General features: G+C 62.4%; 42 protein-coding genes and 1 pseudogene (1 of these 43 running past the window's edge). 14 read left to right on the top strand and 29 right to left on the bottom strand.

Annotated elements, in window-relative coordinates:
* Window positions 1-815 carry the final stretch of a SpvB/TcaC N-terminal domain-containing protein gene (locus RUW20_RS08130; RefSeq protein WP_313951702.1) on the top strand. The gene continues 7,363 nt to the left of window position 1, outside the view, so 815 of the gene's 8,178 nt are visible here — the last part of the coding sequence; its start codon lies beyond the left edge, outside the window; the stop codon is at window positions 813-815.
* 435 nt (window positions 816-1,250) lie between these two features.
* Here the strand turns inward: RUW20_RS08130 and RUW20_RS08125 are convergent, their stop codons facing one another.
* From RUW20_RS08125 to RUW20_RS08115, 3 genes are all read right to left on the bottom strand, one after another.
* Window positions 1,251-1,799 (bottom strand): hypothetical protein, encoded by a 549-nt coding sequence (locus RUW20_RS08125; protein ID WP_313951701.1) that lies wholly within the window; start codon window positions 1,797-1,799, stop codon window positions 1,251-1,253.
* An 18-nt stretch (window positions 1,800-1,817) separates the two neighbouring features.
* Window positions 1,818-2,120 (bottom strand): hypothetical protein, encoded by a 303-nt coding sequence (locus RUW20_RS08120; protein ID WP_313951700.1) that lies wholly within the window; start codon window positions 2,118-2,120, stop codon window positions 1,818-1,820.
* A 402-nt stretch (window positions 2,121-2,522) separates the two neighbouring features.
* The gene (locus RUW20_RS08115; protein WP_313951699.1) at window positions 2,523-2,804 is read right to left on the bottom strand and encodes a hypothetical protein; all 282 of its coding nucleotides are present in this window, start codon (window positions 2,802-2,804) and stop codon (window positions 2,523-2,525) included.
* A 171-nt stretch (window positions 2,805-2,975) separates the two neighbouring features.
* Here RUW20_RS08115 and RUW20_RS08110 point away from each other — a divergent pair, with 171 nt between their 5' ends.
* The gene (locus RUW20_RS08110; RefSeq protein WP_313951698.1) at window positions 2,976-10,808 is read left to right on the top strand and encodes a neuraminidase-like domain-containing protein; all 7,833 of its coding nucleotides are present in this window, start codon (window positions 2,976-2,978) and stop codon (window positions 10,806-10,808) included.
* A 176-nt stretch (window positions 10,809-10,984) separates the two neighbouring features.
* Here RUW20_RS08110 and glmS read toward each other — a convergent pair whose 3' ends face one another.
* The 4 genes from glmS to gltB all read right to left on the bottom strand — a co-directional run bounded on the left by glmS (window position 10,985) and on the right by gltB (window position 20,599).
* The gene (glmS, locus tag RUW20_RS08105; RefSeq protein WP_313951697.1) at window positions 10,985-12,814 is read right to left on the bottom strand and encodes a glutamine--fructose-6-phosphate transaminase (isomerizing); all 1,830 of its coding nucleotides are present in this window, start codon (window positions 12,812-12,814) and stop codon (window positions 10,985-10,987) included.
* 7 nt (window positions 12,815-12,821) lie between these two features.
* Window positions 12,822-14,180 carry a bifunctional UDP-N-acetylglucosamine diphosphorylase/glucosamine-1-phosphate N-acetyltransferase GlmU gene (glmU, locus tag RUW20_RS08100; RefSeq protein ID WP_313951696.1) on the bottom strand — a complete coding sequence of 453 codons (1,359 nt, stop codon included), beginning with the start codon at window positions 14,178-14,180 and terminating at the stop codon, window positions 12,822-12,824.
* Window positions 14,181-14,474: 294 nt separating this feature from the next.
* The gene (locus tag RUW20_RS08095) at window positions 14,475-15,917 is read right to left on the bottom strand and encodes a glutamate synthase subunit beta (protein WP_313951694.1); all 1,443 of its coding nucleotides are present in this window, start codon (window positions 15,915-15,917) and stop codon (window positions 14,475-14,477) included.
* A gap of 2 nt (window positions 15,918-15,919) precedes the next feature.
* Window positions 15,920-20,599 (bottom strand): glutamate synthase large subunit, encoded by a 4,680-nt coding sequence (gltB, locus tag RUW20_RS08090; RefSeq protein ID WP_313951693.1) that lies wholly within the window; start codon window positions 20,597-20,599, stop codon window positions 15,920-15,922.
* A gap of 670 nt (window positions 20,600-21,269) precedes the next feature.
* On the opposite strand from gltB, the gene RUW20_RS08085 reads away from it, so the two are divergent.
* The 3 genes from RUW20_RS08085 (at window position 21,270) to RUW20_RS08075 (ending at window position 25,054) form a co-directional block, all read left to right on the top strand.
* The gene (locus RUW20_RS08085) at window positions 21,270-22,862 is read left to right on the top strand and encodes a Re/Si-specific NAD(P)(+) transhydrogenase subunit alpha (RefSeq protein ID WP_313951691.1); all 1,593 of its coding nucleotides are present in this window, start codon (window positions 21,270-21,272) and stop codon (window positions 22,860-22,862) included.
* Between the two features lie 12 nt (window positions 22,863-22,874).
* Window positions 22,875-24,287: a Re/Si-specific NAD(P)(+) transhydrogenase subunit beta gene (pntB, locus tag RUW20_RS08080; RefSeq protein WP_313951690.1), complete on the top strand. Its 1,413-nt coding sequence runs from the start codon at window positions 22,875-22,877 to the stop codon at window positions 24,285-24,287.
* Between the two features lie 305 nt (window positions 24,288-24,592).
* Window positions 24,593-25,054 (top strand): CBS domain-containing protein, encoded by a 462-nt coding sequence (locus RUW20_RS08075; protein WP_313951689.1) that lies wholly within the window; start codon window positions 24,593-24,595, stop codon window positions 25,052-25,054.
* Window positions 25,055-25,267: 213 nt separating this feature from the next.
* Here the strand turns inward: RUW20_RS08075 and RUW20_RS08070 are convergent.
* The 6 genes and pseudogenes from RUW20_RS08070 to RUW20_RS08045 form a co-directional block, all read right to left on the bottom strand.
* Window positions 25,268-25,557: pseudogene (locus RUW20_RS08070) on the bottom strand (transposase); the annotation flags it as partial.
* 76 nt (window positions 25,558-25,633) lie between these two features.
* Window positions 25,634-25,942, bottom strand: a complete 309-nt coding sequence (gene ilvN / locus RUW20_RS08065) for an acetolactate synthase small subunit (protein ID WP_313951688.1) — start codon at window positions 25,940-25,942, stop codon at window positions 25,634-25,636.
* Between the two features lie 3 nt (window positions 25,943-25,945).
* The gene (ilvB, locus tag RUW20_RS08060) at window positions 25,946-27,664 is read right to left on the bottom strand and encodes an acetolactate synthase large subunit (protein ID WP_313951687.1); all 1,719 of its coding nucleotides are present in this window, start codon (window positions 27,662-27,664) and stop codon (window positions 25,946-25,948) included.
* A 401-nt stretch (window positions 27,665-28,065) separates the two neighbouring features.
* Window positions 28,066-29,337, bottom strand: a complete 1,272-nt coding sequence (locus RUW20_RS08055) for a cation:proton antiporter (protein ID WP_313951686.1) — start codon at window positions 29,335-29,337, stop codon at window positions 28,066-28,068.
* 372 nt (window positions 29,338-29,709) lie between these two features.
* On the bottom strand, window positions 29,710-30,174 hold the full coding sequence (locus tag RUW20_RS08050) for a CBS domain-containing protein (RefSeq protein ID WP_313951685.1): 465 nt from the start codon (window positions 30,172-30,174) through the stop codon (window positions 29,710-29,712).
* A gap of 229 nt (window positions 30,175-30,403) precedes the next feature.
* Entirely contained in the window at window positions 30,404-31,039 is a 636-nt protein-coding gene (locus RUW20_RS08045) for a c-type cytochrome (RefSeq protein WP_313951684.1), read from the bottom strand.
* Between the two features lie 122 nt (window positions 31,040-31,161).
* On the opposite strand from RUW20_RS08045, the gene yihA reads away from it, so the two are divergent.
* Together yihA and hemB are read left to right on the top strand one after the other, a co-directional pair.
* Complete coding sequence (gene yihA, locus RUW20_RS08040; RefSeq protein WP_313951683.1) at window positions 31,162-31,866, top strand: ribosome biogenesis GTP-binding protein YihA/YsxC; 705 nt, start codon at window positions 31,162-31,164, stop codon at window positions 31,864-31,866.
* Between the two features lie 184 nt (window positions 31,867-32,050).
* Window positions 32,051-33,067, top strand: a complete 1,017-nt coding sequence (gene hemB / locus RUW20_RS08035; RefSeq protein WP_313951682.1) for a porphobilinogen synthase — start codon at window positions 32,051-32,053, stop codon at window positions 33,065-33,067.
* Here the strand turns inward: hemB and RUW20_RS08030 are convergent.
* From RUW20_RS08030 to argB, 4 genes are all read right to left on the bottom strand, one after another.
* On the bottom strand, window positions 33,060-34,130 hold the full coding sequence (locus RUW20_RS08030; RefSeq protein ID WP_313951681.1) for an acyltransferase: 1,071 nt from the start codon (window positions 34,128-34,130) through the stop codon (window positions 33,060-33,062). The genes hemB and RUW20_RS08030 overlap by 8 nt on opposite strands.
* 6 nt (window positions 34,131-34,136) lie before the next feature.
* The gene (locus RUW20_RS08025) at window positions 34,137-37,370 is read right to left on the bottom strand and encodes a PAS domain S-box protein (protein ID WP_313951680.1); all 3,234 of its coding nucleotides are present in this window, start codon (window positions 37,368-37,370) and stop codon (window positions 34,137-34,139) included.
* Between the two features lie 196 nt (window positions 37,371-37,566).
* Window positions 37,567-38,226 (bottom strand): pyrimidine 5'-nucleotidase, encoded by a 660-nt coding sequence (locus tag RUW20_RS08020; protein WP_313951704.1) that lies wholly within the window; start codon window positions 38,224-38,226, stop codon window positions 37,567-37,569.
* A 20-nt stretch (window positions 38,227-38,246) separates the two neighbouring features.
* Window positions 38,247-39,134 (bottom strand): acetylglutamate kinase, encoded by an 888-nt coding sequence (argB, locus tag RUW20_RS08015; protein ID WP_313951679.1) that lies wholly within the window; start codon window positions 39,132-39,134, stop codon window positions 38,247-38,249.
* Window positions 39,135-39,312: 178 nt separating this feature from the next.
* On the opposite strand from argB, the gene gluQRS reads away from it, so the two are divergent.
* Entirely contained in the window at window positions 39,313-40,260 is a 948-nt protein-coding gene (gene gluQRS, locus RUW20_RS08010) for a tRNA glutamyl-Q(34) synthetase GluQRS (protein WP_313951678.1), read from the top strand.
* Here the strand turns inward: gluQRS and clsB are convergent.
* Complete coding sequence (gene clsB, locus RUW20_RS08005; protein WP_313951677.1) at window positions 40,242-41,402, bottom strand: cardiolipin synthase ClsB; 1,161 nt, start codon at window positions 41,400-41,402, stop codon at window positions 40,242-40,244. The two genes, gluQRS and clsB, sit on opposite strands and share 19 nt — an antisense overlap.
* A 450-nt stretch (window positions 41,403-41,852) precedes the next feature.
* Between clsB and nirJ the strand changes: the two genes are divergently transcribed.
* The 5 genes from nirJ to RUW20_RS07980 all read left to right on the top strand — a co-directional run bounded on the left by nirJ (window position 41,853) and on the right by RUW20_RS07980 (window position 47,852).
* The gene (gene nirJ / locus RUW20_RS08000) at window positions 41,853-43,049 is read left to right on the top strand and encodes a heme d1 biosynthesis radical SAM protein NirJ (protein ID WP_313951676.1); all 1,197 of its coding nucleotides are present in this window, start codon (window positions 41,853-41,855) and stop codon (window positions 43,047-43,049) included.
* Window positions 43,046-44,644 (top strand): cytochrome D1 domain-containing protein, encoded by a 1,599-nt coding sequence (locus tag RUW20_RS07995; protein WP_313951675.1) that lies wholly within the window; start codon window positions 43,046-43,048, stop codon window positions 44,642-44,644. The genes nirJ and RUW20_RS07995 overlap by 4 nt, the downstream gene beginning before the upstream one ends.
* Window positions 44,645-44,703: 59 nt before the next feature.
* Window positions 44,704-45,570 (top strand): DUF192 domain-containing protein, encoded by an 867-nt coding sequence (locus tag RUW20_RS07990; RefSeq protein WP_313951674.1) that lies wholly within the window; start codon window positions 44,704-44,706, stop codon window positions 45,568-45,570.
* Between the two features lie 62 nt (window positions 45,571-45,632).
* Entirely contained in the window at window positions 45,633-46,196 is a 564-nt protein-coding gene (locus tag RUW20_RS07985; protein WP_313951673.1) for a chorismate--pyruvate lyase family protein, read from the top strand.
* A gap of 267 nt (window positions 46,197-46,463) precedes the next feature.
* Complete coding sequence (locus RUW20_RS07980) at window positions 46,464-47,852, top strand: DEAD/DEAH box helicase (protein WP_313951672.1); 1,389 nt, start codon at window positions 46,464-46,466, stop codon at window positions 47,850-47,852.
* A 111-nt stretch (window positions 47,853-47,963) separates the two neighbouring features.
* Here RUW20_RS07980 and RUW20_RS07975 read toward each other — a convergent pair whose 3' ends face one another.
* From RUW20_RS07975 to RUW20_RS07925, 11 genes are all read right to left on the bottom strand, one after another.
* Entirely contained in the window at window positions 47,964-48,488 is a 525-nt protein-coding gene (locus RUW20_RS07975) for a LapA family protein (RefSeq protein WP_313951671.1), read from the bottom strand.
* A 130-nt stretch (window positions 48,489-48,618) separates the two neighbouring features.
* The gene (mtgA, locus tag RUW20_RS07970; RefSeq protein ID WP_313951670.1) at window positions 48,619-49,314 is read right to left on the bottom strand and encodes a monofunctional biosynthetic peptidoglycan transglycosylase; all 696 of its coding nucleotides are present in this window, start codon (window positions 49,312-49,314) and stop codon (window positions 48,619-48,621) included.
* Entirely contained in the window at window positions 49,311-50,150 is an 840-nt protein-coding gene (gene aroE, locus RUW20_RS07965) for a shikimate dehydrogenase (RefSeq protein ID WP_313951669.1), read from the bottom strand. The genes mtgA and aroE overlap by 4 nt, the downstream gene beginning before the upstream one ends.
* Window positions 50,147-51,031 (bottom strand): TonB family protein, encoded by an 885-nt coding sequence (locus RUW20_RS07960; RefSeq protein WP_313951668.1) that lies wholly within the window; start codon window positions 51,029-51,031, stop codon window positions 50,147-50,149. Before RUW20_RS07960 ends, aroE begins: the two co-directional genes overlap by 4 nt.
* 1 nt (window position 51,032) lies before the next feature.
* A complete protein-coding gene (locus RUW20_RS07955; protein ID WP_313951667.1) occupies window positions 51,033-52,949 on the bottom strand; it encodes an RNB domain-containing ribonuclease in 1,917 nt (638 codons plus the stop codon).
* A gap of 8 nt (window positions 52,950-52,957) precedes the next feature.
* Complete coding sequence (locus RUW20_RS07950) at window positions 52,958-53,530, bottom strand: YqiA/YcfP family alpha/beta fold hydrolase (RefSeq protein WP_313951666.1); 573 nt, start codon at window positions 53,528-53,530, stop codon at window positions 52,958-52,960.
* A 1-nt stretch (window position 53,531) separates the two neighbouring features.
* A complete protein-coding gene (locus RUW20_RS07945; protein ID WP_313951665.1) occupies window positions 53,532-54,356 on the bottom strand; it encodes an undecaprenyl-diphosphate phosphatase in 825 nt (274 codons plus the stop codon).
* Window positions 54,357-54,390: 34 nt separating this feature from the next.
* Window positions 54,391-54,588, bottom strand: a complete 198-nt coding sequence (locus RUW20_RS07940; protein ID WP_313951703.1) for a YkgJ family cysteine cluster protein — start codon at window positions 54,586-54,588, stop codon at window positions 54,391-54,393.
* Between the two features lie 79 nt (window positions 54,589-54,667).
* Window positions 54,668-55,522, bottom strand: coding sequence for an IclR family transcriptional regulator (locus tag RUW20_RS07935; RefSeq protein ID WP_313951664.1), 855 nt, complete (start codon window positions 55,520-55,522; stop codon window positions 54,668-54,670).
* Between the two features lie 102 nt (window positions 55,523-55,624).
* Complete coding sequence (tpx, locus tag RUW20_RS07930; protein ID WP_313951663.1) at window positions 55,625-56,128, bottom strand: thiol peroxidase; 504 nt, start codon at window positions 56,126-56,128, stop codon at window positions 55,625-55,627.
* Window positions 56,129-56,496: 368 nt separating this feature from the next.
* Window positions 56,497-57,258 (bottom strand): PEP-CTERM sorting domain-containing protein, encoded by a 762-nt coding sequence (locus RUW20_RS07925; RefSeq protein ID WP_313951662.1) that lies wholly within the window; start codon window positions 57,256-57,258, stop codon window positions 56,497-56,499.
* A 51-nt stretch (window positions 57,259-57,309) separates the two neighbouring features.
* Between RUW20_RS07925 and RUW20_RS07920 the strand changes: the two genes are divergently transcribed.
* A complete protein-coding gene (locus RUW20_RS07920) occupies window positions 57,310-57,645 on the top strand; it encodes a hypothetical protein (protein WP_313951661.1) in 336 nt (111 codons plus the stop codon).
* Window positions 57,646-57,671 lie beyond the last annotated feature (26 nt).

Below are 57,671 nucleotides of genomic sequence, written 5' to 3'. Positions count from 1 at the left end.
AAGGGGCATCGCGCGCTCGAACTGCGGCGAACAGTAAGAGACAGAATCCGGCTGTGGCTGACTCAAGAGGAAGGCTCGTGCAATTGGGAAAGCCTAAACCAGGGGATGAAATGTCTCATATGTATCCGGCGCGGAATGTTGGAAATTCGGGAATCCCTAATGACATTGTCAACGCCAAGGCCAACATCCCTGCAGCTCCAGCCCGCGACAAGACTGCGCTGATCGATGGTCACGCGACTGACGTTCATGCGGCGACGGAGCCGAAGCTAGATGAGATAGCAGCTCGAAATCTCAAAGGCAAGCAGCCGCTGACGGCGGCGTCGAGCGCGGCCGCACAGCGAGCCTTAGCCGAAGCCAAGATCACTCTCGAGCCAATGACGAGGAAGTACAGCGATCAGATAAAGGCTGGTGGCCTAGCCAGGCCGGAGCCGGGCCCAAAGGTCAACCCGAAAACTGGTGTGGTCGTGCGGCCAGTGGGTCGTTTCGAGGTGCACGGATTCTTCGCTGCGGACGTGATGCAACTTGTCTCTAGCGCCCATACGGTGGCCATCCTCTCGACCGCAATAAGACTTGGCAGTAAGGATCCCGAACGATTAAGCAAGGGTGAAATGGCGGTCATGAATATGGCTGGCTACGTTCTTGAGGGCAATGTCTTTGCGCCTTACGGTGCAGCGTGGCGCAACACATGGACGGATTCTTTTGTCGATCAGCTCATTAAGGTAAACGGTCCGGAGTGGATTGTGCCTGGATATACGATTGATTCGCAGGATAATTACAACCTGCTAGGACGAATGAATGGCCTCGGCTATCAGTAATCTGCGGAGGCATTCAATCCGGATCCGGGAGCCGGGATCAGAACTTGCCTCTTGCCTGCCAACACGTTTGCTTGGGAAAGATTCCGATTACTTCTACATGAGATCAAAACGCAAAAAAGGGCCAGGTTCGCATTGATTCAGCCGCACTGGGACAAACGCTATAGGGGAAATATCAATCCATTCGAGTCCAGTTTGCAGGCAGCAGGTAGGGGTGGTTAGAGGCAAAAACGCGCAGCATCCGACAGAACACAGGAGGCGAACATGGAATTGATCAAACCACCCATCAAACCGGACGCGACTGGTGACCACGTCGCCAACCTGCAGGCGGCGCTTGTGTTCCTGCTGGACCGGGACCTCACCCTCTTCTTCGATCCCCAGAAGACGCCGACCGCCGATGAATTCAAAGCGATCAGGGAGGGCCTCATCGTCGAAGCGTCAGCCAAGCTCTTTGACAAGGTGACCCGTGCGCTGACGCTCTCCTTTCAACGGCAGCAGGGCTTGGACCCTCAGATGAATGGCGTCGTCGATCCAAGCACCGCCAACGCTCTCAATGAACGCCTCCAGAAACTGGGTGCCCTGGCGCCGAGCCAGACCTACGAAGTATTCGGCGCCGTCCACGAAACTGTCGATGATGCACCGGTACCGGGCATCCGCGTGATCGCACACGACCTCGACTTCGGGCGTCCTACTGTCCTTGGCGAAGCGCGAGCCGATGCCGACGGACACTACCGCATCACGTTCAAGGACGCAAACTTTCGCGCCACCGCCAGCGAGCGCGGGGGCCCGGAGTTGGTCGTGCACGCCGTCGACGACAAGGGTGTCGTGATCGGCAAATCGAAGACCGTAAACAACGCCGGCCTGCGTACCGAGCTGCACATCACGACCGAGCAACGCCACATCGTGCGTGGCCAGGTGACTGACAGCCTCGGCAGGCCCTTGCCTGGCCTCAAGGTGGTGGCCTTCGACCGGGATTTGCGCCGCCACCAGAGGCTGAATGACGACTCAACCGACGCCAAGGGCTTCTATGAAATCCGCTACCGGCGCGAGGATTTCCGCCGGGCGGAAGGAGAGCGACCGCTGGCGGCCGATCTGTTCGTGGTGGTGTTGCGCGATGAAGGCTTGGAACCGCTGGCGACCAGCGAAGTGTACTTCAATGCCCAGCCGCAGGAAACCATCGACGTCGTGCTGCCTGCGCTGGACAAAGTGCCCGCCGAGTTCGAGCGTGCCTGTGCGCTCCTCACGCCTTTGCTCGGTGAGCAGGGTCTGGAGACCCTGAACCGCGCCAACTCCACAGGCAAACCGCAATTCGCCGATCTCGCCCCCTCAGAACTGATCCATATGGAGGCTACTTTCCTGCAACGCGAAACCGCGCTTGACACAGCGGTCGTCAAAGCCTGGATCGGCGCCGCGCACATGGCCCGGGACCTGGCTCTAGAGGCGGCTGATCCGCCCCTTGCGACAAGTCCCAACGGGCTGCCTGAAGACATGCTGCGGAACCTCGGCTGGAGCGTGTTTTACGGCTTCATCCGCGCGGACCAGGCCGACAGCCTGGCGGCGGTGCTTCAAGGCCGGCGTAACGAGTGGTATGTCTGGCAGACCGGCAATGTTGACGCTGGCCTGGTCAATCCAGAGCACGAGCGCCGGTGGAGCGGGATCGCGCGGACACTGGAGAATCTGCGAAAACTGCGCGCAATCGCATCCACCCGGTCAGACGACAACCCGCTCGCCACGGTCATTTCTTTGCTGGATGTCGCGTTGCCGCGCAGCATGCTTCTTGAAGCAGTCGATCTGTTTGACCGCGTCGGAGTGACCGACCCTGAAGCCTACCTGCGTCTGGCGCCGCCCGGCCCTGGCAACGACGGCAAGCTTACGCTGGCGGTGCGCCGACTGGTGCGCATGCTGCGACTGCACCGCCTGGCGGACGGCGACCTGGGCTTGATGCGCGTGCTGGGCGAACAGGGCAACGACGACGGCCACGACATTGCGCACCTGGCGGCTGCCAGTGGTACGCAATGGCAGGCGTGGTGCGGCAGCAGCAGTCGCGTTCGCGTACCTGATGAACGCGTGGTTCTGCCTTACAGGCTGCAAGCAGCCGTGGAGTCCCTGCATCCTGGCGACGCTCTGACCGCGCGCCTCACACAAGGGACGCTAGCCGCCTTGGTGGACGAGCAAGCGAAGGCGCTGCAGCAGGCTCTGGACACACATCCGAAAGTGCTGAGCCAGTTGTTGGCGGGTCAGCACTCCGAGGCAGATGTTCTTTTGCTGCCCGAGCAGGCCCGTGAGCTGGGCCGCAACCTGGGGCGTTATCTCGGCCTGGGCATAACGCTGGAAGCTGGCACTCAGCTGTGGGCGGCTGGTGTGCAGACACCGGGCCACATGTTGGGCCTGGGTGTCGATGTGATTCAGAACACCTTGTCCGACCAACAGCCGACAGCGTATGTGCAGGCTTTCTTTCGCCAAACGCAGAAAGCGATGGTCGGTGCCAAGGGCATGGTCAGCGCCCTGGTCAGCACGCGCATCATGCCCTTGGGCCTGCATCGCCAGCAGGTCCCGATTTCGGGGGAAGTGGTCGAGAGTCTGCCCACGATGCGCGGCTTGTTCGGCGACGTGGACGAGTGCGCTTGCAGGCCCTGTGAGTCGGTGTTGGGCCTGCCTGCCTATCTGGTGGATCTGCTGAACCTGTTGAAGCGGATTCCGTCCCACAAGCCCGCCGTTGCCAATGCCTTGGGCGAGCTGCGGGCACGGCGACCCGACATTCTGAGGCTGCCGCTCGGGTGCGAAGAAGCCGAGACCGAGGTGCAGCATATCGATCTGGTGGTCGAGGTGTTACAGCAAGTGGTCGGACCCACTGTCGACCTGGCAGCGCAGGTCTACCCGTGGACGCTGCCGCATGTGCGGGTGGGCGGCGAAGTCGACGCGTGGCTGGTCAAATTGGGCTTGGATCGGGCGAAGTGGATGGCCCAACTGCATGGCCAGCGCACGAATCCTCACCATGACGTCGGCCTGGCAGCGCAACGCCTGGGGCTGAGCGTGACGCTGGACGCGCAAGGCAGCTTGCGCGGCGCATGGCCCTTGGTCGCGACAGCGGCCATCAATGCGAGCGAGGTCTGGCCCGTCTACGGCTTCGCGAGCGACACTTCTGTTTCTGTCCGCGATCCAGCGTCCGGAAAGCTGGTATCCGGTGTGCCGCTGACCTTGCTCAGTGCCGTCTCCATTGTGCTCGATCGGTCGGGGCTGGAACTGGCCGATCTGGAGCAGGCATTGCGGACCCGGTTCGTGGCCGGCACGGCCGGTTCGTCGCTCGGAATCGCGAGCCGGGATTCGTGCAAGACCAGCGAGATGCAGGTCACATCGCTGAGTTGGGAGGTGCTCGATCGCCTGCATCGCTTTGTGCGCCTGTGGCGTGGCCTGGGTGCCTGGTCGATGGCAGTGCTGGATTCAGCCATTGTCGCCTGCCAGCCGCCGGGGGCAAGCGGACTCGCAGTAGACCGCAATGTGCTCATGCGTTTGGGCCGTGTGGTGGCCATACAGCGGCAGTTGAAGCTGCGGCCAGAGAGCGTGCTGGGTCTGTTTCGGCCGATCGACGAAGTGCAACTCCTGGCCGCCGATGGCTCCCGTGTGCAGACCCTGTACGAGGCCACCTATCGCTCCAGGCGCTTGACCGAGGCCCAGCGATTGCTGTTGCCAACCGACCCGCGTGCACCCAATGCCTTCGCGCTGGGGGCAGGCCTCGCAGCCCTTGCGCCGGAACTGGGCCTCGGCCTGCGCTGCAGCCCGCAGGCCGTGGCGCGGTGGATTCGCGTCGGCACGGCCCCTGCGCCGGCCTACCTGATACAGGACAGCTTGGGCCTGGACAGCCTGGCCGCGCTGTACCGCCGACACCACCTGGCCACGGCACTCGACCGGTCACCCGAAGATCTGGCCCTGATGTTGGCGATGACCGGCTCGGCCGCATACGCTGGCGACGCAGACATGTTCTGCGGCGCGATGGAAGCGCTGCTGGATGCACAACCGGTGTTTCAGCGCAGCGGCCTTGACGTGCAGGAGACTGCGCAGATCCTCTTGCCGGTCTTTGACCATCAGGACGTACCCCAAAGGCCCGAACTGGCGCCGGATTGGCGCGACATCAAGGATACGCTGCTCAAGCTCAGGGTGGCGTTGCTCAGCATCACCCAGCTCAGTGGGGACGAAGCCACCTTGGTGGCGTCCGCGCAAGACGCCTTGGCCGCATGGCTGCCAGCCGGCGATGTACCCAATGTGATGCTCGCATTGCAGGGCAAGAGCGAGGCCGATGTCAGCGCGGCGATGCTTGCACTGGAAGGACCCGTACCGGGTGTGCCGGGCGCCACAGGCGAAGCTTCGACGCTCTTGACGCCAGCGCAGGCAAGCCAGCTCCTGCTTCGAACCACCGCCGTCGAACGGCTGGGCGGATTGCTAGAACGGGTACAGGAAATACGCCGACAGGCCACGCTTCGCTCGGACTTGTGCCGATGGACCCGACTGCCCGAGCCTGTCATGGATCGGCTTCTTGCTGGTGAGCTTGGTGTGGATGCGGCCGACCCGGCCCTGCGCCGGGCCGTGGTGGCTTTGCTCGATACCATGTCTGGTTGTGGCTTGCTGGAGGAAGGTGTCGCTGATGAAACAGCGGCACACCGCAACGCGTTCGTGCAATGGATGTACCGTTTGTCGCGCCTGGCCCGCTTGCTGGAACGCCTGCATCCGCAGGACAGCATCGGAGTTCTCAGGTGTCTGCAAACCGCGGAAGTGTTAAGCGTCCAGGGCCCGCGGCGATTTTCCTGGAACACCCTGTTGGCACCGAGCGACGGCAGTTCGGCCATCGACCGCTGGGCGGACTGGCGGGCGCTGGTGGGTACCACCGAGATGCTCAAAGAACGCCTGGTGTCTGCCCAGTGGATGCCGGGTCTACTCGCAGCCCTTGGTGCTGCCGGAAGCAACGTGACGGAAAGCACCGTTGCGCCAATGGCCAGCGCATGGCAAGTTGACCCAGCTGAGCTGGTCGCCTTCATGACGGCCCTGCTGCCCGGCCCGATCGGCTGGCGCGACCCTGGCCAGTGGCTGCGCGCCACCGAGGTGTTGAAGCAGTCGGCGCGACTGGGCATCGAGCCCGGCAGCCTGCGTAATTCGTTGGCGCCGATCACCGGCCCGTCGGCGCTGGCCATCGTCAGGGCCATCGGTAGCCAGCGGTCAGAGGGCTGGTTCAAAGAAGTCGACGATTCGACAAAGAGCGCCTACCGAGACGCGCTGCTGGCGCACGCCACCACTGCCACTGGCAAGACAGCCGAGCAGCTGTACGAGCACTACCTGATCGACATGCGCATGGCGCCTTGCATGCGGACAACCCGGGTCCTTCAGGCGATTGCCAGCGTGCAGCAACTGGTGCACCGCATTCTTTTCGGGTTGGAGCCGGGCATCGGTGCCCGTGTAGGCCTGGATCTGGCAAATGTGCGCGGCGAATGGAAGTGGATGAGCCAGTACCGGGTGTGGGAGGCCAACCGCAAGGTGTTTCTCTTCCCGGAAAACTGGTTGTTGCCGGAGCTGCGCGATGACAAGTCGCACGCCTTTGTCGCGCTGGAGTCTGCGCTGGGTGAAAGCGAACTGACACAAGGGGCCGCTGCTGCGGCATTCGGCACCTTCCTGGACGAGCTTGCCCATACGGCGCAGCTCCTGGTGCTGGGCATGTTCGAGGACACCGAACGCCAAGCGGGCGTTGCCCAACGGCGCGACCTGTATGTTGTAGGTCGAACGCCGAACCCGCCTTATGCCTACTATTGGCGCCGATGCAAAGGCTTCGGCCACCTGTCGATGCAGTGGAGTCCGTGGAAGCTGGTCGAGCTCGACATCCAGGGCGACCACGTCATGCCGTTCGTGATGAAGGGGCAACTGCACATGGCCTGGCCCTTGTTCAAACAACCCGACACCAACGCGGCCAAGCCGCAATGGGAAGTCAACCTGGCCTGGGCTCGGCTAACGGAGAGCGGCTGGCTTCGGCAGGAAAGTACGCGCGAACCGCAACGGGTGGACGCCGATCCGCTGATGGATGAGCGGGACGGCTTTGCGTTCCGGGTTGGCTCTTCGGCGACCGGTGACGGAATTACTGTGCATGTCTATGCGGCAAAGGCGTCGGTGCAGTCCAGTTGGTCTCCCCCGATCGATCGCGAGTTCACCAATCAGCATTCGTCTGGCGGCGCGAAGCTTTCTGTCAGTTGCACGATGGCCGTGCAGGCAAAAAACAGCAAGGGGTTCCCAGTCTGGGTACAGCTAGACCCCTTGCGACATGCGACCTACGTGCAGAGTCACCAAAGCCATTCGCTCCAATCAGAGCCTAAACCGGACGAGACGAGGGAAAGCGCCAGTTTTTTCGTATATCCACCGGGCGTCCTGGATACGTGGCCCGTCGCCTTCTCGGTGAAACTCAAGGGCTGGGCAACGGTAGACGGGAAGACGATATCCAGCGATGAGAAATCTCGCGACGTTGGCAAAAACCAGAATGTCAGCTGGCACCCGGTGTTTCGTTTCACATCAAACCCCGAGTTGACGGTTGATGACCTGAACGTCGACAAGGCTCCGGCCCGTTTTGAGGAGGTTGCTCGTTTCGATTTCAGGCCCGATCTACGCGTCACACGGTCCAGCGGGACATCCGCAGCCATGCCGATGCCCGTGCAACGCGCGCGGCCCTACATGAATGGCTACCGCACGGATCAGCCGGGTAGCGCGACAGCTCTTGCGCTGTCCACATCCCAGACGGCAAGCCGCGCGTTGCTGGAACAGACCGCGTCAGGCGACTTCTGGGCTTTGGGCGCGGCCTCGGCGACGCCATGGAATGGGTCGGCCGATGCGTGGTATTACGAAGAGGAAGGTACCAGTGCGTTCTTCGACCTGAAGCCAGATGCGGCGGCGAGTGCAGCGGCGTTCCGCGTCTTTCCTTCGAGGCACCAGGATGCAGCGCACATCAGCCAGGGCTTTCGCGAGGCGCAGCTGCCTGATACGGCCGGCTTGCAGGGCGGAGCCTTTGTTGATGCCCTCGTGCGGCCACGCCTCGACGCGAACGCGATCAAGGACGTGATGGCACCGACGCATCCCGGTGACAAGTTGGCCGTCGATCTGCGGCTCCCATATGCCTGCTACAACTGGGAGATTTACCTGCATGCACCACTGCTGCTGGCCAGCCGTTTGTCGCAGGCAGGACGGTATGCCGATGCCGAGCAGTGGCTCAGGATCGTGATGGACCCGACGACCGGCCAACATGACCAAGGGCTTGCCAATAGTTCGCGGTTCCTGCGGTTCCCCGCATTTCGATACCTCGACGCATCACAGACTGCCCGGTCTGCGCTGGTTGAACTGGCGCAAGCCAAGCGCGGCCTGCCTGCCACTGGTGCCAATGCCGTAGCAGACCTGATCAGGCGCTGGCGCGAGATTCCGTTCACGCCATACCTGATCGCGCGCACCCGCCCCTTGGCTTTTTTGTGGCGAACGGTTTTCGCCTACCTTGACAACCTGCTGGCCTGGGCAGACGACCTGTTCCGGCGCGATACGCGGGAGTCGATCAACGAGGCCACACAGTTGTACGTCCTGGCCTCACGCATTCTTGGAGCAAAGCCGAAAGTGGTCAAGGGAACGGCACATCGTCCGACGGTTGCCTATGACCAATACGAACGCTATTGGGACGACTTCGCAAACCTGTGGCTGGATGTCGCACGGCCCAGTGGTGGATGGCAATCGTCAGACGCCAGGAGTTCAGCAAATCACCTATCCGAAGGCAATGGCGATGTATCCATCTCAGGCCTGCTCTACTTCTGCATCCCGATCAACCCCAAGTTGTTCAGCTACTGGGACACGGTAGAGGAACGCCTGTTCAACATCCGCCATTGCCGCAATATCGATGGAATAACGCGCGACTTGCCATTGGTGGAAGCGCCGATCGATCCGGAGTTGCTGATCCGTGCAACGGCGGCGGGACTGGAGATATCGGATGTGTTGCGTGATTTGTACGCGCCGCCCCATCGCTACCGTTACCAGGTGCTGGTGGCACGGGCGCTCGACCTCGCGAACGAGACAAAGACGCTCGGTGCAGCCTTGTTGTCCGCGATCGAAAAGCGCGATGGCGAGCGGATGGCCCAGTTGCGCTCGACCAACGAGATCTCACTGCTGCAGCGTGTTCAGGGGATTCGGCAACTGCAAATCGACGAGGCGCTTGAGTCGCTGCAGGCGCTGCGAGTCAGTCGCGCGAACACTGCCAAACAGTACGAGCACTTCCAGCGCCTTTTGGGCAAGGATGGCACAGCGCCTGAGGAGGGCTCGATCGCCCCGAGCGAAGAAATACTTGCCATATCGGTCGACTCGCGGAGGCCTTTCACTGATGGGTTTGGTGGACTGGGCCTGATTGAGGCTGAACTGGCGAACATCGAGTATCTCGGTCACGCGAACGGCTGGTCAATAGCTGGCGGTGTGTCCAAGACCCTGGCGGCTCTTCTCCACACTGGCGGAGCGATCGCAGACAGCGTCAAGGAGGAAGGTGTCGCGAAAGTGCTGAAAGGTTTCGGAACGGCGGCCGGGTTTGTGGGAGATGCGGCGGAACTCGTGTCGAAGCAATGGCAATACTCCGCGTCCCGGGAACAGCAGCGTGCCAGTTATGTCCGCAGGCGCGACGATTCGGCATACCAATGCAATCAAGCGCTCGCCAGACTTCGGCATGAAGATAAAGGAATCCTCGCCTTTGAGATTAAGCTGAGCATCGCCCGCAATGAACTGGAAAACCAGCGCGCGCAAATCAGGGAGTCGAAGGACGTCGACGCGTATTTACGTGCCAAGTACAGCAATGCCGAGCTCTACGACTGGATGAGAAGTGAGTTGGCAGCATTGCACAGCTCGACATACCGCTTGGCGCTCAACCTGGCTCGACGCGCCGAGCGAGCCGCGGCAGCAGAATTGGGCTTGCCGGCACTCAATCTGATCGGCAACGGCGGTTGGGTGGGTGGTCGCAGCGGGCTCTTGGCCGGCGAGCACCTGCAACACGACCTCAAGCGGCTGGAGATCGCCTACCTCGAACAGAACCGCCGTGAATACGAGCTGACAAGGCATGTGTCCTTGCGCCGCCTCAACCCACTGGAATTGCTCAAGCTCAAGGCCGCTGGCGCTTGCGAGTTCGACATTCCGGAATGGCTATTCGACATGGACGCGCCGGGCCATTACATGCGTCGCATCAAGACAGTGAGTCTGAGCATTCCTTGCGTCGTCGGACCGTACGCCAGCGTCAATTGCAAGCTGACCCTGGTAAAGAGCAGCATACGAACCTCCACGTCCGGCTCGGGCAGTGGCGCCAGCAGTTACCCGAGGGCTGCAGCGGGCGACGACTCACGGTTCACGGTGCGCCACGGCGCAGTGGAATCCATCGTCACCAGCAGCGGCCGCGACGACAGCGGCTTGTTCGAAACCGCGTTGCGCGATGAGCGCTATCTCCCTTTCGAAAGTGCCGGGGCGATCAGTCGGTGGCGCCTGGAGTTACCCGGCCTGCCAAGGCAAATGGACTTCGACACGATCAGCGACGTGATCCTGCACATCCGCTACACCGCTCGCGAGGGGGGGGAAGGCTTGCGAACCGCAGCCCAGTCACAGTTTACTGTGCGTGGTCCGGCACAGGCGTCTGCAAGCTACCCGCCGGTACTGCTCAGCTGCCGCAACGACTTCCCCAACGAATGGGCCACCGCAATAGCGCGTAGAGGTACGTTAAGGATCAACCTCAGTCTGGGTTTGCTGCCTTACTGGATGCAGGCATTGACGGGTCTGGCGATTGGCAAGGTGTCGACGATCACCTGGCTTGGCGTCGACCCGAACGCCTTACAGGCTCAGGTACGCTGGCCAACGCCAGATACGTCGCTGCCCCCGCTGGACTTGAGCCCCAATGGAACCGGCCTCGTCGATCTGGGCGAGGTCTCTGGAACAGGAGACGTGCTGATCTTGCTGGAAATCACCTGAAGATGATCCAGGATGAATACGGCCAGAGAGGAGTAAGAAAACATCCTGCACTTGCTTGAATCCCGGGCCACCGGCCTTGTTCCCTGCCGCCAGTGGACGCTGGATCGAATGCACCTTTTTTCGCCGCTCGACGATTATGGTGGATACGTCTCGCTCGGCCGCTTGCCTGCCGCGGCTTACTCGACAGTTACCGATTTCGCCAGATTGCGCGGCTTGTCCACATCGGTGCCGCGGACCAGCGCGACGTGGTAGGCGAGCAGTTGCAGCGGCACGACGTGCAGCAGGGCCGAGAGCGCGCCGTAGTGCTCGGGCAGGTGCAGGACGTGAATGCCGTCCGACTCCTGCATTTCGCTGTCGGCGTCGGCAAAGACGTAGAGTTCGCCGCCGCGGGCGCGCACTTCCTGCAGATTGGACTTGAGCTTTTCGATCAGCGCGTCGTTGGGAGCGACGGCGATCACCGGCATGTCGCGGTCGACCAGTGCCAGCGGGCCATGCTTGAGTTCGCCGGCCGGGTAGGCCTCGGCGTGGATGTAGGAGATTTCCTTGAGCTTGAGCGCGCCTTCCATGGCGATCGGGTAATGACGGCCACGCCCGAGAAACAGGGCGTGCTGTTTCATCGAGAACTGCTCGGCCCAGGCACGGATCTCGGGCTCTATTTCGAGGATCTTGGTGACGGCGATCGGCAGGTGGCGCAGGGCATGCAGTTCGGCGACTTCGGCCTGCTCGTCGAGACGACCGCGCAGCTTGGCCAGCACCAGGGTCAGCAGGTAGAGCGCGGCGAGCTGGGTGGTGAAGGCCTTGGTCGAGGCGACGCCGATTTCCGGCCCGGCGCGGGTGATGAAGCGCAGGCTGTTTTCGCGCACCAGCGAGGATTCGGGGACGTTGCAGATGCACAAGGTACGCTGCATGCCGAGCGACTTGGCGTGGTGCAACGCCGCCAGGGTGTCGGCCGTTTCGCCGGACTGGGAGATGGTGACCACCAGCGTCTGGGGATCGGGCACCGAGTCACGATAGCGGTACTCGCTGGCGACTTCGACCGAACACGGGATGCCGGCGATCGATTCGAGCCAGTAGCGCGCGACCAGGCCCGCGTGATAGCTGGTGCCGCAGGCGATGATCAGCACCTGCTTGACTTCCCGCAGGATCTCTTCGCTGGCGGCGCCGAACAGGCCTGGCTGGATGCTGTGCGCAGTGCCGAGCATCTCGAGCGTGTTGGCCAGAGCGACCGGCTGCTCGAAGATTTCCTTCTGCATGTAGTGCCGGTACTCACCCAGCTCGATGGCGTCAGCCGAGAGTTGCGATTCGCTCTCGGCACGTTCCACCGGGGTACCGTCGACCCGCGTGATGCGGTAGCTGTCGCGCATCAGTTCGGCGCAGTCACCGTTCTCCAGATAGACGATCCGGCGGGTAACCTGCAACAGCGCCGAGGCGTCCGAGGCGGCGTAGCAGCCGTCGTCGGTGACGCCAAGCAACAGCGGCGACCCTTCGCGCGCCACCACCACCCGGGTCGGGTCGGCTTCGCGCAGCACGGCGATGGCGTAGGCCCCGTGCAACTGAGCGATGGCCAGGCGAACGGCGGAGAGGAAATCCGGCGCGGTCTTCAGCTCGTGGGCGATGAGATGGGCAACCACCTCGGTATCCGTATCCGAGGTGAACTCGTAACCGGCGGCCGTGAGACGTGCGCGCAGCGCCTCATGATTTTCGATGATGCCGTTGTGGACAACGGCCAGTCCCTCGGAAATGTGCGGATGGGCATTGCGCTCGCTCGGGACGCCGTGCGTTGCCCAGCGCGTGTGAGCGATGCCGGTATTACCGTAGACCTGTGCGCTTTCGGCCTGCGCGGTGAGTTCGGCGACGCGGCCGACGGAACGCAGGCGTCGCAGCCCGGAGCCGTTGAGCAGCGCCAGGCCGGCAGAATCATAGCCGCGGTATTCGAGTTTGCGCAGGCCTTCGAGAAGGACGGGAACGATATTGCGGTCGGCGACCGCGGCAACGATGCCACACATGGTCAGCTCATTTCTTTACTTTTTGTGGCCGTTTCCAGCCGGGAAGGGAAAGCTGCTTGGCGCGCGAGAGGGTCAGCGCGTCAGGCGGGGCGTCCTTGGTCAGGGTCGTGCCGGCACCGAGGGTGGCGCCACGACCGACGGTGACCGGGGCGACCAGTTGCGTGTCGGAGCCGATGAAGGCGTCGTCCTCGATGATCGTCTTGAATTTGTTGGCGCCGTCGTAGTTACAGGTGATGGTGCCGGCGCCGATGTTCACCCGGCTGCCGATGATCGCATCGCCGATATACGCAAGGTGATTGGCCTTCGATTGCGCGGCAACCTTGGCGTTCTTGAGTTCGACGAAGTTGCCGACGTGCACGCCGGCGGCGAGTTCGGTGCCCGGGCGCAGCCGGGCGAAGGGGCCGATGACGCCGTCGGGACCGACGATGGCCTCTTCAATATGGCTGAAGGCGGCGAGGCGCGATCCGGCGCCGATAGTGGCGTTCTTGAGCACACAGGAGGGGCCGATTTCGACGGCTTCGTCGAGCACCACCTTGCCTTCGAAGACACAGTTCACGTCGATGAAGACGTCGCGCCCGCAAACCAGCTCGCCGCGGACATCGATACGCGCCGGGTCGGCCAGACGCACACCCTGTTCCATCAGGCGCTCGGCGATGCGCCGCTGCGCAATCCGCTCGAGTTCGGCCAGTTGCACCTTGCTATTGACCCCCAACACTTCCCATTCACCCTGCGGCTGCGCGGTACGGATCGCCACGCCGTCGGCGACCGCCATGCCGACGATGTCGGTCAGGTAGTACTCCTGCTGCGCGTTGTCGTTCGATAGCCGGCCAAGCCATTCGGCGAGGCGGGCAGTCGGCAGCGCGACGATGCCGGTATTGATTTCGTGGATGGCGCGCTGGTCGGCCGAGGCGTCTTTCTGCTCGACGATGCGCACCACGTCGCCGGCAGCATTGCGCACGATCCGGCCGTAGCCGCTCGGGTCGGCCAGTTCGACGGTGAGAATGGCCAACGCGTTGCGCGCGGCGTGTGCCAGTTTCTTCAGCGTTTCCGCCTGGATCATCGGTACGTCGCCGTAGAGCACCAGCGTTGTCTCGGCGTCGCCAAGATGCGGCATGGCCTGCATCACGGCGTGGCCGGTACCCAGCTGCGGCTCCTGCAGAGCCCATTTGAGGTCCGGCGCATCGATCGTCGCGCGCACCGCGTCGCCGCCGTGGCCATAGACAATGCAAACGCTCTGCGGAGCAAGGCTACGGGCGGCGTCGATGACGTGTGAAACCAGCGCCTTGCCGGCCACCGGGTGCAGCACCTTCGGCAGGTTGGAATGCATGCGCTTGCCTTGGCCGGCAGCGAGAATGACTATATTCATTGGCTAAACACCCAGTCGGACGGAAAGGTTTGCTCGGTCCTGCGGCCCCCGGCGCGTCGTTCCCGGAGTTGGCGGCACTGCCGGCGACAGCCCTGGACGCCTGCTCTGCTCCACGCTGCCGCCAATGCCTGCCTGGTACTGAACGGCATTATTTCAGGATAGGCGGCGAGACACCCGGAATAATGTCACATCTCGGGGCTGCTGCCTGTTGGACGCGCCGGGCGCACAAAGCAAAGCGCCTGTCCCGGCAAGCTTGCCGAGACAGGCGCGTCTTCAAGTCAAGCGCGAAGCCTCTCAGCGCGGCAGATCGGAACGGCCCATCAGGAACGCATCGACCTCGCGCGCGCATTGCCTGCCCTCGCGAATCGCCCAGACGACCAGCGACTGGCCACGCCGCATGTCCCCGGCGGCGAAGACCTTGGCGACACTGGTCGCATAGCAACCCTCACCATCGGTGGTCGCCTTGACGTTGCCACGGCCATCGAGTTCGAGTGCCAGCTCTTCCAGGAGACCGTTCTTGATCGGCGCCACGAAGCCCATGGCCAACAGCACCAGATCCGCGGGAATCTCGACCTCACTGTCCGGCACTTCTTTCATCTGGCCGTTCTGCCACTCGACACTGACCAGCTTCAAGGCTTTGACCTTGCCGTTCTTGCCGACCAGTTTCTTGGTCGAAACGGCGAAGTCGCGCACGCAACCCTCTTCGTGCGACGACGAGGTGCGCATCTTGAGCGGCCAGTAAGGCCAGGTCAGGCTCTTGTTCTCGGTCTCTGGCGGTTGCGGCATCAATTCGAACTGGGTAACCGATAGCGCCCCGTGGCGGTTGCTGGTGCCGACACAGTCGGAACCGGTATCTCCACCGCCAATCACCACCACCCGCTTACCGGTGGCCTTGATCTGTCCAGGCACCTGATCGCCGGCGTTGACCCGGTTCTGTTGCGGCAGGAAGTCCATCGCAAAGTGCACGCCCTCCAGCTCGCGGCCTGGCACCGGCAGATCACGCGGGGACTCCGCGCCGCCGGCGAGAATCAGCGCATCGAACTCGGCCAGCAGGCGTTCGGCAGGAATCGAGTCGGCCGCATGGCCGCCGATCTCGTGATTGACGCGAAACTCGACGCCCTCGGCCTCCATCTGCGCGACGCGACGGTCGATATGCACCTTTTCCATCTTGAAGTCAGGAATACCGTAGCGCAACAAGCCACCGATGCGATCGCTTTTCTCGAAAACGACGACGCTATGGCCGACGCGCGCCAACTGCTGCGCCGCCGCCAATCCCGCCGGACCGGAACCGACGACCGCGACCGTCTTGCCGGTTTTCACCTTCGGCGGCTGGGGAACGATCCAGCCTTTCTCCCACCCCTTGTCAACAATCGCATGCTCGATCGACTTGATGCCAACCGGATCGGTGTTGATGTTCAAGGTGCAAGCGGCTTCACACGGCGCCGGGCAAATCCGGCCAGTGAAATCCGGGAAGTTGTTGGTTGAGTGCAAGACCGCCAGCGCCTGCTCCCACTGGCCGCGGTATACCAGGTCGTTCCAGTCGGGGATGATGTTGTTGACCGGGCAGCCGGTATTGCAAAACGGGATGCCGCAGTCCATGCAACGCGCACCCTGCAGGCTGGCCTTCGCGTCGTCAAGCGCAACGACGAACTCGCGATAATGCTTGAGGCGCGATGCAGCGGGCTCATATCCCTCCGCCAGACGCTGATACTCCATGAATCCAGTCGGCTTACCCATGCTTATGCTGCCTCCAGTTGCTTTTTGGCCGCCTGCTCGGTGAGCACCCGACGGTACTCGTGCGGCATGATTTTCACGAAGCTCGCGCGATACTTCGCCCAATCGTCGAGCAATCGCCGCGCCTGCAGGCTTCCGGTGCAACGATGATGCTTCTCGATCAGCCCCTTGAGCAAGACCTCGTCGACCACCCCGAGGTGGCGAATGTCGACCCGCCCATGGCCTTCGAGGTCATCGCCGGCGTCGCTCCCCTGGCGCGCCGCAAACTCTTCCTCGACCGGTTCGAGCGACACCTGCGCCATATTGCAGCGCGACTCGAAGGTGGCTTCCTCGTCGAAGACATAGGCCACCCCGCCGGACATGCCGGCAGCAAAGTTTCGGCCGGTCATGCCGAGCACCACCACTGTCCCACCGGTCATGTACTCGCAACCATGGTCACCGACGCCCTCGACCACCGTCGTGGCACCCGAATTACGCACGGCGAAGCGTTCGCCCGCGACGCCGGCAAAGTACGCCTCACCTTCCGTGGCGCCGTACAGGACGGTGTTGCCAACGATGATGTTGTTGAGTGCTTCACCACGGAAACCGGCGTTGGGCCGAACGATGATTCTCCCGCCAGAGAGGCCCTTGCCGACGTAATCGTTGCCTTCACCCACCAGATCCAGGGTCACGCCACGCGCCAGAAAGGCGCCGAAGCTCTGCCCCGCGGTGCCGGTTAGATGGACGTCGATGGTGCCGTCCGGCAATCCGGCATGGCCGTAGCGCTCGGCCACCCGCCCTGAGAGCATGGTGCCGACGGTGCGGTTGATGTTGCGCACCGGCAGATCGATGCTGACCTTTTCACCGCGCTCAAGAGCCGGCCTGGCCAGGGCGATGAGTTCGTTGTCGAGCGCCTTTGCCAGCCCGTGATCCTGCTCTTGCTGGTGAAAAACCTGCGTTTCCAGTGACACCGCTGGACGAGTCAGAAGTCGACGGTAGTCGAGTCCTTTCGCCTTCCAGTGCGAGATCCCCTTCCTCATGTCGAGCAGGTCGGAGCGGCCAATCAGATCGTTGAAGCTGCGAATGCCCATCTCCGCCATCAGCCCGCGCAGCTCCTCGGCCACGAAGAAGAAGTAATTGACCACGTGCTCGGGCTGGCCGGAAAATCTGCGGCGCAGCTCCGGGTCCTGCGTCGCCACGCCCACCGGACAGGTATTGAGGTGGCACTTGCGCATCATGATGCAACCTTCAACGACCAGAGGCGCAGTGGCAAAGCCGAACTCGTCAGCCCCCAGCAACGCACCGATGAGTACGTCTCGGCCTGTTTTCATCTGCCCGTCAACCTGCACCCGGACGCGCCCGCGCAAGCGGTTGATGACCAGCGTCTGCTGCGTCTCGGCAAGTCCGAGCTCCCACGGCGAGCCCGCGTGTTTGATCGACGACTGTGGGCTGGCACCGGTGCCGCCATCGTGCCCGGCGATCACCAGGTGATCTGCCTTGGCCTTGGTGACTCCGGCAGCGACCGTACCGACACCGACTTCGGAGACCAGCTTGACGCTGACCGACGCCTTCGGGTTGGCGTTCTTCAGGTCGTGAATCAACTGCGCCAGGTCTTCGATCGAGTAGATGTCGTGGTGCGGGGGCGGCGAAATCAGGCCGACACCAGGTACCGAGTGGCGCAGGAAACCGATGTACTCGGAGACCTTATGACCGGGAAGTTGGCCGCCCTCGCCGGGCTTGGCCCCTTGCGCCATCTTGATCTGCAGCTGGTCGGCATTGACCAGGTACTCGGCGGTAACGCCGAAGCGCCCGGATGCGACCTGTTTGATCGCCGAGCGCAGACTGTCTCCAGGCTGCAGCAAGTAGTCACGTTCGACGCGCGACTTGCCAATGACGTCCGAAAGATTCTCGCCACCCTTCAAGATCTTGAAGCGCGCCGGGTCTTCGCCGCCTTCACCGGTATTCGACTTGCCGCCGAGGCGGTTCATGGCAATCGCCAGCGTGCTGTGGGCTTCGGTCGAAATTGACCCGAGCGACATTGCGCCGGTGGCGAAACGCTTGACGATCTCCTTCGCCGGCTCGACCTCGTCGAGCGGCACGGCGGGGCCCGCCGGCTTGATCTCGAACAGCCCACGCAGCGTCATGTGCCGCTTCGTCTGATCGTTGATCAGCGTCGCGTATTCCTTGTAGGTCTCGGGCTTGCCGGTACGCGTCGCGTGCTGCAGCTTGGCGATCGCATCGGGCGTCCACATGTGCTCTTCGCCACGCACGCGATAGGCGTATTCGCCCCCTGCGTCGAGCATCGTTGCCAGCACTGCGTCGTCGCCGAAGGCCTGTCGGTGCAGACAAATTGCTTCTTCCATGACCTCGAAGACGCCGATCCCCTCGACTTGGGTCGAGGTGCCGGTGAAGTACTTGTCCACCATCTTCGCCTGCAAACCGACGGCTTCGAAGATCTGCGCCCCGGTGTAGGACATATAGGTCGAGATGCCCATCTTGGACATCACCTTGAGGAGGCCCTTGCCAACGCCCTTGATGAAATGCTTGATCGCCTTGTCACCCTTTTCGGCGTCGCCACCGGCGAGGTCCTGCAGGGTTTCCAGCGCGAGATAGGGGTGCACTGCCTCGGCACCGTAGCCGGCCAGGACCGCGAAGTGATGGGTCTCACGCGCGGCGCCGGTTTCGACGACGAGGCCGACGCGCGTACGCAGGCCCTTGGTGACCAGATGCTGATGCACCGCGGAGGTGGCCAGCAAGGCCGGGATGGCCACATGTTCGGCATCGAACTTGCGGTCCGAAACAATCAGGATGCTGGACCCCTGATGGACGTGGTCCTCGGCTTCGTGACAGAGCGAGGCCAGCCGCGCTTCAACGCCCTCGTTACCCCAGGCCAGCGGGTAGCAGATATCGAGTTCGGCCGAGTGGAACTTGTTGCCGGTGTACGCAGCGATGCGGCGTAACTTGGCGATGTTGTCGAAGTCGAGGACTGGCTGGGCAACTTCGAGACGGTACGGCGGGTTGATTTCGTTGATCCCGAGCAGGTTCGGCTTGGGACCGATGAACGACACCAGCGACATCACCAGCTGTTCACGGATCGGGTCGATCGGCGGATTGGTCACCTGTGCAAACAGCTGCCGGAAATAGTTGAACAGCGGCTTGCTGCGATTCGACAGGACGGCCAGTGGCGAGTCGTTGCCCATCGAGCCGGTGGCCTCTTCACCCGAGTTGGCCATCGGCTCGAGAATGAACTTGAGATCTTCCTGGCTATAACCGAAAGCCTGCTGACGGTCGAGCAACGAGGCCGAGTAGGTCCGCGCCGGCCCGGTTGCCGGCGACGGCAGATCGTCGAGCCTGATGTTGATGCGGCTCAGCCAGTCTTCGTAGGGCTTCAGGCGCGACAGCGTGTCCTTCAGCTCGCGGTCCTCGATAATGCGTCCCTGATCGAGGTCGATGAGGAACATCTTGCCCGGCTGCAGACGCCATTTCTTGACGATCCGCTCCTCGGGAATCGGCAACACCCCCGCTTCCGAAGCCATCACCACCAGATCGTCATCGGTGACCAGATAACGCGCCGGGCGCAGGCCGTTGCGGTCAAGGGTGGCACCGATCTGGCGACCATCGGTGAAGGCGACGGCAGCCGGACCATCCCAGGGTTCCATCATCGCCGCGTGGTATTTGTAGAAGGCGCTACGCTTCGGATCCATCAGCGTGTGCGATTCCCAGGCTTCCGGGATCATCATCATCATCGCGTGGGCGAGCGAATAGCCGCCCATGACCAGCAGCTCGAGAGAATTGTCGAAGGCGGCGGAATCGGACTGTCCGGGATAGATCAGCGGCCAGATCTTGTCCAGGTCGGCACCAAGCATCGGCGACCAGGTGCCCTTCTCGCGCGCGCGCATCCAGTTGTAGTTGCCGCGTACGGTGTTGATCTCCCCGTTGTGCGCAATCATTCGGTACGGGTGGGCAAGCTGCCAGGTGGGGAAGGTGTTGGTCGAAAAACGCTGGTGAACCAGGGCCAGCGCCGAGGCACACCGCGGATCCTCGAGGTCGGTGTAGTACTTGCCGACCTGACCGGCCAGCAACAAGCCTTTGTAGACTATCGTACGCGCCGAAACTGACGGCTGATAGAACTCCTTGCTGTGTTTCAGTCCGAGCGCCAGGATGGCGTTGGCAGCGCAGCGACGGATCGCATAGAGCTTGCGCTCGAGCGCGTCGGTAACCATGATGTCCGCGCCACGGCCGATGAATATCTGGCGAATCACCGGCTCACGCGCGCGAACTACGGGCGACATCGGCAGGCTGTGATCGACCGGCACATCGCGCCAGCCGAGGACGACCTGGCCCTCAGCGCGCACCGCACGCTCGATTTCTTCCTGACAGGCAAGGCGCGAAGCCGACTCCTTGGGCAGAAAGACCATTCCCACGCCGTAGTCACCGGCAGGCGGTAAGCGCACCCCTTTCTCGGCCATCTCCTCACGGAACAAGGCGTCAGGAATCTGGATCAGGATCCCGGCACCGTCGCCCATCAAGGGGTCGGCGCCCACCGCGCCGCGGTGATCCAGGTTGTTCAGGATCAACAGCCCCTGCTCGATGATCGAGTGACTCTTCTTGCCCCGAATGTGCGCTACAAAACCGACGCCACAGGCGTCGTGCTCGTTTGCCGGGTCATAGAGCCCCTGCCTTTCAGGTATGGTCGAATCGATCACGCTCGAATCCTCACAAAAAAACTGGTACCCGCGCGACCTCCACCGCAAACGTCGCAGAATCCGGCGCAACGCCGGACGACAGGGCACTCTGGGCGACCGAGCACTATACGCCTATTGCGTCGGTCGTTCAATATGCTGCATTGCACCAAGGCAGTGCGCAGCGCGGCCACTTTCGCACAGGAATAATGCGCCGGACAGACGCCAGCCGCTTTTACCCACGCTTTAGCGGAGCCGTCGACATCAGAGCAAATTTCGCGCCTGCTCGGCGACCAGTCGGCGAGGAAAAGGCAACGCCGATCATCGCCCAGGGTCTGGGGGAGAAGAGCACTCTGCATCTGGGTGGCGATGGCAACGTCAGGTGGCGGTGTCGTTGTGGCACTGACTTTGTCTCCGGCATGGGAGTGGCGTTTTCCACGTGAGTTCCCATGGTGAAGTCCGCTTTGAGCTTGTGGTAAGCTGCGGTCGCAGCGGGCTTGGCGACGACCTTTTGGTCGCTGCGCGCCAGGCCGCAGCCAGCGGAAGCTTGCTCGGCGCGCGTTGGCGCAGGGATTCTTCGACCGTATTCTGGTCAACACTGGCGATTGGCACTTGTGGGGGGAGCGGGTTCCGCAGCTGGGGGACCGGTTTTTTTTGAACACTGGCACCAACGAGACAAGGGATGGAGGACTGAATGCCGCTAACAATCGGAGTTCCAAAAGAGGTTGCCGAAGGGGAAAAACGCGTTGCGACCGTACCTGAGGTTGTCGAGAAACTGATCAAGCTGGGGTTTGCGGTTCGCGTTGAAGCCGGCGCGGGCGAAGCCGCCACCGTTTCCGACGATGCGTACCGCGCCGCTGGCGCTGAAATTGTCGAAGGGGCAGCCGCCTTGTGGTCGGCTGCGGACATCATTTTCAAGGTGCGTGCGCCATCTCCGGAAGAAGTCGGCCTGCTGCGCGAGGGTAGCACGCTGGTGAGTTTTGTCTGGCCGGCGCAGAATCCGGAACTGCTGGAGCAACTGGCCGCGCGCAAGGTCACCGTGCTGGCCATCGACGCGCTGCCGCGCACGCTCAGCCGCGCCCAGAAGATGGACGCGCTGACCTCTCAGGCTGGCGTCGCCGGCTACCGCGCCGTGATCGAGGCCGCCAACGCCTTCGACCGCTTCTTTAGCGGGCAGATCACTGCTGCCGGCAAGGTGCAGCCAGCCAAGGTCTTCATCGCCGGTGCCGGCGTGGCTGGTTTGGCCGCGATTGGTACTGCCGCCAGTCTCGGCGCCATTGTCCGCGCCAATGACACGCGTGCCGAAGTGGCCGATCAGGTAGTGTCGCTGGGCGGCGAATTCGTCAAGGTCGATTACGAGGAAGAGGGCTCCGGCGGGGGCGGTTACGCCAAAGTCATGAGCGAAGGCTTTCAGAAAGCCCAGCGCGAGATGTACGCCAAGCAGGCCCGTGATGTGGACATCATCATCACCACCGCGCTGATCCCCGGCAAGCCCGCGCCGAAGCTGATCACCGCCGAGATGGTGCAGTCGATGAAAGCCGGTAGCGTCATCGTCGACATGGCGGCCGAGCAGGGCGGTAACTGCGAGCTTACCGAACCGGGGCTGGCCGTGGTCAAGCACGGCGTCACCATCGTCGGCTACACCGACCTGGTCAGCCGTCTGGCGAAGCAGTCATCGACGCTCTACGCCACCAACCTGTTTCGCCTGAGCGAAGAGCTGTGCAAGACCAAGGATGGGGTCATCGACGTCAATATGGATGACGAAGCCATCCGCGGCCTGACCGTCGTCAAGGAAGGCAACATCACCTGGCCGCCACCAGCGCCCAAGGTGTCAGCTGCGCCGGCAAAGCCGGCCGCTGCCAAACCCGCGGTTGCTGCAGCGAAGTCGCATGGTCACGGCGGCGCCAGCGCGCCTTCGTCCACCAAGAAAGCGGCGGTGGTCTTTGCCGTCGCGGCACTGTTCTTCTGGTTCATCGGCGCCGGCGCGCCGCCGGCCTTCCTTGCCCACTTCACGGTCTTCGTGTTGGCCTGCTTCGTCGGCTACATGGTGGTCTGGAACGTCAAGCCGGCGCTGCACACCCCGCTGATGAGTGTCACCAACGCGATCAGCAGCATCATCGCCATTGGTGCCCTGGTGCAAATCGCGCCACCGATGGATGCGATCAGCCTCGACCGGCCCGACGGCTGGATTAGAGTCCTGGCAATCTTTGCCATGATCCTGGCGACCATCAACATGTTCGGTGGTTTCGCCGTCACCCAGCGCATGCTGGCAATGTTCCGCAAATAGGAGTCGATGAACATGTCTCAAAGCTTGGCAACCGTCTCCTATATCGGAGCGACAATCCTCTTCATCCTCTGCCTGGGCGGCCTCAGCAACCAGGAAACGGCCCGCCGCGGCAATCTCTACGGCATGGTCGGCATGGGCATTGCCGTTCTGGCAACGGTCTTTGGCCCGCAGGTGAGCAGCACGGCCTACGCGTGGATCATTGCGGCGATGCTGATCGGCGCCAACATCGGCCTGTATGCCGCGCGCACCGTCCAGATGACGCAGATGCCCGAACTGGTCGCGCTGATGCACAGCATGGTCGGTCTGGCGGCGATGTTTGTCGGCTTCGCCAACTACATCGACCCGGCCGCGGCAGCGCACCTGAGCGGTGCGGAAAAGTCGATCCACGAAATCGAAATCTACATCGGCATCCTGATCGGCGCGGTGACTTTCTCGGGCTCGGTGATCGCTTTCGGCAAGCTGTCCGGCAAGCTTTCCGGCAATCCGCTGATACTGCCGGCACGCCACGGGCTCAACCTCACCGGACTGCTGGTGGTCATTTTTTGCGGCTGGCTGTTTGTGCACACCGACTCGACCGGCGCCGGCGTGATGTACCTGATCGTGATGACCATCATCGCCCTGGCCTTTGGCGTGCACATGGTGATGGCCATCGGTGGCGCCGACATGCCGGTGGTGGTCTCGATGCTCAACAGCTACTCGGGCTGGGCGGCTGCGGCAACCGGCTTCATGCTCTCCAATGACCTGTTGATCGTCACCGGGGCGCTGGTCGGTTCGAGCGGTGCGATCCTCTCGTACATCATGTGTGCGGCGATGAATCGCCACTTCCTCAGCGTCATCGCCGGCGGCTTCGGCACCGGCGGCGGAACGCCGGCGGCTGGCGATGGGCAACCGGCGGGCGAAGTACAACCGATCCTCGCGCCGGAAACCGCCGAACTGCTGCTCGACGCCAAGAATGTGATCATCATTCCAGGCTACGGAATGGCGGTGGCGCAGGCCCAGCACACGGTTTACGAGATCACGCGCTTCCTCCGTGAGAAGGGCGTCAATGTTCGTTTCGGCATCCATCCGGTCGCTGGCCGCATGCCCGGCCACATGAACGTGCTGCTCGCCGAAGCCAAGGTACCCTACGACATCGTCCTGGAAATGGACGAGCTCAACGACGACTTCCCGAAAACCGACGTGGCCATGGTCATTGGTGCCAACGACATCGTCAACCCGGGAGCGCAGGATGACCCGAGTAGCCCGATCGCCGGCATGCCGGTGCTCGAAGCGTGGAAGGCGAAAACCTCGATCGTCATGAAGCGCAGCATGGCGTCGGGTTATGCGGGGGTAGACAATCCGCTCTTCTACAAGGAGAACAATCGCATGCTCTTTGGCGATGCGAAGAAGATGCTTGATGAAGTGCTGGTGGCCATGAAAGGCTGATCCGAAGCTTCTTGCCGCGTCGGAACCCGCTACAACGCCCGCCTTCGCGGGCGTTGTTTTTTGTGCGGCGGCAGCTGGCGGTCGGCAGCACGGCGCAGGAAGATGGCCCTGGAGCCGCGATGCGCTCCCTGATTCTGAAACGTGCTCATGTCGGCCAGCGGAGTGCCTGGCGGCGACCGCGGGCAAGCATTCGCCACCTGAAAAAAGAGGGCTGCGCCGGTTTTCGGATGTCGATCGACATCTGATAGAATCGGCCTGATCAGTCAAGAAGCGTATCGGCTAGCTATCCTAATCCAGGGGGTGACATGGAGGTCAAAGAAGTACTGCAGGTCAAAGATACCGCGCTATTCGCCGTACATCCCGACTCACCGCTTTCGGAAGCCGTGATCATGATGGCCGACAACGACATCGGGTCGGTGATCGTAACGGAGGGAGGAAAGTTGGCGGGAATGCTGACTTTTCGCGAGGTGATGTTGATCCTGGCCAAGCGCCAGACAGAACGTCGTGTCGGACCGACGCCGCCGATCGCCGAGATTCTCGTCCTCGAAGCGATGCACCGCGATCCACCAACCACCGATCTGGAGATGGACGTCGACGAATTGCGTCGCATGATGGTCGATACGCACACGCGCTACGTTCCCGTCATGGAAGGCGATACCATCATCGGTATCGTTTCCTTTCACGACGTCGCCAAGGCAGTGCTGGAGGAGCGCAACATGGAAAACAAGCTGCTCAAGGCCTACATCAAGGATTGGCCTGCCCCTTGATCAAGCGGGGCCATGCCTGGCGAGTGCGCGGCGCGGCGCCAGGCAAGCTCCGGAATCCTCGATCCACCCGCTTTTGAACACCGCTCGACCGGCCTTCAACCCCCGCCCTGCGCAGATGACGGCCAAAGCGCACTTTGACCCGTCGACATACCTGGAGCCCGCTAAGCGTTCTCCGACAGCATATTGCCGACCGGGTGTTGCGCTGCTCGCAGCCAGCGGCAGTAGTTCATTGATCCGGCTATAAGCGAGCCAGGCCGGGAGTTTTTCCAGCGTTTGCTTGAGCCCGGCAAACGGGGCTCCAGGCCATTGAGTGTCGTGGCCAAAAGCCTCTGGATGGCGACGGCCCGACAAGCCGCGCGCTCGGAGCCGGTGAACAACCACTTTCGGCGCCCGAGCGTGATCGGTCTGATCGCGTTTTTCCAGCAGATTTTATCGATCGGCAAGTCACCGCTGCTATCGGCATAGCGGCTCAGGGCCGGCCAACGCTTCAGGCGGTCGTCGACGACGACACCCGTGCCCGCATGCAAACGACCCGAACCTGCTCTGTTTCTTATGGGGGGGCGATCTTGCGCTGCATCGCTAGCGAAAGAACTCCTCGAGGCGAACGAAGACCTCGTGCTCGGCACCATGCCGGCGCACGGCGAGAACATCCTCCAGTTTCTCCACCTGCTTGGTCATCTGATCGAGGCGCTCGTCCTCGTTGACCAGCAACCAGATGCGACTGGTGACGCCGCCGCCCACCGGCATCACCAGGATGCCTTCGACGTTGTACGCCCGCCGCGAAAACAGGCCGACGACGTGCGACATGACGCCGGGGTGGTTGTTGACGTCCAGTTCCAGGACCGTGCGCGCCAGCGCCTGATTTTCCATTCGTGAGATCGAGTTCATCGTTCAGCCTCCAATCATGTCCTTGTTGGCGGCGCCGGGTGGCACCATGGGCAATACCTGTTCATGGGTGGCGATGCTGGCATGGATCAGCATCGGCCCGGGTGTGGACAAAGCGGCGGCCAACGCCGCAAGTGGGTCGCTCTCCTTGTCGAGATCAATGGCCGCCACCCCGAAGCCCTCGGCAACGCGAACGAAGTCGGGCATGCCCTTGAACTTCGAGGCGTAAATGCGTTCGCCGTAAAACATCGTCTGTTGCTGAAAAACCAGGCCCAGCGACGAATTGTTCATCAGCACGATTTTGACGTTGACGTTCTCCTCGGCAGCGGTCACCAGTTCCTGCACATTCATCAGAATGCTGCCGTCGCCAGTAAAACAGACCACCGTCCGTTGCGGCTCGGCGAGTGCAGCACCAATGGCTGCCGGCATGCCAAAGCCCATCGTACCGAGGCCGCCGGAGGTCAACCACTGGCGCGGTCGACGCAAGGGGTAGGCTTGCGCCACCCACATCTGATGCTGACCGACATCGGTGGTGATCGTCGCTTCGTCGTCGAGGCAATCGGCGACCGCACGGATCAGCCCGTAGGGCGTACGTGGGTCGTCGATGCCCGGCAGGCGCAGCGGATGATCGGCCTTCAGGCTGGCCACGCGCGACAGCCAGGCATGGCGCTGCTGGAACTCGACGCCTGGCACGAGCATTTGCAGAACGGCGCGAACATCACCGGCAATGCCGACGTGGGCGGTCTTGATCTTGTCGAGTTCCGAGGGATCGATATCGATATGCACAATCTTCGCCTGCGGACAGAACCCTGCGACCTTGCCCGTCGCCCGGTCGTCGAAGCGGGCACCGACGGCGACCAGCAGATCGCACTCGTCGAGCGCGAGATTGGTGTAGCGGGCGCCATGCATGCCGAGCATGCCGAGTGACAGCGGATGCTCGGCCGGCATCGCGCCGAGTGCCATCAAGGTCATCACTGTCGGCAGCCCGGCCTTTTCAGCCAGCGCCACGGCGCCTGCGGCGGCGCCCGAATGCACGACCCCGCCACCGAGGTAGAGAATCGGCTTCCTGGCCTCGTTGATCATTGCCGCGGCCACCTGGATCGCCGCCTGATCCGGCAGCGGGACGACATCGGCACGCCCTGGTTCTGGCCACTCGCTGACCTCGACCAACTGATTCTGCACGTCCTTCGGAATATCGATCAATACCGGTCCGGGACGACCCGAGGCAGCGATGCGGAAGGCACGTGGCACGACATCCAGGAGATCGTCGGCCGAGCCGACCAGAAAATTGTGCTTGGTGATCGGGATGCTCAGACCGTAGGTGTCGACTTCCTGGAAGGCATCGGTACCAATCATTGCGCGTGGTACCTGCCCGGTAATCGCCACCAGCGGAATCGAATCCAGTTTGGCATCGGCAATCGCCGTCAGCAGGTTGGTCGCCCCTGGCCCCGACGAGGCCAGGCACACCGCCGCTACACCGGTCGCACGAGCCATCCCCTGCGCCATGAAACCGCCGCCCTGCTCATGACGAGCAAGAACGTGATGGATCAGCGCCGACTGCGACAAGGCGTCGTAGATCGGCAAAATTGCACCGCCGGGGATGCCGGCCAGCGTACGAACGCCCTGTCGTTCCAGCAGGCGCACGACGATCTGCGCCCCGGTGAGGTTTTCGGGTAGTTGCTTGGGCAAGGGACTCTCCTTAAAAAAGACTGTCGCGTCGGGCATCACCGAGCGTTGGTCCAGAAAAGCGAAACCCCCGTCCGGCTAGCACCGGCGGGGGTTTCTGGAATCTGCGGTCGTTCTTCTAATCTCGACTTATCGTGTTCCGGCCCTCGACGGTGCGCCAGCTAGTACGCGTACCACACGTACTTCGCCTACCAGCGAAGCGCCAACCGCAACGATCACCGCCGCTCCCGCAGGAGCAAGTCGAAAATCAGCAAGGTCATCGGAGCGCGGCATTGTCGTCAGGTCGAGGTCACTAAAGCCAAGGACTGATTAGAACCGAGCACCCAAGAAATAGCAAGCCTCGGTTCGCTTCCGATCGGGTTTCTCGGTCCAGGCCTGCCCTTTGACAACTGCGCGGAGGGCGGTGCGGCTGGGTGATCGCCATCAACCAACAAGCGCATTCATGCCCGCTCGCGCGCATCGGGGGCCGCGTCGTCGCCGCTCGATGCGGTCGCCTCGTCGTCCGGGGGGTCAGGCAAGGGCGGCGCGTCGGGTGGAGCGCGTAGCTGACGGCCAACCTGAAAACTGGCGACCAGAATTAGTGCCGAGGTGGTCAATACCACCAGAATTACCGAACCATTGAGATAGCTCGGCAGTGAAAAAGCCTCGCGAACATGAAGAAAGAGAAGGACGGTGATCAGACCACGCGGCGCGATCCACATCAAAGGCCCGGCCGCGGCCGGACCCAGCATCAGCCGCAGCAGGACAAAACGACTGCCATAGATAACCAGCAGCACCAGGGCGGCGCCAATCCAGGCCTCGGGATAAGCGAGATCGGACAGATCGGTCCAGTAGCCGAGCAGCACGAAGAAAAACCCCCGCACGACGAAGGTCAACTCCACCACCAGGATTCTGAACTCCGACAAGGTTGATTCGTAGTCGCTGCTGACCCACGAACGGATCGGCGGGAAACGGGTAACCAGCGATGGCTTGTTGAGCAGCAGCCCGAGAAACAACACCATAATCAGTGGCGAGAGGTGCAACAGTTCGCCGGTGGCGTAGAGCGCGAACAGACCCGCCAGCAGCGGTACGAAGCGGATCGGCCCAGACACGCGCAACAGCACCACCATCAGCACCAGAGCACACAACATGGAAAGCAGTAGAGACAGTATGCCGCCGCCCAACAGCGCCAGTACTGCGCCCTTGATACTGCCGTCCGAATGCAGCAGCGAAAAAAACACCAAGACCCCGATGATGTCCGACATCGAACTCTCGTACACAATGAACTCGCGCGCCTTGGGCGGGAGAAAAGCGCTGCCAGGAATCGCCACCGCACTGCTGATGACGGCGACTGCCGTGGCCAGCAGAACGGACTGCACAGCGCTGAGGTCGAGCGCGAACCGGACGGCAGCGGCAAAGATGAGGACGGCGATGATGAATCCGGCCGTGGCCAGGAAAAAGGTGGCCCCGATCAAGCGCAAACGCTCGCGCCGCAACTCGATGTCCAGCGCACCTTCCAGCACGATCAGCACGAGACCGATGGTGCCGACGATGGGCACCAGTGTGCCGGCCCAACCGAGCGTCACCTCAAGGGAGTCAAGCATCGGCCGTGCAGCGAGTCCGCTGGCGACCAAGACAATAACCGAAGGTACGCCCCAGCGCCGGCAGAGGCGCTCGACAGAGAAGACGATGAGCAGGAACAGGGAAGCGCTAAGGATGGTGGGATAGGTCACGGTTCAATTCGATGCATAACGAGTGTCGGAAACGCAGCCCATGGCGCCGGAATCCGTGGCGCTTCAGGGCAACGAGAAAACGATATGGGCCACTCTTTATGGTCGTCGCGCTCGCCGACACCGCCTTCACCTTGCGCAACGAAGCGTCCGCAAAAGCACTGTTCGTCAGACCACCTTGACCAATGAGTATCGCCACGCTCGGGATGGGTCGACGCAGCACACGCACACCCTTCCGCCTGCAAACCGGCGTTTGGCGGACACGGCACACGGGCGCGGAAGAGAACTGCAAATGCAACGACGAGCCGCGGAAGCGTGCTCCCGCGGCAGCGAAGACAGTCTCTCGCCCCCGATGAGGGAAGAGTGATTGAGTTGCTAGCCTGGAGGGGTCAAGGGCGCGGCAATTGCTGAACCGGCGATGTACTGTCCCAGCTGCTCGATGATGAACTGCTGTTCGCAGATCATTTCCTTGACCACATCGCCGATGGAAACGATGCCGATGACCTTCTGGTCGTCGTCAAGAACCGGCAAATGGCGGAAGTGTCGCTCGGTCATGATCGCCATGCACTCATCGACCGTCTGCTTGGGCGTCACGTAGAGCACCTTGCCACTCATGATGTCGCGCACCCGGGTATCCTTCGACGACTTGCCGCGAAGGATCATTTTGCGGGCGTAATCTCGCTCCGAGAATATGCCGAGGAGCTGTTCCTGATCAATGACCAGAACCGCACCGACATTGTGTTCGGCCATCACCTGCAATGCCTTGAGCACGGAGTCGTCTGGCGAAACTGTGGCCAACAGCCCACTCTTGCTTTCGAGGATTTGCCTAAGTGTCTTCATGAAGCGTCCTTTCAGGTCAGGAAGTCACTAACACGATCAAAGTGTACTGCCTGCAGCCCAGCAGCGCCACCGTCAAACCAGGAACTGGTTCATCGGGCCCGTACCGGTAGTGCCAAAATCCGTAAGACGAGCTGCTAGATAGCTACCGCCTCTTGTGGCGCGATCATCGGGCAGGCAACTGCCCAGCGGCGGGGCCGCCCGCCGCGCCAGATGGCTGTAAGCTCTCTTGTTAGCGCAGACCGGCAACATACTCGGCGACCGCGTTGATCTGCGGGTCGGAGAGCTTGCCGGCAATAACGCGCATCATTTTCTCCGAATCGTTGGCCCGCTCATGACTGCGGAAAGTCTTCAACTGGTTCACCGTATATTCTGCGTACTGCCCTGCCAGACGCGGATACTGTACCGGCAGACCGGCACCGGCGGGGCCGTGACAGCCGGCACACGCGGGAATACCTTTGTCAAAATCGCCCTTGCGCCACAGCGCCCGGCCTTCGCTAAGGAGCTTTTCGTCCTTGGCCACCGAAGGCTTCATTTTCTGCTGCGAGAAATACACCGACAAGCTCTTCATATCTTCGTCCGACAGTGCTGCGACCATGCCACCCATGATCGCGTTATCGCGCAGCGGTGGCTTTCCGTCGACCGATTTGAAGTTGCTCAGCTGCTTGTACAGATACTCCGGCATCTGGCCAGCAAGGATCGGATTGGCCGACGTCGGACTGTTGCCATCGGCACCGTGGCAGGCAACGCAGAGGCCCTCGGCAATTTCCTGGGCTTTTGCCAGGTCAACCTTTGCGGGCGCCCGTTCTGTGGCCAGGGCGGGTAAACTGGCGACCAGGAGAAGCGCAAGTGCCGTTGTACGAATCATGTCCAAACTCCCATTGACAACAATGACTGATCTGAGGCCGGCGAAGCCAAGCGACAAACCTGATATTCTATATTAGTTTGCCGTCTGGACACGTACCTGTCCACCTACTCTCGGGTTCCGCCATGCCCCTCTTCCAGAAAGCAGCTTTCAGCACCACCGTTGCCGACCTGCGTGACTTGCCTACCGATTCGCAGTGCGAGGTCGCGTTTGCCGGACGCTCGAATGCCGGCAAATCTTCGGCGATCAACACGCTGGCCAACCACACGCGGTTGGCGTTTGTCTCCAAAACACCGGGGCGCACGCAGCATCTGAATTATTTCCAGCTTGAACAGGGCAAATACTTCGTCGACCTGCCGGGTTACGGCTTCGCCAAGGCGCCTGAGGAAATCCGCAGCCAATGGGAAGGCTTGCTCGCGCCCTACCTGCGCTACCGTGAAGCGCTCCGTGGGTTGATCCTGATCATGGACAGTCGCCATCCTCTCACCGAACTCGACCTACAGATGCTCGACTGGTTCGCAGTGACCGGCAAACCGATTCACGTCTTGCTGACCAAGGCTGACAAGCTGACCCGCCAGCAACAGGCCGTGACTCTTCAGGAGGTAAAGGCTGTGCTGGCCGAGATTGGCGGCAACTGCACCCAGCAACTGTTTTCAAGTTTGCAGAAGTCGGGCGTCCGCGAGGCAGAAGCGGTACTCGGCGAGTGGCTAGGCCTGGAAATCACCGAAGAGCGACTACCGCCGACGGGACTGGCAAGCGAAAAGACGGCCCGTCCCAAGAAACGCAGCGCCATCGGGTGGAGCGCTCGGCGTTCTGGCAAAGCGCATTGAGCAAAAAAAGCCCCCGGCAAAGGGGGGCCGGGGGCAACATGCCTTACAGGAATAAGGCACCCGCTCAGGGAGGTGAAGCGGGGGATGGCCAAGCCATCCGCTTGTTAAGAGCCAAGTCCCTGGCGATAGTTCCCCGGGTCGCATTTTTTTCGTCAATCGTGTCTATTTGATCGAAGTGAGTCCTATGAGTTACGCCGGCAGCTTCCCCGTTACACGCCTGCGCCGCATGCGCCGCGACGATTTTTCCCGGCGCTTGATGCGCGAGTCGCGACTGACCGCCGATGACCTGATTTACCCGGTCTTCGTGCTCGACGGCGCCAACCGTAGCGAGCAGATCGCATCAATGCCGGGCGTTGAGCGGCAGAGCCTGGATCGGCTACTGAAGACCGCGGAGCTCGCTCTGACGCTCGGCATTCCCGCGTTGGCCCTGTTCCCGGTGATCGACAGCGCCGGGAAGACGCCGGGGGCCGAAGAAGCATACAACCCCGATGGGCTGGTGCCGCGGACCGTCGCTGCGCTGAAGAAGGAGTTTCCCGAACTGGGGGTGATCACCGATATCGCCCTCGACCCCTACACCAGCCACGGGCAGGACGGCTTGATCGACGCCGACGACCCGTCCGGCTATGTCCTGAACGATGAAACGCTCGAAGTCCTCGCCCGGCAGGCACTGGTGCATGCGCAGGCAGGTGCCGACATCGTGGCGCCCTCCGACATGATGGACGGTCGGGTCGCCCGCATCCGTTACGAGCTTGACGCCGCGAAGCAGATACAGACACGCATCCTGGCGTACTCGGCCAAGTACGCGTCGAGCTTCTACGGCCCCTTCCGTGATGCCGTCGGCTCAGCCGGCAACCTCGGCAAGGGCAACAAGCACACCTATCAGATGGACCCGGCCAACAGCGACGAAGCGCTGCGTGAAGTAGCGCTGGACCTCGCCGAAGGGGCCGACATGGTGATGGTAAAACCGGGAATGCCGTACCTCGACATCGTCCGGCGGGTCAAGGAAACATTCGAAGTACCGACCTACGTCTATCAGGTCAGCGGCGAGTACGCCATGCTCAAGGCGGCTGCCCGGAATGGCTGGCTCGACGAGCAGGCTTGCGTTCTCGAAAGCCTGCTGGCCTTCAAGCGGGCTGGTGCCGACGGCGTCCTGAGTTACTTCGCGCTATCGGCGGCAGCGTGGCTCGCGGCCTCTAGGTAAAACCGGAAGCCGCACGCGGTCGCGAGAACCCCTTTTGCCCCGGGCTTTCGACAAAATGATAGAAAAGTGCCCCGGCGGCGAGACTGGCCAACCATGCCAGGAGCACACCGACGAGTTGGACTCCGGGTTCGGCGGGCGCAAAGCGGGAGAACAAGGCATTGATGAGCAGACAGATCGGGAAGTGAATCAGAAAAACGGAGTAGGAAATCTCGGCAAGGTAGGCAATGACGTGCGACCGGGGCCAGGTTTCGAGCACCCCATGGCGGCGGGCCAGGCCAAGCGCCATCGCCACAGCCAGCGCCACGGCGATCCGTGGGCGGTAGTCAAGGAGCAGTGCGGCGATGACGGTCACGATGATCAGCAACAGCCATCCAGCCGCCCGTTTCTGGTTTGTTGCCCAGTAGGTCAGCGCACCCAGCGCATAGGAAGCAAAGAAATACACTGCCCAACTGTCCCAGGCCGAATCGCGGTTGAAGTAGTACAGCGAGGCGAGCGCCAGGCTGGCCGCCAGCAGCGTGCCGACGACGGCTACGCCACGGCGGCGGCCGAGAGCACGTGCCAGCCACAGGATACCGAGCAGTAAGGCAAACAGCTGGAAATCGATGGCCACGTACCAGACGCCAGCCGACAGGCCCTCGTAACCCAGAATGCCTTGCAGCAGTAGCACGTGCGCGGCGACTTGCGGCAGCGTCGGCCGGCCGGGAATCGAGTCGTGCGTCATCAGCATGCGGGCGATGGCGGCACACGCCAGACCAATCAACAGGGCGGCCAAATAAGGTGTGACCAGCTTCAGGTAGCGTTTGCGCAAGGACCCAAGCGGCTGCAGCGATATCAACACGCCGGCTGGGGCAAGGCTGCGCGCGGCGAGGAATCCGCCGATCACCAGGAAAGCCTGCACCGCGCTGCGCGCATGTTGGCTCATCCAGGAGAACAGGTCGGGGGCCAGTGAGTAGGCGTGGTCGGACATCGGCCCGTAGAAGGCCAGGTGATGGAGGATGATCAACTGCAAGGCCACCGCCTTCAGCGCATCGATGAATGGCAGCCGGGGAGAATGCTTGGTCACGGTCGCTCAGCCCTTGAGAAAGAGGTTCTGGAATTCGTCGAACGGCATCGGCTTGCCGCGCAGGTAACCCTGCATCTCGTCGCAGCCTTCGCCAGTCAGGAATTGGCACTGTGCAGCGTTCTCGACACCTTCGGCAATCACCGTCAGTTGCAAGCTATGGGCTAGCGCGATCACCGCCCGGGTAATTGCGCAGTCTTCCGTGCCGCCAGGTAGCCCACGAACAAAACTCTGGTCAATTTTCAGCTTGTTGAGCGGTAACCGTTTGAGGTAGGCGAGCGAGGAATAACCGGTGCCAAAATCGTCAATCACCAGGCTCAGTCCCATTGCCCGCAGGTTATCCAGAACCTGGACGCTCCCCTCGGTCTGACTCATGATGGCGCTTTCGGTGATTTCCAGCTCAATGAACTGCGCCGGCAATCTCGATGCCTCGAGCGTCTTGCGAGCGGTCTCCTGGATCCGGCCACGCGCGAATTCGACGCCAGAAACGTTGATCGACAGGACGCCCGGCTCGAGACCTGCGCAGACCCATGCCGCCCACTGGCAGGCCGCGGTCTTCTGCACCCATTCGCCGATCGGGACGATCAGTCCTGATTCCTCGGCCAGCTTGATGAACTCCCCGGGCAGCACCAGACCCTGACCGGGACGCATCCAGCGCACCAGGGCTTCGGCGCCGACCATTTTTCCGGTTATCAGGGAAAACTGTGGCTGCAGGAAGACCCTCAACTCGTCGCGCTCGATCGCGCGCCGCAAATCAGTCTCCATTTGCAGGCGCGCCAGCGAAGAGCGGGTCAGGTCCTGGGTGAAAAACTCATAGGCGTTCCGGCCCCGCTCCTTGGCGCGGTACATCGCGACGTCGGCATTTCTCATCAGCGTTTCGGCTTCGGCTCCGTCCTGAGGAAAAAGGCTGATGCCGATGCTGGCGCCGACGAAGAACTCCTGCTCCACCGTCACCGGAGAATCCTGCAGGGTAGCGAGAATCTTGTCGGCAATGTGCGAGACAACCGCGAGGTCGGCGATGTCCTCGATGAGAATGAGAAACTCGTCGCCCCCGAGGCGGCCGACCGTGTCCGCTTCACGCATCAAGCGGCTGAGGCGTCGTGCGACTTCGCACAGAACGCGGTCGCCGACGTGATGACCGAGGGTATCGTTGATGTTCTTGAATCGATCAAGGTCGATGAACAGGACCGCCAGCCCTCTCGCGTCGCGGTGGGCGCGTTGCAGCGCCTTGTGCAATCGGTCGCCAAGCAGCAAGCGGTTGGGCAAGCCGGTCAGGGGGTCGTGATGCGCCTGGTGAGCAAGCTGATCGTGCGCCTTGCGCAGTTCGGTGATGTCGGAGAAAACGCCAACGTAGTGCGTCACCCGATCCCCCGGATCCTTGACGGCGCTGATCGTCAGCGACTCCAGAAACTCCTGACCGTCCTTGCGCCGGTTCCAGATTTCACCCCGCCAACGCCCACCAGCGCCAAGCGCGCGCCACATCCCGCGGTAGAACTCTCGATCCTGAAGTCCGGACTGCAGGAAGCGTGGATTACGCCCGACAACCTCATCTTCGCTGTAACCGGTAATCTCGGTGAAAGCTCTGTTAACCGCGATGATCGTGCCATCCGGGGCGGTAATGGTGATCCCTTCTGCGCTACTGTCGAAGACCGTCGCCGCCTGCTGCAGGCGCTGCTCCAGTCGCTTGCGATCGGTGATGTCAAGCATGATGCCGACCAGACCGGCGGCAGGTTCTCCGAGAGCGCCATAAACGGCCTTGTGAAAAACCACATCGCGGTATTTGCCGTCAGCGTGCAACACCTGGGCTTCGTAGACCTGTGAACCGGAGCGCTGAAACAGCTCTTCGTCGGCGGCCATGTAGCGATCGGCCAGCTCACGAGGCGAAACGTGGTAGACCGTGGCGCCGACCACTTCGCTACGCGCCTTGCCGATCATTTCGAGAAAGGCCTGATTGCAGCCGAGATAGCGCCCTTCCCGGTTCTTGTAGAATACCGGACCGGGAATGGCCTCAACCAGCTGGCGCATGAAATCGAGCTGCTGCGACAGCTCTATGGTCCGCTCGGCAACTCGTCGCTCGAGTTCGATATGGCTCTGCCGCAGGGCGTATTCGGCGTCGCGGCGAGCAGTGACGTCTTCGAACAACCAGACATGGCCTTCGTCCGCGTTTTCTGGGTTGAGCAAGCTACCCGTAACCTGGCACCAGACGACAGAGCCATCGGCCTTGCGATACTCCACGGTACCGATGAACTTTCCGAACTCGTCGATAACCGGATGACTGCGCTCGCCGGCATCGCGCCAGACCGCCTCACTGGCGAAGAAAAGGCGCGTGGACTGTCCGATCAACTGCCCTGGCAGGTAACCGAAGATGCGCTCGAAGCCGGGATTGCAGCGCTGGATGATGCGATCGCGCAGGAAGGCGATGCCGATCGGGGCACGTTCGAAGATCAGCGTTTGTTCGCGCAGCAGCGCATCCATGGCGCGGCTCGCCTGGCGCTTCTCGGTCACATCCTCGTACAGCCAGATATAGCCTTCGTCAGGCTTGGCCGGGTTGATCATACTGCCGGTGATGTGGCTCCAGATCCGCGTCCCATCGCGCCGGTAGAACACCGTATCACCGTGATAGATGCCGGTCCTGGTAATCGCCTCATACGCCTGCTGGCCGGTTTCACGCCACGCTTCGTCGCTGGGGTAGTAGATGCGCGTCGACTTGCCGATCAATTCGTCTGGTGTGTAACCCATGAGCTCGGCGAACCGCCGGTTGCAGCGCTGGATGACGCGGTCGCGCAGGATCACGATGCCGGTTTCCGCGTTCTGGAAGATGAGCTGTTGTTCGCGTAGCAGGCGCGCGCTGGCCTCCCGTCCGTTCACTTCCTGGGTGATGTCGCGAACGATCCACACCGACCCCTCGCGCGGCGCCGACGGATCGATCGCCCGGGCAATGAGGTGGGCAACAAAGGTGCCGCCGTCGCGGCGAGCCAAACGCGTTTCGAGTTCCAGTGTCTCGCCAACCCTCAGCGGCCGCCGAGCTTCCCCGCGCAGCGCTTCACAAGCCGCACGGTCCGGATAGAAGACGAGGTCCGGTTGACCGACGAGCGTTCCCGCCGCCCAGCCGAAAAGCTCCTCGGCGCGCGGGTTGCAGCGGTACACACTGCGGTTGCGCGTGCACACCACGGCAATCCCCGAATGCTCGAGGATGGCTTTGTATTCAAGCAGCTGCTGTTCCAGTGACCCGGACTCTCTCATGGCGGCAGACAAAAAATTTCGCGCGCGAAGTCTACACGACTGAGGAGGATCACGGTATCCGGATAGTCGCGGAATACGGTCTGCCCGACGGAAGGTGCACCCGAGTAGTGATCAACAGGCCGACAGCCCGCTGAGCGTGACCGGTACGTGCGTCGCCCGGCGAGACCCTGTCCGCGGCCTGGCCGCGCGGTTACCATCAAGGCAGGCGCTTCGCTGACCACCAGCGCCGCAGACAGCGCGGCAGGTCAAGAATCGAAACCAGCCTCCTGTCCACCCAGGCTGGCTGGCGCGTGGAGGCGCTCACCCATACCGTTTTCATGCCCAGCCGCTTGGCGGTCCGCAGGTTGGGAAGCGCGTCTTCAACCATGATGCAGCGGCCGGCAGCAAGACGCTCGCTGCGCAGCAGGTGGCGGAAGCCGCCGACAGCCGGTTTGGGTTGAAAGCGGATACGCTCGACGGAATAGACGGCGTCGAAACAGCTCCGGATGCCGATGAGTTCGAGTACTGCCTCGCTATAGCGCGCCGGCGCGTTGGAAAAGACGATCTTGCGCCCCGGCAGGCGGCCAAGCATGGCTTTCAGTCCACGCTCCCAAACCAGCAGGCGCTTGAGGTCGGGAAACTGATGGGTGTGCCAGAGGAAATGGTGTGGATCGGTACCGTGATGACGCATCATGCCGAGCAGCGTCGCGCCATAGCGCTGCCAATAATCCTGCCGGATCTTGGTCGCCTGCTCCGCGTCCACCCCCAGATGGTCCCGAATATACGCCACCATCGAGCGGTTGATGTGCGGGAAAATGTGCGGGCTGGCGTCGTGCAGGGTATTGTCGAGATCGAAGAGCCAGACCGGAGAGCCGATTGTCAGGAGAATCCCCGGAATCAGTGGGACTTGATCATCGTACCGACGCCGTGATCGGTGAGGATCTCCAGCAACAGCGCGTGCTCGACGCGGCCATCGATGATGTGCACGCTCTTGACGCCGTTGCGCGCGGCATCGAGCGCCGAACTGATTTTGGGCAGCATGCCGCCCGAGAGCGTTCCATCGGCGACCATGTCGTCGATCTCGTTCGGTGTCATACCGGTGATCAACTGGCCACGCTGATCGAGGACGCCGGGCGTGTTGGTCAGCAAAACCAGCTTCTCGGCCTTGAGGATTTCGGCGATCTTGCCGGCGACCACGTCGGCGTTGATATTGAAGGTCTCCCCGCCTTTGCCGACACCGATCGGTGCCACCACCGGAATAAAGCCACCCGACTCCAGGTGTCCGATCAGGGAGGGGTCGATCTGCGTGATGTCGCCAACCTGGCCAACGTCGATCAGGTCCTCGGCATTGTCGCGGTTCGGCAGCAACAGCTTCTTGGCGCGAATGAAGCTGCCATCCTTGCCGGTCAGACCCACTGCCTTGCCACCCGCCTGGTTGATGAGATTGACGACATCCTTGTTGACCTGGCCGCCGAGGACCATTTCGACGATGTCCATGGTTTCGGCGTCGGTGACCCGCATGCCCTGGATGAACTGCCCTTTCTTGCCCACCCGGGCGAGTAGGTTTTCAATCTGCGGGCCGCCGCCATGGACCACCACCACATGCATTCCGACCAGCTTGAGCAGCACCACGTCACGCGCAAAACACTGCTTGAGATGCTCGTCGGTCATGGCGTTGCCGCCGTACTTGACGACGATGGTCTTGCCGTGAAAACGTTTGATGTACGGTAGCGCCTCGGCGAGAATGGCTGCTTCGTTGGCGGGGGTGATCGAACGATCGTTCATGCTCAAGTCCTTCCTGACAAGCGGCGGATTCTACGCGGCGCGGCTGGAAACACAAAGGCGGCGTACGCCGATCAGGATGAAACGTTCGAAGCTGACAACCGGCCGACACGCGGCGCCCTATTGTCGCCGCCCGGCGGCCACGGCACCACCCTGCGGCAGCCTCTGAACCCGACCAGAAATGGATTTTTCAGTGCCGGACGACCGCCCTGCCCAGCCGCCCTATCGTGGCCGATTCGCGCCCTCGCCGACGGGCCCCTTGCACTTCGGTTCACTGGTCGCCGCCGTCGGAAGCCATCTCGACGCCCGCGCCAGCAAAGGCGAGTGGCTGCTGCGCATCGAGGACGTAGACCAGCCACGGACCGTGCCCGGGGCTGCCGACGGAATCCTGCGAACGCTTGATGCCTTCGGCTTCGCATGGGATGGAGAAGTTCTGATCCAGAGCCGGCGCCTGGATTTCTACCACGCCGCCCTGGTCCGCCTGCAACTCGACGGCGACGTTTACCCCTGCGCTTGCTCGCGACGCGAGATCGCCGCCAGCTCGCCGCCGGCATCTATCGACGGCGGCCTGGTTTACCCGGGAAGCTGCCGTACCGGCCTCGCCGGCGGCCGCGCCGCACGCGCCTGGCGGATGCGCGTACCGGACCGGGTAATCGCCTTCGATGATCGGGTGCAGGGGCGTCAGCAGCAGAACCTCGAACGGGCCGTCGGCGACTTCATTCTGCTGCGTGCCGACGGACAGTTCGCCTACCAGCTGGCGGTTGTCACCGACGACGCGGCGCAAGGGATCAACGCGGTCGTTCGCGGCGTCGACCTGCTCGACTCGACGCCGCGCCAGATTTGGCTGCAGCAACGCCTTCAGCTGCCGACGCCAAGTTACGCGCACCTGCCGGTCGTGACCAACGCCGCGGGCGAGAAGCTGTCCAAGCAAACGCTGGCGGCGGCAGTCGATCCTGCCGCTGGCAGCGCGGTATTGGCGGCGGCGCTCGAGTTTCTTGGTCACCCGGTGCCGGCGGATATCCGCGCCGGACCACTGACCGACTTCTGGCCCTGGGCAATTGCGGCCTGGTCGATCGCGCGCGTACCCGCGCTGCGTAGCGTATTTCCCGGTCAGCGCTTGCCGCCGTAGCCGGCGATACCGACCAGAACGCGCACCAGATTGTAGCTGGCCCAGCGCAGCAGGCGAGAATGCCACGGTAAGCGTTTCCAGCTGTCGACCGGCAACTCGCGGGCACCGTTGCGCATCGCCTCATCAAGACTCTGCCGTAAAGTTTCGGCGAACGAGGCATCCTTGACGACGATGTTGGCTTCCCTGGCCAGCAACAGGCTGAAAGGATCGATGTTCGACGAGCCCACCGTCGCCCAGTAACCGTCGATGACCGCGACCTTGGCGTGCAGGAAGCTGCGCCGGTACTCGAAAACGCGGATACCGGCACCGAGCAATCTACCGTACAGCGCCTGCGTGGCGTAGTGCATCAGACGATACTCGACCCGCCCCTGCAGCAGGATGACCACCCGTACGCCTCGTTTGGCGGCGCCGTGCAGCGCCTTCCGGAAACGACGTCCGGGCAGGAAATAGGCATTGGCGAGAACAATGTCTTCCTGCGCAGCGTTGATCGCCTCGAGATACGCCTCCTCAATGTCACGCCGGTGGAGCAGGTTATCGCGCACCAAAAAAGCTGCCGTCTGCTCTCCGCGCGGTTCCAGGTCGGTCGGCGCCGTTTTCGTCACGCGGTAACGACGATTCAGTTTCGCCCACACCACGATTTCCCAGAGGCGATGCTGCGCCTGCTGAATCGGTGCCAGTAGCGGTCCTTCGACGCGAACCGCGTAGTCGTAGCGCGGTGGAATCTGGTACGGCGTATTGAGGTCGTCAATGACGTTGATCCCGCCGATAAAGGCGATCTCTCCGTCGATCACGGCCAGCTTGCGGTGCAGACGACGCAGGCGATGGCGACGCAACTGAAAACGCGCAATGTCGGGTCGGTAGACCATCGCCTGAACGCCGGCCTCGACCAGCACAGGTTGCAGGCGATCGGCAAACCCTCGAGCGCCGAAGCCGTCTACGAGAACACGAACCGTGACGCCGCGTCGAGCGGCATTGGCCATCGCCTCGGCAACGGCGTGACCGGTAGCGTCGTCCTCGAAGATATAGCTTTCAAGGTGAACGTCAGACCGCGCGCCGTCAATTGCCCTGATCAAGTCGGGAAAATACTCGGCGCCGCTGTTCAGCAACGTCAACCGGTTGCCACTCAGGAACTTGGTAGCCATCGGGTCAGCGCCGACACGCAAACAGCTTGATGACCATCATTTGCCTGCTGAACTTCAAGAAAACCTTCATGGCGACGACTGGCAGCACCAATCGATCGACCCACCATCGCCAAGACTGACGCGGCCCACTAATTGTCAATGGTTTAGGCGCACTCGTCCAGCCACCTGCAGAGTACCGCCGGTGCCCGCCGGCTGACGACCACGGCGCGTGATTCGCAGGGCTGCGGCAGACACCGATCGCCTGTAGAATCCACGCGATGTCGCCTGCCCGGCGGTGAAACGCAAGACCGGAAGCGCTGTCCACCATTTGGCCAGCGGCCCGACGGTGAGGGCGCCAGGGGTTGCCAGCTAAGCGTCGGCCGGCGCTCGATCAGGTGAGGCTTGATCCACGTCAAGGCCACCCCGCCGGGCCTGTTCTCTAATACGCAGTTTTCTCTCGGGGATTGCACGATGTTTCGGATTTCCCAGTACATGCAGGAACTCACGGCACCCAAACAGCCCGGACCAAAGCAGAACCCGCCGGCGCCGGTGGTGATCTGGAATCTCATCCGCCGCTGTAACCTGACCTGCAAACACTGCTATTCGATTTCGGCCGACAAGGATTTCCCCGGTGAGTTGACGACCGACGAAATCTTTGCCGTGATGGACGACCTCAAGCGTTTTCGTGTGCCGGTGCTGATTCTTTCCGGCGGCGAGCCGCTGCTGCGACCGGACATCTTCGACATTGCCCGCCGCGCCAAGGCGATGGGCTTCTACGTCGGACTATCGTCCAACGGTACGCTGATCGACGCCTCAAACATTGACCGCATCGCCGCGTGCGATTTCGACTATGTCGGCGTTTCGCTCGACGGCATGGGCGAAACGCATGACAAGTTCCGGCGCATGGAAGGCGCCTTCGATGCGTCCCTGAAAGGTATTCGGCTGTGCCGCGACCTCGGTCTGAAGATCGGCGTTCGCTTCACGATGACCCAGGACAACGCGCACGACCTGCCGCGCCTGCTTGAGCTGGTTGAAGACGAGGGCATCGACCGCTTCTACTTCTCGCACCTCAACTACGCCGGCCGCGGTAACAAGAACCGCAAGGACGACGCGCAACACAAGCTGACGCGCTGGGCCATGGACCTGCTCTTCGATACCTGCTGGGACTACCAGCAACGCGGCCTGCACAAGGAGTTCACTACCGGCAACAACGATGCCGACGGGGTCTACTTCCTGTACTGGGTGAAGAAGAAATTTCCTGAAAAGGCGGCCAACATCCGCGCCCGACTGGCGCAATGGGGTGGCAATTCATCGGGCGTCAACGTCGCCAACATCGACAACCTGGGCAACGTCCATCCCGACACCATGTGGTGGCACTACAACCTGGGCAACATTCGTGAACGACCCTTCTCGGAGATCTGGATGGATGTTTCAGACCCGCTGATGGCCGGTCTGAAACAATTCCCGCGTAGCGTCTCGGGACGTTGCGGCGATTGCCAGCACTTCGACATCTGCAACGGCAACACGCGTGTGCGTGCGCAGCAACTGACCGGCGACGCCTGGGCCGAAGACCCGGGCTGCTATCTCGACGACGAGGAGATTGGCGTCGAACCTGGCCGCGAACGCCTTGCCGTAAGCCCCTACATCAGATTGCGCAAAGCATCATGAGCTGGCGCCTGGCGTTTTCCGCCTGCGGCCTGGTGGTGTCGCTCGGTAGCGGGTCATCGCTGGCCAACGCGGCCGGGGCAACGGCTGTCGACGCGCTTTACCAGGCACACTGTGCCGCGTGTCACGGCGAAACCCGGTTTGGTGGCATTGGCCCGGCACTGCTGCCGGAAAACCTCGAACGGCTGCGCAAGCCAGAGGCGCTGAAAGTCATCAGCGAGGGCAGGGTGGCAACGCAGATGCCGGCTTTCGGCGACAAGCTGAGCACTGAAGAGGTGGCGCAACTCGCAGAACTGATCTACAGCAAGGTGACCCCGGCACCAGTCTGGGATGCAGCTGAGATTCGCGGCTCGCAGGTGGTCAATGCCGACGCCACCAATCTGCCGGACAAACCCGGCCCAGGACTGAAAGGCGCCGACCCGCTCAATCTGTTCATCGTCGTCGAAACAGGTGACCATCATGTCTCGGTGCTCGACGGCGACAAGCTCGAGCGCCTGTACCGCTTTCCCAGTCGTTATGCGCTGCATGGCGGGCCGAAGTTCTCGCCGGACGGGCGTTTCGTCTATTTCGCTTCGCGCGACGGCTGGATCACCAAGTTCGACATCTACAACCTGGTCGTCGTCGCCGAAATACGCGCCGGCCTCAACACGCGCAATGCGGCGGTCTCCGGCGACGGCAAATGGGTGATGGTCGCCAACTACCTGCCGCACAGCCTGGTGCTGCTCGACGCGAAGGATCTCTCGCTGGTCAAGATCATCCCGACACTCAACGCCGCCGGCGACAAGACTTCACGGGTGTCGGCCGTCTATGACGCGGCCCCGCGCAAGAGCTTCGTCGCCGCGCTCAAGGACGTGCCCGAAGTCTGGGAGATCAGCTATGACCCGGACGCAGAACCCGTAGCCGAGGGCCTGGTACACGACTTCCAGTACCAGGAAGGCCACTTCACACCCGGCATGTTCTACCCGCGGCGGACCCTGCTCAAGGACTATCTCGACGACTTCTTCTTTACCCAGACCTACCATGAGATCCTCGGCTCGTCGCGCTCGGCGACCAAGGGACAAGTGATTTTTCTCGACGGCCGCAAGAAGATCGCCGACCTCGATCTGCCGGGAATGCCACATCTTGGCTCGGGAATCACCTGGCAGTGGACGGATCCGACGGGTCGCGAGCGCACGGTCATGGCCTCGCCGAACCTGAACGACGGGGTGGTCACCGTCATCGACCTGAAGACCTACGAGAATATCAAGGAAATCAAGACCCTGGGACCAGGCTTTTTCCTGCGTAGCCACGAGAACAGTCGCTACGCCTTCACCGACTCGATGATGAGCAAGGAGCACAAGAACACCTTGCAGGTGATCGACAAGCAGACCCTCGAAGTCGTCGCACAGATCAAGGCCGAACCCGGGCAGACGCTGGCGCACGTCGAGTTCACCCGTGACGGCCGTTACGCGCTGGCCAGCCTGTGGGAACTCGATGGCGCGCTGGTGGTGATCGACGCCCAGACGCTCAAGGAAGTGAAGCGCATCCCGGCCAGCAAACCGGTCGGCAAATACAATGTGTGGAACAAGATCTCGCGCTCGGAAGGGACCAGTCATTGATTCCATTACTTCCATGCTGACGCAGTCTGCCAGGTGGCGCGGCTGTCCGCCGATGGACAATGATCGCGAGAAGCGAAACGTCAAAGGGTCGCCATGAGAAGCATGTTCAACAACTTGCTGCACGGCCTGGTCGGCGCAGGATTGTCGCTCGGCTGTGCAACGGCCCTGGCCGTGCCGAAAGCGGCCGAAACCCTGGATGCGCCGGTAAGCTTTGGCGAGGCGGGCTCCCGACCGAAGCCGACCGCAAAGAAGGCTGCGGCGCCAGCAGACAAAGCGCGCAAATCGAGCGCCGCTGGCAAATCGGCGGCACCTTCCGCAAAAGCTTCCCGCAAGACCAGGGGAACTTCCGGCAAAAAGTAGCAATTCCGACCGCCGCTGCCGCCGCACGCGGACCGGGCGGACACGCACCCTCAGCCGGCAAGCCGGGCCGGTTTCAGCGCTCCCTTTTCTTCCTTTCGACCGTCTTCCATGCCGGAGTTTGTATGTGCAGATCCCTTGCCTTCTTGATCAGCCTGTCCGCCTTGCTGGCTCCTTTGCCAGCTTCCGCAGAGCTCCCGCGACTCGACCTAACCGCCGGTTTCTACCGCATCGAAGCGGAAGTGGCAGCCGATCAGAGTAGCCGGGTACAGGGTTTGATGAATCGCCGCAGCATGGCGGCCAACCACGGGATGCTGTTCGTCTATGCACAGGCGGCGCAGCATTGCATGTGGATGCGGAACACCTTGCTGCCGCTGTCGGTGGCGTTTCTCGATGCCGAAGGACGCATTCTGAACATCGCGAACATGCAACCCGAGACAGAGGACAATCACTGCGCCGAACAAGCCGCGAGCTACGCACTGGAAATGAATCGGGGCTGGTTCTCCGACAAAGGCATCAAACCGGGCATGCGAATTGGCGGCATCAACAAGTCGCCCCGCCCCCACTAAGCCTTGGCCACACACCTGTTGCGCGAATGAGCGGCCGACACGACCAAAGATGGCGCAGCAGATTGCTGCGCGCGACAGGGAACATAGCCTTCATCGCCTGGCTTCGTGACCGTGGTTCGCTGACGGCACGCATCCAGGCCAGAGGACACTTCGCTGTGCGGGTGTTGCGCCAGGGCCTCGGCATACCGACTGCCGACGAGGCGCTGGCACTCGGGCTGTCACCCGGGGTACGGGCCTGGATACGGGAAGTGGCACTGCTCTGTGACGGTCGCATCGTCGTCTTCGCCCACACCGTGCTGCCCTGCCAGCCGGGTGGCCCGTTGACCGTCTGGCTGGCGCGCCTCGGCAGCCGCTCGCTGGGCGCGCTGCTGTTCTCGCACGCCGGCTTCACGCGTGGCCCGATGAACTTCACTCGACTGGACTGCCGCCACGGGCTCTTTCTCCCGGCGCTCGCCGCCCTGCAACTGGGTGACCGTGCTCCGGATACGCTGTGGGCACGTCGCTCGCATTTCTCTTTCGGCGTTCAGTCAGTACTGGTGACCGAAGTCTTCTCACCGCAGGTACTACAACTGGATGCGTCCGATCACGAAGAGTGCCGAAAAAAAAACCGACGAGAGCCGAACTGATGCTATAATGCGCGGCTGCACTTGGCGGACTCACCGCGAAGTGCAACGAGCATCGCGAACCTGGCCGTAACTCTCAAGCCCCCCTGCCTTCTGGTGTCGATTCACTCAGCACCGCCCTGGCACAAAGCTTTTGTGCCGATTGCTGCTGACTTCTGTAAATCGATCAGAGTCTTTCTCAGCTTTTCGTTGGTTGGCGTTGCATTTTCCTTTGCCAATGCGCCATGCCGTTAAGGCAGTATGCGGCGCATCCATACAAAAAAGAGAACCATGACTTTTGCTGAAATAGGCCTTCACCCCGCCATCCTCAAAGCGCTCGCTGACTCCGGTTACACGGAACCGACCGCAGTCCAGAAACAGGCCATCCCGGCGGCCATCGAAGGCCGCGACCTGATGGTTTCATCGCAGACCGGCTCCGGCAAGACCGCAGCCTTCATGCTGCCGGCGCTGCACCGCTTCGCTTCGCAGGAACGCTCGGCCAACCCGGCTGTGCCGGCAGGCCAGGAGCGGCGACCGGTCCGCGGACACGATCGCCAGCGCTTCCAGGCGGCACGGCCGAAAATGCTGGTGCTGACGCCGACCCGCGAACTTGCCCTGCAAGTCACCGCCGCTACCGACAAATATGGCCGTCAACTGCACAACGTGCGGGCGATTGCCATCCTCGGTGGCATGCCCTACCCGAAACAGATGGAACTCCTCGGGCGCAACCCGGAAATCCTGGTCGCCACCCCGGGTCGTCTGATCGACCACATGAACTCGGGCAAGATCGATTTCTCGCAGCTGCAGGTACTCGTCCTGGACGAAGCCGACCGCATGCTGGACATGGGTTTCATCGAAGACATCGAGAAAATCGTTTCGGCGACGCCGGCCTCACGCCAGACTATGCTGTTCTCGGCCACCCTTGACGGGACGGTCGGCGAGATGGCGCAGCGCATGACCCGTAGCGCCTTGCAGATTCGCGTCGACGTTTCGTCGACCCGGCACGACAACATCGAGCAACGGATGCATTTCGTCGACGACCTGTCGCACAAGAACCGTCTGCTCGATCACCTGCTGCGTGACGCATCAATCGATCAGGCGCTGGTATTTACCGCCACCAAGCGCGATGCCGATACCGTCAGCGATCGCCTGAACGTCGCCGGCCTGAACGCCGCGGCGCTGCATGGTGACATGCATCAGGGCGCCCGCAATCGCACGCTTACCGCCATGCGTCGCGGTCAGGTACGGATTCTGGTGGCCACCGATGTCGCCGCGCGCGGCATTGACGTGCCAACAATCACTCACGTCTTTAACTACGACCTGCCGAAATTTGCCGAAGACTACGTGCATCGCATTGGTCGTACCGGCCGGGCCGGTCGCAATGGTCTGGCCATTTCGCTGGTTCATCACGCCGAGCACTTCAACGTCAAGAAGATCGAGCGCTTCACCAAACAGCTGATTCCGGTCGCCGTTGTGGTCGGACACGAGCCCACTCGCCGGGCAGCGCCGGCAAAACCGCGGCCGACGGGCAAACCCGGCTGGAAGGGTGGCGACAACCGCTCGAACAAACCATCGTCAGCGCCTCGGCGCGATGGCCTGCCCCGCACCCCTTACCGCGAAGCGGCCAAGAGCGCCCACGGCGCCGCCCAGACTGGCCGCCGCACCTACGGCGATCGCTGATCGGCAACTAAACCAGTTGAAAAAGCCCGCCTCGTGCGGGCTTTTTCTTGGCCGTCACGCCGCGCTGCTACCGACCGCAACGCCGAGCAAGGAGCACGCGACGAGGGGGGCTCAGCCGCGGCTCTGCTCGCGCGCCAGCGAACTGCCCCCGCTTCTTGCGAGACGGTCCTCGAGTTCGCCGAGAGACGCGGTAACACTACTTCCCGACTGCTCCACGGCCGCCAGAAGCTCCTTCTCGACGCGATCGAGTCTGGCGAAGATCGCGGCGTCGGCCTGCGCCGACGATCCAGCACCCGCTTTGTTGTCTGCCAGCTTTTTCAGCTCCACGGAGAGAAAGCTGCGCAGTTCGGTAAAACGTGAGGCCTCGGCCTTGTCTGCGAGTTCCCGGTTAGCCTGCAGCTGCTGGGCATTGCGACGGGAATCGAGTAGCGCGGAGCCCTGCAGGTAGATCACAAAAACCAGGAAATAGGCGGTAAGGAAGCCCACCAGACCGAGCATGATCAGCCCCAGCGGAGCCTGCACGTCAACCAGGCCCAGTGAAAGCGTCGTCGGGTTGTTGAAGGTGTCCCAGTTGAGTGCCGAAAAGCCAGCGGTCAGGCAGAGAACGAGCAAAAGGAAGGCGGTGCGGAACTTCATGGCGTGATCACTCCTTGATTTGTTTCCGGAAACGGACTGACGCGGCGTGGATCGAAGCTTGATAGTATCGCAGGAAGGTTCGCAGTTCGCCGACACCGGTGCGTTTCTAGCGCCGAACGGTGACGAAACCTCAGGGAACGCCCGCCGAGGGCATGCGCGCGAGAATGGTCGCCGTCTTCCCCGCCAGCCCGGGCGCGTTACGATTGCGGTCGTAGAAGCGCGGGCTCGGCACCATCCCGGCCAGCCGCGCGGCCTGTTCTGGCGCGAGCTGACTCGCCGAAATGCCGTAATAGTGGCGGGCTGCCGCTTCAGCACCGAAGACGCCGTTGCCCCACTCGATGACGTTGAGGTAGACCTCCAGGATCCGCTGCTTGCTCCAGATGGTCTCCAGCATCAGCGTGATCAGTGCCTCTTCAACTTTGCGCAGAGGCGTCTTCGACGGGGTCAGGAAGAGATTCTTGGCGAGCTGCTGCGAAATCGTCGAGCCCCCGGCGACGATGCGCCCCCGCCTCTGGTTCTTTTCGATGGCGTTCTGGATCCCTTCCCAATCGAAGCCCTCGTGGTCGAGGAACTTGCCATCCTCGGCGGCAACGATTGCGCGCTTGAGATTTGCCGAGATCCGACCATAGGGAAGCCACTGCTGCTGCAGTTGCGCTTGCGGATCCTTGACCCGCAACTCGGCGAGGCGAATGCTCATGAAACGCGTGTTGTCCGGGTTGACCCAATTCCACCACAGAACCCAGCCGAACAGCCACAACTGATAGAGCAGCAGCAAGCCGATGAAAGCGACCAACAAGCGCTTCAGCCAGACGCCGAGGCGGCTCATCGTCGAGCCGCTATACCCGGGTCAATAGGGCGCAACATGGCCATCACCGGCGCACCATCGGGGCGGACCCCTCGCCAGAGCAGGAAGGCTTCGGCAGCCTGCTCGACCAGCATGCCCAGACCATCTGCCAGGCGGGCGGCACCTTGCTCGCCGGCAAAAGCGAGAAACGGGGTACCGCCATCGGCGTACATCATGTCGTAGGCCAAGCTACCGGAAGCGAAGAGCGCGGCCGGCAAGGGTGGCAGCTCACCGGCCAGACTGGCAGAGGTCGCGTTGATCACCAGATCGAACGATTGGCCAGCAAGCGCCCGGTAACCACAAGCGCTTGGCGAGCCGCTTCTGCCGAAGCCCTGCGCCAGATCGCGCGCGCGCGCGACGCTTCGGTTGGCGATCACCAAGGCCGCCGGGGCGGCGTCGAGCAAGGGTGCGACGGCACCACGAGCAGCACCGCCGGCGCCGAGCAGGAGCACCCGCTTGCCGGCGATCGGACATGCCAGGTTGAGCGAGAGATCACGCAGCAAACCAGCGCCGTCGGTGTTGTCGCCGAGGATGTCGGCGCCGTCGAAAAGCAGCGTATTGACGGCACCGGCAAGTTGCGCCCGGGCCGTCAGCCGGGTTGCCAGCCGGTACGCCTCTTCCTTGAACGGGATCGTGACGTTGGCACCACGACCGCCGGCAGCGACGAAACTGTGCACGCTCGCCGCAAATCCATCCCGCGCGGCCAGAATCGCCTGGTAGCTGATGTCCTGGCGACACTGGGCGGCGAAAGCCGCGTGGATCGCCGGCGACTTGCTGTGGCTGACAGGGTTACCGAAGACGCAGTAACGGTCAGTCATCGTGCCTTGGTCTCCAGGCTGTCACGACGGGTGAATCGCCAGCTGCGGGTGATCACCAGGAAGTCGGTATCGTGCCGGATGGCGGGCGGAAAGTCGGCGAAAGGCGCGGCCATGGAGACGATCCGGCGAGCGGCATCATCGAGAATCTTGTGCCCGGATGAGCGGTGGATGTCGACCGAGGTGACCGTGCCATCACTCTTGATGGTCACCGTCAGGACCAGTGTCCCGTAGAGTTTCCCTTTCGCCGCCTCGGGGTAATTGAGCGTGCCGACGCGCTCGATCTTCGCCCGCCACTCCTCGACGTATTGCGCGAAGCGATACTCCTCAGCGCGCGTGCCGATGAATTTCTTGCGTGGGCGTTTGTTGTATTCGTTGAGTTCCTTGTCGATCGCGCCTTCCAGGCGCGCCATCGCCCGCGCGCTGTGGGCCAGATCACGGCCGCTGATGCTTGGCGCTGGCTCGGCTTGTGCTTCCTTGAGTGGCGTCGGGGCGACCACAGTCCGGCTGCGGCTCTGTGCCGCCAGTTGCTGCTGCCGCGCCTCGAGTTCCTGGATGCGCCTTTGCGATTGCTCGAGGTCCTGGCCGTCCTGATGCCTGGGTGCGGGCGGCAGAGGTGTCGTCACGCGGTGTTCCTGCTCGGTGTTGCCGCCACCGTCGAGCGTGGCTTGCGCCAGGACCTGCGCATCTGAAGGCTTTCTCGCCGAGCGGCTATTGACCAGGATGATATCGAGTGTCTGGTCCTCAAAGGCCCGCGAAGGGTCGGGGAAACTGAAATGCACCGACAGCAGCACGCCGTGCAGCAGTAGCGAGGCGGCCAAAGCCAGCCACAGGCCGCGTGCGCTTGGCAGAGATGCGTAGCGTTCGCACAAGCCAGCGCTCACCTCAATCGATCGCCTCGACCAGGCCGGCGTCGGCACTCTCGACCGCGCCACCGTCAGGGCCAAGCGTCTCGACATAGCGGCAGCCGAGTTCGAGCGTCAGATAGTCGACAGCCTCGATGCGCACCCGGATCTTCTGCCCCGGCTTGAGCTCCGGCGCCGACGGCACCCGCTGCACCAGTGGAAGACCGTCCAACCGGGCCAGATTGTCGCGGCCGATGATCGTCGCCGTGATCGTCTCCGCGCCCTGCTGGCGCAGCCAGCGCAGACACCAATAGCGTTCCATGCTGCGTTGAAATTCGGCGTAGGCGCCATAAGTCAGCTCGAAATCTCGCAGCGCTGCGAACAACGCATCCGAACGGGCGGCAAAAGGCGGCGTGTCACCCCGCAGAAAGGCGACCAGCTGCCACTGGTTGATCAGGTCTACGTAGCGGCGTAGCGGCGAGGTTGACCACGCGTACTCTTTCACGCCAAGGCCCTCATGCGCCTGCGGCGAGGTGCTCATCCTGACCTTGCCGCCGGACTGGATGCGGTAGATCGCCGTCACGCCTTTGCTCGCCAGCAGCCCGCCCCAGGTACTGTTGGCGACGATCATCAACTCGGCGACCAGCTTGTCGAGCGGGCTGCCGCGGCGGCGCGCGCAAATGTCGACCCGGCAGGCGTCGGCATCGCCGATGTCACCGTCGATGTGGAAGTTGTAGTCGTGATTGCCCTGCATCGCCGAGGGCTTGCCGCGCCGACCTTCACAGGCATTGGCCAGCTGCCAGAGCGTCATCAGCTCGTCGCGAAAGGCGAACTCGGGCAGACCATCGGCAATCGTGCGCTCGTTGAACAGCGGTTCGAGGTCGTGGTGACGCAGGTTGGCAACCACCGGCACGATCTCGACGCGCGACTCACAAGCCGTGATCTCGAACTCGGGCGTTACCGTCAGGTACAGCGAAATGGCCGCGCAGTCGCGGCCGCCGCAAAGCGTGAAGCAGTCAACCACTGCATCCGGCAACATGGTGATCTTGCTGCCGGGCAGATAGACCGTCGACAGCCGCTGGCGGGCAACGGCGTCGAGCGCTGATCCAGGCGCAATGCCCAGCGATGGCGCCGCGATGTGGATACCAACCTGCCAGCCCAGGCCAGGCAGCACCTGCAGCGAAAAGGCATCGTCGATCTCGGTGGTCGCTGCATCGTCGATCGAGAAGGCACGCACATCGGCCCGCCGCAAACCGACCGCCGCCCGCGGCAGCTCGTTGGCCGAAAAAGCGGTGCCGTTCGGGAAGTAGTCAAGCAGGAAGCGCTGCAGGTGATAGTCATGCGCCGAGCGGATGGCACCGCATTTCTGCAGCAGGTGTGGCGCCGACAGGCCGGTTTCGCTGCACGCCGCCTCCAGTGCCTTGGTCTCGCTGCGGTTGCGGTCCGGCTTGTAAAGCAGCTGGCTGATGATCGGCGAAAACTCGGGCGGCAGCGAGAAGGCTTTCAGTTCGCTGACCATGCGCTCGATGGTCAGCGCCAGCTGGCGCTTCTTTTCGAGCCCGGCAAGAGCAGCCTGGAGAATGTCGGCCGGCGCCTTGCGAAAACGACCCTTGCCCTTGCGATGAAAATAGATCGGCGCCGAATGCAGGGCCAGCAACAGCGCAGACGCTTCGACCGACGTGGCCACGTGACCGAAGTACTCGTTGGCAAAATCAGCAAAAATAAACTCGTCGTCACCGAGACACTCCCAGAGAAAATCCTGCTCGATTTCGCTGGCCAGGACCTCGGCCTGATCGAGCAAGACCGCCGGCGCCGGTTCCTGAAAGCGTAACAGGACATGCGCCGACTTGATCTTGCTACGCTTGCCGGAGGCCGTCTCGACCTGCAGGGAAGTATCGTTGTCGGCAAGGATGGTGGCCGTCCGGAAGGCGCCGTCTTCTTCAAATAGAACGTGCATCGTTACGATTATAACCCACAGAATTCAATGATTTGCGGCACGAAGTCGGCGAAACGGGTGAAACTGTGGTCGCCGCCTTCGAGGACTATCTGCCGGCTACCGGCGTAGCGCGCGACAGCTTGGCGGTAGTCGAGCACCTCGTCGCCGGCCTCGACCAGCAACAGGTAACGCGCGGGTGTGACGCGCGGGGCGACAAGCGCGCGCAGCTGCTCGACATGCTCACTGCCGAACGCGAAGCGCTCGCCGCTATGGAAGTTGGTGTGGCTGCCGAGCAGCCCCTCGAGCAATGCCGGCGCCATTACCGCCGGATTGATCAACACCGCCCGCAAAGCGTGTTTTTCAGCCAGCCAGGTCGCGTAATAGCCGCCAAGAGAACTGCCGACCAGCGTCGTCTGACCGTCCGCATCCGCCAGCAGGGCCTCGGCGCTGGCCATCGCGTCAAACGGAAAAGGCGATAGCTCCGGGCAGACGAAACGGTCGCCGCGCCCGGCAGCGGCCAGGCGTTCGCCGAGCAGCCGAGCCTTCCACGATGCCGGTGACGAGCAGAAGCCGTGCAGATAGACGATACGCGGAGCGGGCACCTCAGCCACTCGTCCAGGAAACCAATCCAAAATGCCAGGTAGCCAGGATGCCGATGCCGAAAGCGATGCGGTACCAGGCAAAAATCGAGAAGTCGTGACTGCTGATGTAGCGTAGCAGACCACGCACGGCCCAGAAGGCTGAGATGAAGGCGGCGACAAAACCGACCACCCACATCCCGAGGTCATCCAGGGAAAGCAGCGCGCGCTCCTTGTAGAGCTGGTAGATGGTCGCCCCGATCAGGGTCGGGATGGCCAGGAAGAATGAAAACTCGGTGGCGGCGCGGCGCGACAGGCCGAAGAGCAGGCCACCGATGATCGTCGCTCCCGAGCGTGAGGTTCCCGGGATCAGCGCCAGTGCCTGAGCGCAGCCGAGCTTGAAGGCATCGGTCACCGACAGGTCGTCGACCGACTCGACGCGGATGCGATGCTCGCGGCGCTCGGCCCAGAGAATGATAAAACCCCCGACGATGAAAGCGGTGGCCACGACCGGCGGGTTGAACAGGGAGGCCTTGATCGCCTTGCCGAAGAGCAGGCCGATGACCGCCAGCGGCAGGAAGGCGACCAGCACGTTGAGCGCGAAACGCTGCGCCCCGCGGTCACTCGGTAAACCGAGCAATACCTGCATGATCTTGGCCCGAAACTCCCAGCACACCGCCAGAATGGCGCCGGACTGGATGACGATCTCGAACAGCTTGCCACGCTCGTCATTGAAATCGAGCAGATCGCCCGCGAGAATCAGGTGGCCGGTGGAAGATACCGGCAAAAACTCGGTGACACCTTCGACGATACCGAGAATCAGGGCTTTCAGCAGAAGCAACAGGTCCACGCGAGGCTTTCGAGAAAAAGCCGCATTCTAGCACTCAGGGTCGCGTTGCTCTGTCCAGCGCCGACAACCAGGCAATCGCCTGTTCCCGATTCTCGCCGCACATCTCCTCGGAGGGCTGTAGCCCGGCGCAGAACGCCGGCCGCCCGGCGCGACCCCACAGGGCACAGCGCAGGTCGACGGTCAGATTGGCACACGGCTCACCGGCCGCTTTGCCACTGGGGTGGCCGGGCATCGGCGTGGTGATCGATGGCGCCACGCAGCAGGCACCACAGCCGGAACGGCACTTGCGCAGCGGCAACGTGGATGACACGCTATTGCTGGCCGCTGGCTATTGGCTGAGGATCCTCGCCAGCTTCGTCTTCTCGGCTGCCATAGCCGAGACGCCGGGAAAGCGTCGCCGCGGCTTCCTTGGTACCCACCGCAATCGGGCTGTCCCAGTCGATGTCGAAACTGCCGATGATACCCAGCGAGGTGACCGCAGCAACCATCCGACCGGTGTGACCGAAAACCGGCGCGCTGCAACCGTTGATCCCGGGCGTCATACTGCCCGAAGCACGCGCGATCCCGTGCCGGCGGATGTCGTCGAGCTGCACAGTGAGCGCCGACATCACCTCCGTCGGCGACTTGCCTCCCGCCGCGGCTACCGCTTGCACTTCGGCATCCAGCATTCTCTTCAGGTACGGCGAGCGGTAGAAAGCAGCAAACGCCAGGCCGCTAGCCGATGTCGTCAACGGCAGGACGACACCGGTGCGCAGGGTGACCGTCACCGCACCACCAGCCTCTACCCAACGCACGCAGGTCGCGCCATGGTTGCCCCACATGGCGAGGGCAACGGTTGCGCCGATCTGCTCGCAGAGGTCATCGAGCACCGGCCCGGCGAAGCGCACGGGATCGAGCCGCGCCAGACTGGCCAGCCCGAGTTCCAGAGAAAACTCGCCCAGACCGTAGCGCCCGGTATTCGCATCCTGTTCGACCAGCCCCATGCGCATGAAGCTCACCAGATAACGACGAGCCTTGGCCGCCGGCATGCCGGCGGCCAAGGCTACGTCACGCAACATCATCGACCGCGGGCTGGCCGCCAGGGCGCGCAGCAATCGCGTGCCGACTTCGATCGACTGGATGCCTTGTCGCTGTGGTTTCGTTTCAGAGCTACTGGCTTCGGACATTGGCCTGCTTCACGTCGATGGGTTGATGCGCTGATGGCCGCGAACCGGGAGCTCCGCAGGGACCAAGCGGCGATTCGTTTCCGACCTCGCCTGGCGCCAGATTCAGGCGAGTGCCTGCAGAGCTGCCTCGTAATCTGGTTCGTCCTTGATCTCGGCAACCAGCTGGCTATGCAGCACCTGGTCGTTGCCGTCGAGCACGACGACAGCACGCGCTGCGAGGCCGGCCAGCGGACCGTTGCTCAGCGCGACACCGTAGGCTTCGAGAAAGTCACGACCACGCATGGTGGACAGGGTCACCACCGACTCCAGACCCTCGGCACCACAGAAGCGGCTGAGCGCGAAGGGCAGGTCGGCCGAGATACAGAGCACCACGGTATTGGCCAGTGCGCTCGCCTTCTCGTTGAAAGTGCGCACCGAGGTCGCGCAGGTCGGCGTGTCGATGCTGGGAAAGATGTTCAGTACCTTGCGCTGACCGGCGAAGCTGCTCAGCGCAACGTCGGCCAGATCCTTGCCGACCAGCGTGAAAGCAGGCGCCGTCTGGCCTTTTTGGAGAAAATCGCCGTTGACCTGAAACGGCTTGCCACCGAGCGTCACTGTGCTTGTCATGTTGGTTCCTTGTCGGAAGTGAAATGCGGGAAACTTCGCGAGGCTGCTGATCATTCTGGCCAGCCGTCGTTTTGCATTATTCCACAGTGGAAGTTCTCGGGCGACCGATCCGCGGCAAACTGCTGGAAGGGTGGCCGGCCCGCCAGCGAGGCGCCTGCGGTGTCTGGCGATTGGTTTGGCGGGGCAGGGCAGACGGATGCTTCCTTTGCCTGCGAGAAACGGGAGAGCGGGAAGTTTGAAGGGGGCGTAGAGACAAATGTTAGGTGTGACTGCGGAAATTTGACCCCCGAAATTGCGTGGCGGCCCCGCGCTCTACCAATGAAAAAGGGCCGGACGCGCCGACCCCTGTTGGCGATGCATTGGAGTCGTTATTGCTGCAACTTCGCCTTTTGGCGACGGGCGGAGAAACCCAATAGCCCCAAGCCGGCGAGAATCATCGTGTAGGTCCCCGGTTCGGGAACAGCTGCGCCGGCCAGGCCGGTCGGGCCGGCCGGGCCGGTCGTGACGAAGGCATTAATGTTGCCGTGGTCGTAAAGATAGTTGCCGTTGTTGCCGTAGCTGATCTCGATGAATTCCCCGATGCCAAGCGTGATGGGCGAACTGAAAATCGTTTGCTGGTAGGTCGCAAGCGTTGACGGGTAGTCGAACGTAAATGACCCAATCGCGTGATACCCGCCGCCGGTGTAAGAGCGAACCGTGACATCGAATCCGTTGCCGTAGTGGCCGTTCCCCACCATTTCGCTCCACAACTTCAACTCCGTCACCGTCTGCGCGGTCTGCGCGCGGAAGACGACGCTCGTGGGACTCGCGCTGCCCGGATGGACGAAAACGCCATTAAACGTCGCCAGTGTGTTGGCGGGACAGTACCCGGGGCTGCACCCGTTTGTCCCGACGTCGACCAGCGACCCGATCTGTTGGTATAGGACTGCGGGGTAGTTATAGTAGTCGGCCCCATAGGGTGGAAGCAGCGAGCCGCCAACGCCGTTCCCCGCATAGAACGTCCACTGGTCAGTCGCCGACTGCGCCGGGTAAGTGCTGGGCAGGGATTCGAAATACGATCGCAAGTCGTAAGTCGTTGCCAAGGCATTGACGCTGAAAAGTGGCAGCGAAAGCAAGGCGATCTTGGCCAACCAATGTCCGTTCCCGGCAGATTCAGCATTCCGTAACACAGCAATCCTCCTTTGAAGAAATCAGCAAAAATGAACCCAGCAGGCAAAAGCAATTATCCTGCCAAGTCACCGATACAATCTACCAATAGCAATTTATTCAAATTGTTACGTTGTCCAAGCGGCGCTGCGCACGCGCTGCGCCAAGCAGCGCGTGTAAGAATTTTCGACAGGCAAAAGTCGACGCTGGACGCGTATCAAGAGCGCTACCCGGAGCGCGATCAGGCGATGGCTCAGGCCTATCTGTGTGCTTACACGATGGCCGAGATCGGCCGCCAATTCGCGGTGCATTACATGACCGTCAATCGTGCGGTGCGTAAGATTGAACGGGAGCGCGGAGGGACGGTGTGAGGTTTGGACGTACGCACAGCGCACCA

Origin of the sequence: Accumulibacter sp., from assembly GCF_032229525.1 — a bacterium.
GTDB lineage: Bacteria > Pseudomonadota > Gammaproteobacteria > Burkholderiales > Rhodocyclaceae > Accumulibacter.
The sequence above is the reverse complement of the archived record's forward strand: the minus strand, read 5'-3'. Positions and strand labels throughout refer to the sequence as shown.

Excerpts from the sequence above, each read along its gene's own strand:
- glmS (WP_313951697.1), bottom strand. The coding sequence starts at position 12,814 with ATGTGTGGCATCGTTGCCGCGGTCGCCGACCGCAATATCGTTCCCGTC.
- glmU (WP_313951696.1), bottom strand. The coding sequence starts at position 14,180 with ATGAATATAGTCATTCTCGCTGCCGGCCAAGGCAAGCGCATGCATTCC.
- RUW20_RS08095 (WP_313951694.1), bottom strand. The coding sequence starts at position 15,917 with ATGGGTAAGCCGACTGGATTCATGGAGTATCAGCGTCTGGCGGAGGGA.
- RUW20_RS08085 (WP_313951691.1), top strand. The coding sequence starts at position 21,270 with ATGCCGCTAACAATCGGAGTTCCAAAAGAGGTTGCCGAAGGGGAAAAA.
- pntB (WP_313951690.1), top strand. The coding sequence starts at position 22,875 with ATGTCTCAAAGCTTGGCAACCGTCTCCTATATCGGAGCGACAATCCTC.
- RUW20_RS08075 (WP_313951689.1), top strand. The coding sequence starts at position 24,593 with ATGGAGGTCAAAGAAGTACTGCAGGTCAAAGATACCGCGCTATTCGCC.
- ilvN (WP_313951688.1), bottom strand. The coding sequence starts at position 25,942 with ATGAACTCGATCTCACGAATGGAAAATCAGGCGCTGGCGCGCACGGTC.
- ilvB (WP_313951687.1), bottom strand. The coding sequence starts at position 27,664 with ATGCCCGACGCGACAGTCTTTTTTAAGGAGAGTCCCTTGCCCAAGCAA.
- RUW20_RS08050 (WP_313951685.1), bottom strand. The coding sequence starts at position 30,174 with ATGAAGACACTTAGGCAAATCCTCGAAAGCAAGAGTGGGCTGTTGGCC.
- RUW20_RS08045 (WP_313951684.1), bottom strand. The coding sequence starts at position 31,039 with ATGATTCGTACAACGGCACTTGCGCTTCTCCTGGTCGCCAGTTTACCC.
- yihA (WP_313951683.1), top strand. The coding sequence starts at position 31,162 with ATGCCCCTCTTCCAGAAAGCAGCTTTCAGCACCACCGTTGCCGACCTG.
- hemB (WP_313951682.1), top strand. The coding sequence starts at position 32,051 with ATGAGTTACGCCGGCAGCTTCCCCGTTACACGCCTGCGCCGCATGCGC.
- RUW20_RS08025 (WP_313951680.1), bottom strand. The coding sequence starts at position 37,370 with ATGAGAGAGTCCGGGTCACTGGAACAGCAGCTGCTTGAATACAAAGCC.
- argB (WP_313951679.1), bottom strand. The coding sequence starts at position 39,134 with ATGAACGATCGTTCGATCACCCCCGCCAACGAAGCAGCCATTCTCGCC.
- gluQRS (WP_313951678.1), top strand. The coding sequence starts at position 39,313 with ATGGATTTTTCAGTGCCGGACGACCGCCCTGCCCAGCCGCCCTATCGT.
- clsB (WP_313951677.1), bottom strand. The coding sequence starts at position 41,402 with ATGGCTACCAAGTTCCTGAGTGGCAACCGGTTGACGTTGCTGAACAGC.
- nirJ (WP_313951676.1), top strand. The coding sequence starts at position 41,853 with ATGTTTCGGATTTCCCAGTACATGCAGGAACTCACGGCACCCAAACAG.
- RUW20_RS07995 (WP_313951675.1), top strand. The coding sequence starts at position 43,046 with ATGAGCTGGCGCCTGGCGTTTTCCGCCTGCGGCCTGGTGGTGTCGCTC.
- RUW20_RS07990 (WP_313951674.1), top strand. The coding sequence starts at position 44,704 with ATGATCGCGAGAAGCGAAACGTCAAAGGGTCGCCATGAGAAGCATGTT.
- RUW20_RS07980 (WP_313951672.1), top strand. The coding sequence starts at position 46,464 with ATGACTTTTGCTGAAATAGGCCTTCACCCCGCCATCCTCAAAGCGCTC.
- RUW20_RS07975 (WP_313951671.1), bottom strand. The coding sequence starts at position 48,488 with ATGAAGTTCCGCACCGCCTTCCTTTTGCTCGTTCTCTGCCTGACCGCT.
- mtgA (WP_313951670.1), bottom strand. The coding sequence starts at position 49,314 with ATGAGCCGCCTCGGCGTCTGGCTGAAGCGCTTGTTGGTCGCTTTCATC.
- aroE (WP_313951669.1), bottom strand. The coding sequence starts at position 50,150 with ATGACTGACCGTTACTGCGTCTTCGGTAACCCTGTCAGCCACAGCAAG.
- RUW20_RS07955 (WP_313951667.1), bottom strand. The coding sequence starts at position 52,949 with ATGCACGTTCTATTTGAAGAAGACGGCGCCTTCCGGACGGCCACCATC.
- RUW20_RS07940 (WP_313951703.1), bottom strand. The coding sequence starts at position 54,588 with ATGCCCGGCCACCCCAGTGGCAAAGCGGCCGGTGAGCCGTGTGCCAAT.
- RUW20_RS07935 (WP_313951664.1), bottom strand. The coding sequence starts at position 55,522 with ATGTCCGAAGCCAGTAGCTCTGAAACGAAACCACAGCGACAAGGCATC.
- tpx (WP_313951663.1), bottom strand. The coding sequence starts at position 56,128 with ATGACAAGCACAGTGACGCTCGGTGGCAAGCCGTTTCAGGTCAACGGC.